Origin of the sequence: Pseudomonas sp. NFACC02 (genome assembly GCF_900110765.1) — a bacterium.
In the GTDB taxonomy this organism is placed as follows: Bacteria; Pseudomonadota; Gammaproteobacteria; order Pseudomonadales; family Pseudomonadaceae; genus Aquipseudomonas.
The window spans coordinates 1-55150 of sequence record NZ_FOEO01000020.1 but is presented as its reverse complement, the minus strand read 5'-3'; the positions used below and the strand labels follow the sequence as shown (position 1 = coordinate 55150).

The 55150-nt window shown below is 58.7% G+C and carries 58 protein-coding genes, 1 tRNA gene, 2 pseudogenes and 2 riboswitches (1 of these 63 cut by a window edge); of the genes and pseudogenes, 38 read left to right on the top strand and 23 right to left on the bottom strand.

Annotation, left to right across the window (positions count from 1 at the left end):
• On the bottom strand, nt 1–181 hold the 5' portion of the coding sequence (locus BMY73_RS17100) for a hypothetical protein (protein ID WP_092408525.1). It extends 74 nt beyond the left edge of the window; only the first 181 of its 255 coding nucleotides appear in the window; its start codon is at nt 179–181; its stop codon lies beyond the left edge, outside the window.
• A gap of 78 nt (nt 182–259) precedes the next feature.
• Complete coding sequence (locus BMY73_RS17095; RefSeq protein ID WP_062387221.1) at nt 260–484, bottom strand: DUF6555 family protein; 225 nt, start codon at nt 482–484, stop codon at nt 260–262.
• A 515-nt stretch (nt 485–999) separates the two neighbouring features.
• Here BMY73_RS17095 and BMY73_RS17090 point away from each other — a divergent pair.
• Nucleotides 1000–1296, top strand: coding sequence for a hypothetical protein (locus tag BMY73_RS17090; RefSeq protein WP_238591821.1), 297 nt, complete (start codon nt 1000–1002; stop codon nt 1294–1296).
• A 76-nt stretch (nt 1297–1372) separates the two neighbouring features.
• Here BMY73_RS17090 and BMY73_RS17085 read toward each other — a convergent pair whose 3' ends face one another.
• Nucleotides 1373–2437 carry an endonuclease/exonuclease/phosphatase family protein gene (locus tag BMY73_RS17085; protein ID WP_092408523.1) on the bottom strand — a complete coding sequence of 355 codons (1065 nt, stop codon included), beginning with the start codon at nt 2435–2437 and terminating at the stop codon, nt 1373–1375.
• A 101-nt stretch (nt 2438–2538) separates the two neighbouring features.
• Nucleotides 2539–2790 (bottom strand): DUF1654 domain-containing protein, encoded by a 252-nt coding sequence (locus tag BMY73_RS17080; protein WP_092408521.1) that lies wholly within the window; start codon nt 2788–2790, stop codon nt 2539–2541.
• A 208-nt stretch (nt 2791–2998) separates the two neighbouring features.
• Between BMY73_RS17080 and BMY73_RS17075 the strand changes: the two genes are divergently transcribed.
• The 8 genes from BMY73_RS17075 to BMY73_RS17040 all read left to right on the top strand — a co-directional run bounded on the left by BMY73_RS17075 (nt 2999) and on the right by BMY73_RS17040 (nt 10570).
• A complete protein-coding gene (locus tag BMY73_RS17075; protein ID WP_092408519.1) occupies nt 2999–3223 on the top strand; it encodes a YgdI/YgdR family lipoprotein in 225 nt (74 codons plus the stop codon).
• 324 nt (nt 3224–3547) lie between these two features.
• Nucleotides 3548–4507, top strand: coding sequence for a sugar ABC transporter substrate-binding protein (locus tag BMY73_RS17070; RefSeq protein ID WP_062387210.1), 960 nt, complete (start codon nt 3548–3550; stop codon nt 4505–4507).
• Between the two features lie 64 nt (nt 4508–4571).
• Nucleotides 4572–6122 (top strand): sugar ABC transporter ATP-binding protein, encoded by a 1551-nt coding sequence (locus BMY73_RS17065; protein WP_062387207.1) that lies wholly within the window; start codon nt 4572–4574, stop codon nt 6120–6122.
• Nucleotides 6122–7117: an ABC transporter permease gene (locus BMY73_RS17060; RefSeq protein WP_062387204.1), complete on the top strand. Its 996-nt coding sequence runs from the start codon at nt 6122–6124 to the stop codon at nt 7115–7117. The genes BMY73_RS17065 and BMY73_RS17060 overlap by 1 nt, the downstream gene beginning before the upstream one ends.
• Nucleotide 7118: 1 nt before the next feature.
• On the top strand, nt 7119–8141 hold the full coding sequence (locus tag BMY73_RS17055) for a LacI family DNA-binding transcriptional regulator (protein ID WP_062387202.1): 1023 nt from the start codon (nt 7119–7121) through the stop codon (nt 8139–8141).
• Between the two features lie 37 nt (nt 8142–8178).
• Nucleotides 8179–9096 carry a ribokinase gene (rbsK, locus tag BMY73_RS17050; protein ID WP_062387199.1) on the top strand — a complete coding sequence of 306 codons (918 nt, stop codon included), beginning with the start codon at nt 8179–8181 and terminating at the stop codon, nt 9094–9096.
• On the top strand, nt 9093–9497 hold the full coding sequence (gene rbsD, locus BMY73_RS17045; RefSeq protein WP_062387196.1) for a D-ribose pyranase: 405 nt from the start codon (nt 9093–9095) through the stop codon (nt 9495–9497). Before rbsK ends, rbsD begins: the two co-directional genes overlap by 4 nt.
• Nucleotides 9498–9541: 44 nt before the next feature.
• Nucleotides 9542–10570 (top strand): nucleoside hydrolase, encoded by a 1029-nt coding sequence (locus BMY73_RS17040; RefSeq protein ID WP_062387193.1) that lies wholly within the window; start codon nt 9542–9544, stop codon nt 10568–10570.
• A 6-nt stretch (nt 10571–10576) separates the two neighbouring features.
• Here the strand turns inward: BMY73_RS17040 and BMY73_RS17035 are convergent, their stop codons facing one another.
• Nucleotides 10577–10774: a hypothetical protein gene (locus tag BMY73_RS17035; protein WP_062387190.1), complete on the bottom strand. Its 198-nt coding sequence runs from the start codon at nt 10772–10774 to the stop codon at nt 10577–10579.
• A gap of 166 nt (nt 10775–10940) precedes the next feature.
• On the opposite strand from BMY73_RS17035, the gene BMY73_RS17030 reads away from it, so the two are divergent.
• Both BMY73_RS17030 and BMY73_RS17025 read left to right on the top strand, forming a co-directional pair.
• On the top strand, nt 10941–11246 hold the full coding sequence (locus BMY73_RS17030) for a hypothetical protein (RefSeq protein WP_062387531.1): 306 nt from the start codon (nt 10941–10943) through the stop codon (nt 11244–11246).
• Between the two features lie 186 nt (nt 11247–11432).
• Nucleotides 11433–11756, top strand: a complete 324-nt coding sequence (locus tag BMY73_RS17025) for an I78 family peptidase inhibitor (RefSeq protein ID WP_092408517.1) — start codon at nt 11433–11435, stop codon at nt 11754–11756.
• Nucleotides 11757–11815: 59 nt separating this feature from the next.
• Here BMY73_RS17025 and BMY73_RS17020 read toward each other — a convergent pair whose 3' ends face one another.
• Together BMY73_RS17020 and BMY73_RS17015 are read right to left on the bottom strand one after the other, a co-directional pair.
• Nucleotides 11816–12028, bottom strand: coding sequence for a cold-shock protein (locus tag BMY73_RS17020; RefSeq protein ID WP_003179963.1), 213 nt, complete (start codon nt 12026–12028; stop codon nt 11816–11818).
• 297 nt (nt 12029–12325) lie between these two features.
• A complete protein-coding gene (locus BMY73_RS17015; protein WP_062387185.1) occupies nt 12326–12640 on the bottom strand; it encodes a hypothetical protein in 315 nt (104 codons plus the stop codon).
• A gap of 391 nt (nt 12641–13031) precedes the next feature.
• Between BMY73_RS17015 and thrS the strand changes: the two genes are divergently transcribed.
• From thrS to BMY73_RS16970, 9 genes are all read left to right on the top strand, one after another.
• Entirely contained in the window at nt 13032–14954 is a 1923-nt protein-coding gene (gene thrS / locus BMY73_RS17010; protein ID WP_092408515.1) for a threonine--tRNA ligase, read from the top strand.
• Nucleotides 14954–15505 (top strand): translation initiation factor IF-3, encoded by a 552-nt coding sequence (infC, locus tag BMY73_RS17005; protein ID WP_175500202.1) that lies wholly within the window; start codon nt 14954–14956, stop codon nt 15503–15505. Before thrS ends, infC begins: the two co-directional genes overlap by 1 nt.
• A gap of 60 nt (nt 15506–15565) precedes the next feature.
• Nucleotides 15566–15760 carry a 50S ribosomal protein L35 gene (gene rpmI / locus BMY73_RS17000; protein ID WP_002553160.1) on the top strand — a complete coding sequence of 65 codons (195 nt, stop codon included), beginning with the start codon at nt 15566–15568 and terminating at the stop codon, nt 15758–15760.
• A gap of 28 nt (nt 15761–15788) precedes the next feature.
• Nucleotides 15789–16145, top strand: coding sequence for a 50S ribosomal protein L20 (gene rplT / locus BMY73_RS16995; protein WP_007905879.1), 357 nt, complete (start codon nt 15789–15791; stop codon nt 16143–16145).
• Nucleotides 16146–16250: 105 nt separating this feature from the next.
• The gene (pheS, locus tag BMY73_RS16990) at nt 16251–17267 is read left to right on the top strand and encodes a phenylalanine--tRNA ligase subunit alpha (RefSeq protein ID WP_092408513.1); all 1017 of its coding nucleotides are present in this window, start codon (nt 16251–16253) and stop codon (nt 17265–17267) included.
• 84 nt (nt 17268–17351) lie between these two features.
• Entirely contained in the window at nt 17352–19733 is a 2382-nt protein-coding gene (pheT, locus tag BMY73_RS16985; RefSeq protein ID WP_092408511.1) for a phenylalanine--tRNA ligase subunit beta, read from the top strand.
• 3 nt (nt 19734–19736) lie between these two features.
• Nucleotides 19737–20039 carry an integration host factor subunit alpha gene (ihfA, locus tag BMY73_RS16980; protein WP_002553164.1) on the top strand — a complete coding sequence of 101 codons (303 nt, stop codon included), beginning with the start codon at nt 19737–19739 and terminating at the stop codon, nt 20037–20039.
• Complete coding sequence (locus BMY73_RS16975) at nt 20020–20376, top strand: MerR family transcriptional regulator (protein WP_062387170.1); 357 nt, start codon at nt 20020–20022, stop codon at nt 20374–20376. Before ihfA ends, BMY73_RS16975 begins: the two co-directional genes overlap by 20 nt.
• Nucleotides 20377–20467: 91 nt before the next feature.
• Nucleotides 20468–20544: transfer RNA gene (locus BMY73_RS16970), tRNA-Pro, on the top strand.
• Nucleotides 20545–20626: 82 nt separating this feature from the next.
• Here BMY73_RS16970 and BMY73_RS28900 read toward each other — a convergent pair.
• Nucleotides 20627–21449 (bottom strand): annotated as a pseudogene (locus tag BMY73_RS28900) (hypothetical protein).
• A 67-nt stretch (nt 21450–21516) separates the two neighbouring features.
• On the opposite strand from BMY73_RS28900, the pseudogene BMY73_RS16960 reads away from it, so the two are divergent.
• The 3 genes and pseudogenes from BMY73_RS16960 to BMY73_RS16950 form a co-directional block, all read left to right on the top strand.
• Nucleotides 21517–21897: pseudogene (locus BMY73_RS16960) on the top strand (phage minor tail protein L); the annotation flags it as partial.
• Between the two features lie 214 nt (nt 21898–22111).
• Complete coding sequence (locus BMY73_RS16955) at nt 22112–22648, top strand: hypothetical protein (RefSeq protein ID WP_139214248.1); 537 nt, start codon at nt 22112–22114, stop codon at nt 22646–22648.
• A gap of 3 nt (nt 22649–22651) precedes the next feature.
• Nucleotides 22652–23092, top strand: coding sequence for a type II toxin-antitoxin system YafO family toxin (locus BMY73_RS16950; RefSeq protein WP_092408509.1), 441 nt, complete (start codon nt 22652–22654; stop codon nt 23090–23092).
• Between the two features lie 1121 nt (nt 23093–24213).
• Here BMY73_RS16950 and BMY73_RS28025 read toward each other — a convergent pair.
• The 4 genes from BMY73_RS28025 to BMY73_RS16930 form a co-directional block, all read right to left on the bottom strand.
• Nucleotides 24214–24501, bottom strand: coding sequence for a hypothetical protein (locus tag BMY73_RS28025; RefSeq protein ID WP_139214247.1), 288 nt, complete (start codon nt 24499–24501; stop codon nt 24214–24216).
• Between the two features lie 63 nt (nt 24502–24564).
• Nucleotides 24565–24915, bottom strand: a complete 351-nt coding sequence (locus tag BMY73_RS16940; protein WP_092408507.1) for a YceK/YidQ family lipoprotein — start codon at nt 24913–24915, stop codon at nt 24565–24567.
• 50 nt (nt 24916–24965) lie between these two features.
• Entirely contained in the window at nt 24966–25175 is a 210-nt protein-coding gene (locus tag BMY73_RS16935) for a hypothetical protein (RefSeq protein WP_062381963.1), read from the bottom strand.
• A 208-nt stretch (nt 25176–25383) separates the two neighbouring features.
• Entirely contained in the window at nt 25384–25566 is a 183-nt protein-coding gene (locus BMY73_RS16930; protein ID WP_062381962.1) for a hypothetical protein, read from the bottom strand.
• Nucleotides 25567–26032: 466 nt separating this feature from the next.
• Here BMY73_RS16930 and BMY73_RS16925 point away from each other — a divergent pair, with 466 nt between their 5' ends.
• Entirely contained in the window at nt 26033–26560 is a 528-nt protein-coding gene (locus BMY73_RS16925) for a GAF domain-containing protein (protein ID WP_175500201.1), read from the top strand.
• Between the two features lie 172 nt (nt 26561–26732).
• On the opposite strand, the gene BMY73_RS16920 is transcribed toward BMY73_RS16925, so the two are convergent.
• The gene (locus BMY73_RS16920) at nt 26733–26939 is read right to left on the bottom strand and encodes a DUF6434 domain-containing protein (RefSeq protein WP_092408503.1); all 207 of its coding nucleotides are present in this window, start codon (nt 26937–26939) and stop codon (nt 26733–26735) included.
• Between the two features lie 203 nt (nt 26940–27142).
• On the opposite strand from BMY73_RS16920, the gene BMY73_RS16915 reads away from it, so the two are divergent.
• Nucleotides 27143–27361: a hypothetical protein gene (locus BMY73_RS16915; RefSeq protein WP_062381959.1), complete on the top strand. Its 219-nt coding sequence runs from the start codon at nt 27143–27145 to the stop codon at nt 27359–27361.
• Between the two features lie 431 nt (nt 27362–27792).
• Nucleotides 27793–28011 (top strand): hypothetical protein, encoded by a 219-nt coding sequence (locus tag BMY73_RS16910; protein WP_092408501.1) that lies wholly within the window; start codon nt 27793–27795, stop codon nt 28009–28011.
• Nucleotides 28012–28106: 95 nt separating this feature from the next.
• Here BMY73_RS16910 and metH read toward each other — a convergent pair whose 3' ends face one another.
• Nucleotides 28107–31817, bottom strand: coding sequence for a methionine synthase (gene metH / locus BMY73_RS16905; RefSeq protein WP_092408499.1), 3711 nt, complete (start codon nt 31815–31817; stop codon nt 28107–28109).
• Between the two features lie 172 nt (nt 31818–31989).
• Here metH and BMY73_RS16900 point away from each other — a divergent pair, with 172 nt between their 5' ends.
• The 3 genes from BMY73_RS16900 to nfuA all read left to right on the top strand — a co-directional run bounded on the left by BMY73_RS16900 (nt 31990) and on the right by nfuA (nt 36317).
• Complete coding sequence (locus BMY73_RS16900; protein WP_092408497.1) at nt 31990–34305, top strand: fatty acid cis/trans isomerase; 2316 nt, start codon at nt 31990–31992, stop codon at nt 34303–34305.
• A 288-nt stretch (nt 34306–34593) separates the two neighbouring features.
• Complete coding sequence (locus tag BMY73_RS16895; protein WP_092408495.1) at nt 34594–35613, top strand: acyltransferase family protein; 1020 nt, start codon at nt 34594–34596, stop codon at nt 35611–35613.
• Nucleotides 35614–35723: 110 nt separating this feature from the next.
• Nucleotides 35724–36317: a Fe-S biogenesis protein NfuA gene (nfuA, locus tag BMY73_RS16890; protein ID WP_062381954.1), complete on the top strand. Its 594-nt coding sequence runs from the start codon at nt 35724–35726 to the stop codon at nt 36315–36317.
• A gap of 231 nt (nt 36318–36548) precedes the next feature.
• Here the strand turns inward: nfuA and cobM are convergent, their stop codons facing one another.
• Genes cobM through BMY73_RS16870 form a run of 4 tightly spaced genes read right to left on the bottom strand, consistent with a single transcriptional unit; the run spans nt 36549 to nt 38652 of the window.
• Nucleotides 36549–37295 (bottom strand): precorrin-4 C(11)-methyltransferase, encoded by a 747-nt coding sequence (gene cobM, locus BMY73_RS16885; RefSeq protein ID WP_092408493.1) that lies wholly within the window; start codon nt 37293–37295, stop codon nt 36549–36551.
• A 24-nt stretch (nt 37296–37319) separates the two neighbouring features.
• Entirely contained in the window at nt 37320–37739 is a 420-nt protein-coding gene (locus BMY73_RS16880; protein ID WP_092408491.1) for a cobalamin biosynthesis protein, read from the bottom strand.
• Nucleotides 37736–38455 carry a CbtA family protein gene (locus BMY73_RS16875; RefSeq protein ID WP_092408489.1) on the bottom strand — a complete coding sequence of 240 codons (720 nt, stop codon included), beginning with the start codon at nt 38453–38455 and terminating at the stop codon, nt 37736–37738. The genes BMY73_RS16880 and BMY73_RS16875 overlap by 4 nt, the downstream gene beginning before the upstream one ends.
• An 11-nt stretch (nt 38456–38466) precedes the next feature.
• A complete protein-coding gene (locus BMY73_RS16870; RefSeq protein ID WP_062381950.1) occupies nt 38467–38652 on the bottom strand; it encodes a CbtB domain-containing protein in 186 nt (61 codons plus the stop codon).
• A 97-nt stretch (nt 38653–38749) separates the two neighbouring features.
• Nucleotides 38750–38973: riboswitch (cobalamin riboswitch) on the bottom strand.
• 87 nt (nt 38974–39060) lie between these two features.
• Nucleotides 39061–39283: riboswitch (cobalamin riboswitch) on the top strand.
• 134 nt (nt 39284–39417) lie between these two features.
• Between BMY73_RS16870 and cobW the strand changes: the two genes are divergently transcribed.
• From cobW to BMY73_RS16850, 4 genes are all read left to right on the top strand, one after another.
• Nucleotides 39418–40497: a cobalamin biosynthesis protein CobW gene (cobW, locus tag BMY73_RS16865; RefSeq protein ID WP_062381949.1), complete on the top strand. Its 1080-nt coding sequence runs from the start codon at nt 39418–39420 to the stop codon at nt 40495–40497.
• A gap of 3 nt (nt 40498–40500) precedes the next feature.
• The gene (cobN, locus tag BMY73_RS16860; RefSeq protein ID WP_092408488.1) at nt 40501–44277 is read left to right on the top strand and encodes a cobaltochelatase subunit CobN; all 3777 of its coding nucleotides are present in this window, start codon (nt 40501–40503) and stop codon (nt 44275–44277) included.
• Between the two features lie 197 nt (nt 44278–44474).
• Nucleotides 44475–45485 (top strand): magnesium chelatase ATPase subunit I, encoded by a 1011-nt coding sequence (locus BMY73_RS16855; protein ID WP_092408486.1) that lies wholly within the window; start codon nt 44475–44477, stop codon nt 45483–45485.
• A gap of 17 nt (nt 45486–45502) precedes the next feature.
• Nucleotides 45503–46186 carry a vWA domain-containing protein gene (locus BMY73_RS16850; RefSeq protein WP_092408484.1) on the top strand — a complete coding sequence of 228 codons (684 nt, stop codon included), beginning with the start codon at nt 45503–45505 and terminating at the stop codon, nt 46184–46186.
• Nucleotides 46187–46202: 16 nt separating this feature from the next.
• Here BMY73_RS16850 and BMY73_RS16845 read toward each other — a convergent pair whose 3' ends face one another.
• The gene (locus tag BMY73_RS16845) at nt 46203–46469 is read right to left on the bottom strand and encodes a hypothetical protein (protein WP_065991433.1); all 267 of its coding nucleotides are present in this window, start codon (nt 46467–46469) and stop codon (nt 46203–46205) included.
• Between the two features lie 391 nt (nt 46470–46860).
• On the opposite strand from BMY73_RS16845, the gene BMY73_RS16840 reads away from it, so the two are divergent.
• Nucleotides 46861–48180 (top strand): sigma-54-dependent transcriptional regulator, encoded by a 1320-nt coding sequence (locus BMY73_RS16840; RefSeq protein ID WP_092408482.1) that lies wholly within the window; start codon nt 46861–46863, stop codon nt 48178–48180.
• A 111-nt stretch (nt 48181–48291) separates the two neighbouring features.
• Here BMY73_RS16840 and BMY73_RS16835 read toward each other — a convergent pair whose 3' ends face one another.
• On the bottom strand, nt 48292–48822 hold the full coding sequence (locus BMY73_RS16835; protein ID WP_092408480.1) for an AAA family ATPase: 531 nt from the start codon (nt 48820–48822) through the stop codon (nt 48292–48294).
• Between the two features lie 8 nt (nt 48823–48830).
• The gene (gene pnuC / locus BMY73_RS16830; protein WP_092408478.1) at nt 48831–49394 is read right to left on the bottom strand and encodes a nicotinamide riboside transporter PnuC; all 564 of its coding nucleotides are present in this window, start codon (nt 49392–49394) and stop codon (nt 48831–48833) included.
• Nucleotides 49395–49723: 329 nt separating this feature from the next.
• Between pnuC and BMY73_RS16825 the strand changes: the two genes are divergently transcribed.
• Both BMY73_RS16825 and BMY73_RS16820 read left to right on the top strand, forming a co-directional pair.
• Nucleotides 49724–50554, top strand: a complete 831-nt coding sequence (locus tag BMY73_RS16825; RefSeq protein ID WP_092408569.1) for an undecaprenyl-diphosphate phosphatase — start codon at nt 49724–49726, stop codon at nt 50552–50554.
• 4 nt (nt 50555–50558) lie between these two features.
• The gene (locus tag BMY73_RS16820; RefSeq protein WP_371914981.1) at nt 50559–50993 is read left to right on the top strand and encodes a DUF1294 domain-containing protein; all 435 of its coding nucleotides are present in this window, start codon (nt 50559–50561) and stop codon (nt 50991–50993) included.
• A 61-nt stretch (nt 50994–51054) separates the two neighbouring features.
• Here the strand turns inward: BMY73_RS16820 and BMY73_RS16815 are convergent, their stop codons facing one another.
• Both BMY73_RS16815 and BMY73_RS16810 read right to left on the bottom strand, forming a co-directional pair.
• A complete protein-coding gene (locus BMY73_RS16815) occupies nt 51055–51399 on the bottom strand; it encodes an MmcQ/YjbR family DNA-binding protein (protein WP_092408474.1) in 345 nt (114 codons plus the stop codon).
• 110 nt (nt 51400–51509) lie between these two features.
• The gene (locus BMY73_RS16810) at nt 51510–52436 is read right to left on the bottom strand and encodes a LysR substrate-binding domain-containing protein (protein ID WP_092408472.1); all 927 of its coding nucleotides are present in this window, start codon (nt 52434–52436) and stop codon (nt 51510–51512) included.
• A 128-nt stretch (nt 52437–52564) separates the two neighbouring features.
• Between BMY73_RS16810 and BMY73_RS16805 the strand changes: the two genes are divergently transcribed.
• Nucleotides 52565–53170 carry an FMN-dependent NADH-azoreductase gene (locus BMY73_RS16805; RefSeq protein ID WP_092408470.1) on the top strand — a complete coding sequence of 202 codons (606 nt, stop codon included), beginning with the start codon at nt 52565–52567 and terminating at the stop codon, nt 53168–53170.
• Between the two features lie 418 nt (nt 53171–53588).
• Nucleotides 53589–54629: an alpha/beta hydrolase family protein gene (locus BMY73_RS16800; RefSeq protein ID WP_092408468.1), complete on the top strand. Its 1041-nt coding sequence runs from the start codon at nt 53589–53591 to the stop codon at nt 54627–54629.
• Nucleotides 54630–55150: the final 521 nt, after the last annotated feature.

Here is a 55150-nt window from a genome sequence, read left to right as displayed (position 1 = left end):
CCTTCTCGGGAATGTCGACGCATCCGTCATGGATAAGCCCTGCTTTTTGCAGTTCCTCCAGCGTATCCGCGACGGCGTGTTCCCCCCTGTAGTTATCCAGAACCTCTTTGCCCAGTCCTGCTGGATGCGCGTGCAACAACCGGGTCAGGACTTCTTTCTTGAGCGCGTTATCAATGGTCATATTTCCCTCGCTTTGCTGGTTTTATGAGCGCTGCTTGTAAATACCGACCGCTGGATAAGAGGATGGTTTGGATCTTTTTTACATGCGTTTCCATTGGACCTGGGTCACACCGAGCCCTTCGGCGTTGAGCATGGCCAAACGGAAGGGGCCTGCTGCGACACTGCCATTGAGAGTACCGACGCCCGCGTGCAGCGTGGCGAAGTGAAGCGCTTCGCTCTCGCACAGGTGCGTGGCTTGGTGGGAAAAATGCCGGGGTTCGCCCTTAAACTGGTAATGAATTTCAAAATCCTTGGAATCATTCATCGTCTTTGGCCCCTTGGACGTTGTGCACGTCCCGCTGAATGTGAGTACTTCCCCGTGTACCTGAAAGCATGATCGCCGAATGCATCGACGGTGCTTTCACTTCATTTCGAGACCGATACAGGCGTGCCATTACTGCAGGAGGCCCTGATCGTGGTGCGTTTTCTCTGCCTGAGACGAGTAGCCTGCGCATGCTGGTCAGTGCTACCGACTGGCGGAGAATTGCATTCTTTGATGGCCTTTTGAACCGTTCGCCGATCAGCGGCAACGGGCCATATCTGTTTGGATAGGGGCGTCAGGTCGCCAAGGCGTGACACCTTCGAATTTGCACGTTTTTGGATACAGAACCGACGAATGCTTCGGGTGGTTGGCGCGTGCCAGCCTCTGCGCAACAATTCGTGGCGAAAGGGCAATTTGATGGCCCGCGTGTTTCCATTTTTCTGAAAAAATCCGTTTCTTTTCAGGCAATTCCGGGGCGAGGGTGTATGCATAGAGTGGGTTTAAGCATGGCGGCATTCATGTTGATGGTGACGGCACTGCCCACCGAGGCACGGAGCATCGACAAGCATGATCTGGAAGTCTGCAAATGGGGCGCCGGCATGGCGAGTACCGCACAGCAATCCAAGCTTTCCGGCACGACGTTGTACAGCGCGCGAAAGAAGCTGCAGGCCCGCAAGTTTTCCAAACCGTGGATGCAGAAGATGGCCGTGGGAATTACCGAGCAAACCTATAAGAGTCCTTCGCGTCTGAAACCTGCTGCGGTGAAGCAGACGTATTACGACGGCTGTATCCAGCACGAACTGGCGCGCAAGTAGGCGGGGTATGTCCGCTCAGGTCGCCGGGTACAGGCGCCTCCTGAGCGGAGGGTTCCAGCGGGTCAGGCTGGTGTGATCAGTGGCAGTTGCCAGCCAGGTGATAATGCTGCGCTTCAGCGGCGGCAGCGTTGTCGAATTCCACCCGATTCTTCTCTGACACCGCGTTGTAGGACGGGCAGTCCGGGCGGTGGTAAATCATGGTTTTCTTGTTGCCACGAATCGCCAGCGTCAGATGCTTTGCGCTGTCGACTCTGGCGGTCGTGGATTCCATTGGATTGGGCCGCGGTGTTTCAGCTTTCGTGGAGGCCGTGGACCGGCTGCCGCCACTGAAATCGGCGCTGAGGAAAATCGGCGCATGATCGGACACGCTGTTGCGTCCCTGCGCGTGGGTCATCGACAGGTATTTGGGGTAATTGAACACCTGAACACTGTTGACCCTGATCGTCGAATCCTTGCTGACAAAGATGTTGTCGTAAAGATTGGAGAATTTTCCATCGGTGGTCGACAGTGTGCTCGCGCCATTCAGCACCAAGGGCCTGGCGCTGGCATCCAGATTGTCCCACGCAGGCGAATTCGGGGGCGTATTGAAGTCGCCCATCAGCATGATCGGGTTGTTGCCGGGGTAGGTGTCTTTCAGCCAGGTCCAGTAGCTGGAGAGCGCGGTGATTTCCGAGGCGCGGTCAGACTGGCTCTTTCCGTACAGAATATGCACCGTGGCTACGACGAACGTGGTGCCGTCCTTAAGCGATTTGAAGCGTGCGGAATACGGTTCGCGTTCAAAGGTGTCGTTGCGGTCAAGGTAGGTGACGGCGCCGTCTTCATAGGCAATCACGTCATCACGCCATACAAAACCATACATCTCTTTGTAAGACGATCGGCCAACTGCGTGTGAGGCCATCGAACTCCAGTGCTTGCCGGTCTGCCGGCTCAACTCTCTGGCCAAGGCTTGCAGTGCGTCTTCGTTCATCAATTCCTGAACGGCGAGAAAATCGACTTTTTGCGCGACCCTGGCAATGCCTTGAAAATCCTTGTTTGGCCGCACACTCAGGTGCTCCAGATTCCAGGTGCCGATGGTGACGTCGGCTGAAGCGTTTTGCAGGAAAGAAAGGGTCAACAGCAACGAAACAAAAAATCTGAGCATTGTTTTCCAACTACGGGCTGATTGAAGCAGTGGCGAGCCAGGCGCATTTGACTCGCGGGAAGGGCTGCGGGGTGTCGATTCGGGTTCAAACGCGATGTGGGTCAGTCCTCCTTGGGCACGGTCCAGAAGATCTGTACGCCGCCGTCATCCCGGTAGGCGAGGGTGACGTTGTCGTTTTCGGCGATCTCTTCCAGCAACTGACTCCAGTCATCCTCCTGCTCGTCAGGCAGACGAAAGATCAACGCGGCGCGGGACTTCTGCGCAGTAGGCGAATTGATGATCTTTTGAATACGAATGCCCAGGCGTTCGTAGGCGCCCGGCAATTCAGCGGCTGAAGCGGAATGTTTAGACACGAAAGGTATCCTTTGTTTTTTGCTGTATGTGCATACAGTATTTCACTGTGGGACGTTTCGCAAGATCGGAGTAGGGGTAATCGGCGTTCGCACCTAACCTCCTTGATTCTTCCTACGCCTATTTCATTCGCGAACCAAAGTCGATCGAGTCGATCAGATCCTGTGTCAGCGATTCAGTTCGCAATGGCCAAAGAAACCAGGAGTTTTTATGAACATCAAAGCGTTGGGATTACCTGTTGCATGGGTCTGCTGCGCGCTGCTGGCCGGGTGCTCGACGTCGACGGTGGTGACGCTGCAAAACGGCACTCAATACGTCACCAAAGATGCGCCGAAGACCAAAAGCAAGGACGGGTTTTACGAGTTCGAGGACATCTCTGGAAAGACCATCAGGGTGCGTGCGGACGAGGTGGCAACGGTTAAAGAAGAAGACTGAAATCAAAGAGGAGCCTGATCGAATCGATCAGGCTCCTCTTCCTCGCGCCGGGTTGATTTCAGTACTCCCGGAACCCCCTTTAATGAACGCGACTGTCACTCAGTCATGGCTGAGACGTCTTTGCGTTTCTCGAAAACCTGCCCTTTGCTGCGAGATAAAAGCGAGCCATTTCGCACGGGCCAACGCGCAGCGATTACGTTGTTGACAAATGGTGCGGCGATTCTCATAGTTTCACCCACGCAAACGTTTGCGATTGGCCGAAGCCTGTGCCGCTCGACCCGCATCCGGTGCCGATAAAATAATCATAAATGTCGGAGTGATTCCATGAAGCTGCCATTCGCTGCACGTCTTCTTGCTGTTGCCATGCTCACCGCAAGTGCTGTAACCCTCCCTCTCTCTTCTGCTTACGCCGACGACGCGAAGAAACCTACGGTCGCGCTGGTGATGAAGTCCCTCGCCAACGAATTTTTCCTGACCATGGAAGACGGCGCCAAGGCCTATCAAAAAGACCACGCTGCTGATTTTGATCTGATCTCCAACGGCATCAAGAATGAATCGGACACCGCCGCGCAAATTGATATCGTCAACCAGATGATCGTCAAGAAAGTCGACGCGTTGGTGATTGCACCTGCAGACTCCAAAGCGTTGGCCTCCGTGCTCAAGAAGGCGCAGGACGCGGGAATCAAAGTCGTCAACATCGACAACCAGCTCGACGCCGACGTCTTGAAAAGCAAGGGCATGGAAGTGCCTTTCGTAGGCCCGAACAACCGTAAGGGCGCCAAGCTGGTGGGCGACTACCTGGCCAAGCAACTGACTGCGGGCGATCAGGTCGGGATCATCGAAGGCGTGCCGACCACGACAAACGCTCAGCAGCGTACCGCGGGTTTCAAAGACGCGATGGATGCTGCGCAGATGAAGATCGTCTCCACGCAGTCGGGTAACTGGGAAATCGACAAGGGCAACGCCGTTGCGTCGGCCATGCTCAACGAATACCCGAACCTGAAAGCCTTGCTGGCCGGTAACGACAGCATGGCGCTGGGGGCTGTGTCGGCTGTCCGTGCAGCGGGCAAGACTGGCAAGGTGCAAATCGTCGGTTACGACAACATCAACGCGATCAAGCCCATGCTCAAGGACGGTCGAATCCTCGCGACCGCTGACCAGTTTGCCGCTCGGCAGGCTGTGTTCGGTATCGATACCGCTCTGAAAATGGTCAAGGGCGAGAAGCTCGACATCAAGGACGGTGTGATCGAGACCCCGGTCGAGCTGGTCACCAAGCCGCAATAAGTCCCTTTGGCTACAAAAACCGTATAGACCGCCTGCCCGCAAGGGCAGGCGCGTGGAGAGCGTTATGTCAGCGTCTGCTCAGGCCGCTGTTCTATCTGTCAGTGGCATCGGCAAAACCTACGCCCAACCTGTTCTCGCAGACATCGACCTGACGCTGATGCGTGGCGAAGTGTTGGCGCTGACCGGGGAGAACGGTGCGGGAAAAAGCACCTTGTCCAAAATCATCGGCGGATTGGTGACACCCACCACCGGCCAGATGCAGTTTCAGGGGCAGGCCTATCAACCGACGAGTCGCACCCAGGCTGAAAAGCTGGGCGTGCGGATGGTCATGCAGGAGTTGAACCTGCTGCCGACGTTGTCGGTGGCGGAGAACCTGTTTCTCGACAACCTGCCCAGCCGCGCTGGTTTCATCAATCGTAAAAAATTGCGCGACGACGCCGTCAAGGCCATGGCTCAGGTCGGACTTGAGGCCATCGACCCGGACACATTGGTCGGTGAGTTAGGCATTGGTCATCAACAGATGGTCGAGATCGCTCGCAACCTGATCGGCGATTGCCACGTTCTGATTCTCGACGAGCCGACCGCGATGTTGACGGCCCGTGAAGTGGAAATGTTGTTCGAGCAGATCACTCGCCTGCAGGACCGCGGCGTCTCCATCGTTTACATCTCCCATCGCCTGGAGGAACTGGCCCGCGTCGCCCAACGCATCGCCGTGCTGCGGGACGGCAAGCTGGTGTGTGTGGACGCCATGGCCAACTACGACAGCGAGCAGTTGGTGACCCTGATGGTCGGCCGCGAACTGGGCGAGCAGATCGACCTGGGGCCGCGCCAGATCGGTAACGTGGCGTTGTCGGTCAAAGGCTTGAGCCGTGCCGATAAGGTGCGCGATGTGTCTTTTGATGTCCGCGCAGGCGAGATCTTCGGTATTTCGGGATTGATCGGTGCGGGCCGTACCGAGCTCCTGCGCCTTATCTACGGCGCGGATGCGGCAGACACCGGCTCCATTGAGGTCGGCAGCCCGTTGAAACGAGTGCGTGTGAACTCGCCTGTCGATGCCGTCAGCCACGGTATTGCCCTGATTACCGAGGATCGCAAGGGTGAGGGGCTGCTCTTGTCGCAGTCCATCAGCGCCAACATCGCGCTGGGTAACATGGACGCGATCTCCAATGCCGGCGTCGTCAACGGCACCGCCGAAATGTCCTTGGCCCGACGTCAGGTTGACGCCATGCGGATTCGCAGTTCAAGCCCGACACAACGGGTGTCGGAGCTGTCCGGCGGCAACCAGCAGAAGGTCGTGATTGGCCGATGGCTGGAGCGCGATTGTCAGGTGATGCTGTTCGACGAGCCGACGCGCGGCATCGATGTCGGGGCCAAATTCGATATCTACGCGCTGCTGGGCGAACTGACCCGTCAGGGCAGGGCGCTGGTGGTGGTTTCCAGTGATCTGCGCGAATTGATGCTGATCTGCGACCGCATCGGTGTGTTGTCTGCCGGTCGCCTGATCGACACCTTCGAGCGCGATACCTGGACACAGGACGAACTGCTCGCTGCCGCCTTCGCCGGCTACCAAAAACGTGACGCGCTGCTGTCTGAAGCAGCGCCCAGGAACGACTGATGAAAACCTCGACTCCTTCGGCCGCGCTGCCTTCTCCCGGCAAGCGCAGCGGTAACTATTTCGGCCTCGGCACCTACCTGGGGCTGGCGGGCGCGTTGCTCGCCATGATCGTGCTGTTCTCGCTGCTCAGCGATCACTTCCTGTCGTATGAAACCTTCAGCACGCTGGCCAACCAGATCCCTGATCTCATGGTACTGGCGGTCGGTATGACGTTCATCCTGATCATCGGCGGGATTGACCTGTCGGTGGGGTCGGTGCTGGCCCTGGCGGCGTCCGCCGTTAGCGTGGCAATGCTCGGTTGGGGCTGGGGCGTGTTCCCGTCGGCGCTGCTGGGCATGGTCTGCGCGACGGCGGCGGGTACGTTGACCGGCTCGATCACGGTAGCGTGGCGTATACCGTCGTTCATCGTCTCGCTGGGCGTGCTGGAGATGGCCCGTGGTGTGGCGTATCAGCTGACCGATTCCCGCACGGCCTACATCGGTGATTCATTTGCCTGGCTGTCCAATCCGTTTGCCTTCGGCATCTCGCCATCGTTCATCATCGCGCTGCTGGTGATCTTCGCCGCTCAGGCGGTGCTCACACGTACGGTATTCGGTCGCTACCTGATCGGCATCGGCACCAATGAAGAAGCGGTGCGTCTGGCCGGGATCAATCCAAAACCCTACAAGATTCTGGTGTTTTCCCTTATGGGACTGCTGGCAGGTGTTGCCGCACTGTTCCAGATATCAAGGCTGGAAGCAGCCGACCCGAATGCGGGGTCCGGGCTGGAACTGCAAGTCATCGCTGCTGTGGTCATCGGCGGTACCAGCCTGATGGGCGGACGTGGATCGGTCATCAGCACGTTCTTCGGGGTGCTGATCATCTCGGTGCTCGCAGCAGGCCTTGCGCAGATCGGCGCAACGGAGCCGACCAAACGGATCATCACCGGAGCGGTGATTGTGATCGCGGTCATTCTCGACACCTATCGCAGCCATCGCGCACGGCGGCGCGGCTGATATGGCCACCATCAAAGATGTGGCGGCCATTGCTGGCATTTCGTACACCACGGTGTCGCACGTTCTGAACAGAACACGGCCGGTGAGCGACGAAGTGCGTAAGAAAGTGGAAGCCGCCATCGCGCAACTGGATTACGTGCCCAGTGCCGTGGCGCGCTCCCTGAAAGCCAAATCCACCGCGACGATCGGGTTGCTGATTCCCAACGGCATTAACCCTTACTTTGCCGAGCTCGCTCGAGGCATCGAAGATTACTGCGAGCGTAACGGGTTCTGCGTGATCCTCTGCAACTCCGACGACAATCTGGACAAACAGCGCAACTATTTGCGCGTGTTGCTGGAGAAACGGGTGGACGGTTTGATCGTGTCGTCGGTGGGCGGCGGCGATAGTCTGGTCGACAGCCTGTCCTCCGTCAGGACGCCGATGGTGATCGTCGACCGCGACCTGGAAAACATCACTGCCGATCGTGTCCGTATCGACCATGAGCTGGGCGCCTACCTGGCCACCTCGCATTTGCTGGGGCTGGGGCATCGCCACATCGCTTGTATCAGCGGACCGGCTGAAACCAGCGTTGCGCGCATGCGTCTGGCCGGGTATCACCGGGCGATGCAGGAAGCCGGCATCGAGGTACCGGACAGTTGGGTTGTGGAGAGCGATTTCACAGGGCCCAGCGGCTACAGAGCGGCAGGTCTGTTGCTGGAGAATGATCGGCCGACGGCAATCTTTGCCGCCAACGATATGGTGGGGATCGGAGTCCTGCGTGCAGCGGCGGAACGCAATGTCCGTGTGCCCGCCGATCTCTCGGTCATCGGCTTCGACGACATCCAGATGAGTCAGTACGTTTATCCGGCGCTGACGACTGTGGGCCAGTCAATACTGCAACTGGGCGAGCGCGCCGCCGAGGTGTTGCTCAAGCGGATTTCCACCCGTGGCGACAGCGCAGTGCAGCAACTGATTGTTGCACCAAGCATTGTGCTGCGTGAATCCACTGCGCCGCCAACCAATGCATTTAACGAGTTTCGCTGAGCCGGGCACCGTGTCCGGATGGAAGAGTAAAGACGTCATGCAAGCAAAAGTAGTGATAGTGGGCAGCCTCAACATGGACCTGGTGACACGTGCGCCGCGTTTGCCGCGCGCCGGTGAAACCCTCGCCGGACAGTCGTTCGTCACGGTGCCGGGCGGGAAGGGCGCAAACCAGGCGGCGGCGGCGGCGCGTCTCGGCGCCCGTGTGGCCATGATCGGCTGTGTCGGGGATGACGCCTACGGTGAGCAATTGCGCGCCGCGTTGCGGGCTGAGGGCATTGATTGCCAAGCCGTGACCGCCATTGCCAATGAGTCGACCGGGGTTGCGCTGATTGTGGTGGATGACAGCAGCCAGAACGCGATCGTCATTGTGGCCGGTGGCAATGGGCACGTCAGTACCAGCGTCGTCGACCGTTTCGACGCATTGCTGAGCCAGGCCGAGGTGATCATCTGCCAACTGGAGGTGCCGATGGTCACTGTAGGGCATGTCCTCAGGCGTGGGCGCGAGCTGGGCAAGACGGTCATCCTCAATCCGGCTCCCGCCAGCGGTCCATTGCCCGCTGAGTGGTACGCCTGGATCGATTATCTGATCCCGAACGAAAGCGAGGCCGCAGCGTTGACGGGCCTGTCCGTCGACAGCGTGGCGACGGCGGATGCCGCCGCCACTGCCTTGCTCGCATCCGGCGTGGGCAAGGTCATCGTTACCCTGGGTGAGCAGGGGGCGTTATTCGCCAGTCAGGCTGGTTCTTCGCATTTCCCGGCGCCGAAGGTCAAACCGGTGGATACCACTGCGGCAGGTGACACGTTCGTCGGCGGATTCGCGGCGGCGCTGGCTGACGGCAAATCCGAGCCGGACGCGATCCGTTTCGGACAGATCGCTGCGGCGCTGTCCGTCACCCGTTCCGGCGCTCAGCCTTCCATTCCCACCTTCACCGAAGTCCAGGGTTATCAGCCATGAAAAAAACACCACTGCTCAATATCGCGCTGTCACGGGTGGTCGCGTCGCTGGGGCATGGCGATATCCTGATGATCGTCGACGCCGGAATGCCGGTGCCTGCGGGTGTCGAACTCATTGATCTGGCCGTTACCCAGGGGGTGCCTGACTTTGTCAGTGTGTTGAACACCGTGCTCGCCGAAATGCAGGTGGAAAGCCACGTGCTCGCCGACGAAATGCGTGAAAGGCAGCCGCCAGCGCTGGCCGTCCTCGACACGCTGAACGCGGCAGGTCATCTGGGCGAGCAACGTCTGGTCAGTCATGAAGCCTTGAAACAGTTGAGCCGCAGCGCTCGTGCCATCGTTCGCACGGGTGAATGCCAGCCATACACGAACATTGCACTGGTGTCCGGCGTCGTCTTCTGACACCGTCGCTGTTCGTGCCATCCTCAAGAAACAGGGAGTTTCCCATGCACACATGTCGTCACTTTCTCCTTCAACTGATCAGGAGTGTTGCTCTGTTGGCCATCTTTTCCGCCACGGCGAGTCACGCTGCCGAAAAACGCGACCTGATCATCGACACTGATCCAGGGGCTGACGACGTCGTTGCCCTGCTGCTGGCGTTGGCTTCTCCCGAAGAGCTGAACGTCATGGCGATCACGACCGTCGCTGGCAACGTGCGCATTGACAAGACGTCGCGCAACGCACGCCTGGCCCGAGAGTGGGCAGGGCGCGAGGAGGTTCCGGTGTACGCTGGCGCGGGCCGACCGTTAGTGCGCACGCCGATCTATGCCGAGAACATTCACGGCAAGGAAGGCTTGCCGGGTGTCGAGGTGCACGAACCGAAAAAAGGTCTGGCTGAGGGGAATGCGGTCCAGTACCTGGTGGAAACGCTGCGCAAAGCTCCGCCTCACAGCATCACCATCGCTATGCTGGGGCCGCAGACCAACCTTGCGCTCGCGTTGGTTCAGGCACCTGACATCACCCAGGGCATCAAAGAAGTGGTGGTCATGGGAGGCGCCCATTTCAATGGCGGCAACATTACGCCAGTGGCGGAATTCAACCTCTATGCCGACCCGGATGCCGCCAAGGTGGTCCTCGCCAGCGGCGTCAAACTCACCTATGTGCCGCTGGATGTGACACACAAGATCCTCACCAGCGATCAACGTCTCAAACAGATCGAGGCCTTGAATAATCAGGCAGGCAAGCTGGTCGGTGGCATTCTCAATGAATACGTCAAGGCGGACATGGTGCATTACGGGCTGCCGGGTGGTCCGGTGCATGACGCCAGCGTGATTGCATGGCTGCTGAAGCCGGAGCTGTTCAGCGGCAGGCAGGTCAATCTGGTGATCGACAGTCGTGAGGGGCCCGGCTTTGGTCAGACGATCGCCGACTGGTATGACACGCTGGGGCAGACTAAAAACGTGTTTTGGGTCGAAAATGGCGATGCCCAAGGTTTCTTCGATCTGCTCACTCAGCGCCTTGCACGTTTGAAGTAACGGCTATCAAGCGTTGTCCAGAACCTCGGTGGCATAGCGCAGAAATACCTGATTCATGAAGTTCTGGGCGCCCGAGGTGCCCAGTTCCTTGACCAGCAGGTCGACCGCGATAATGGCCAGTTCCTCCGCGCTTCCCGGGCTATGGGCGCAATGTCCTTGCGTCCATTTAGCCTTGATATCCGCATCGATCGATACGATTGCCATGGTGTTTCGTCCCTCCCGAAAACGATCAATCCCTGCATCGATACCCGCGGTTGAGCGTACGAGCAGGGCTTGCAGTAAACCATCTTGTCCGGTTATCCGCACTGCTACTTAGGCATGAATGGCAATGCGTGCGAGAATCCGTGCCTTTCATTTCAGGGCTTCGCCGGTGTCTATTGATCTTACCGATTCACGAAGTTTCACCCTCGATGCTGTGCGGCAGATGATCGCAGGCGCAAACGACAATACCCATAATCAGTTACGGGTCAACCGTGATGGCAAAGCATGGTTGTCCAGTGACGCAGTGGGTGGCGTTGATATCGACGGTCTGTTGTTTCGCCTTGAGACATGGGCGGCCGGTTCCGGTTGTGTCGGTCCTGTTGCCGCGAGCGACGCGGTCTGGGTAACGCAGATCTACAATGCGCTGCGGGACAACTGGGCGGATCCACGCGTTGACTACGTGGATATCTACTAGCGCCCAGGGGCGAACAACTTTCCCAAACGTTTTGTGACGATTTGTTTGTCCTGATCACGGCCGGTTGCGGCAGACTCCGGCCTCTGTCGGCAAGCGCCCGGCCTCGGTTTTCAGGGTGTCAGCGAAACCCTGCGGATCGATCGCTGTCGCACAGGTTCTGGTTCACGTTAAACGTAAGGAGTTCGTATGCCCTGGAAACTTGCTTCATCGGGTCTGGTTCTGTCGGCAGCATTGTTAGCGGGGTGCAGCAGTACCTCCGAGTCGTCGAAAGCTGCCGAAGGCGCCACTGCCACTGAATCCGGCTATTCACGTTGCGATGCTGCCGCCGCGCAATTCGCACTGGGCAAACCCGCATCGGCGGCCCTTTTGGAGCAGGCGCGCGTGAAATCGGGTGCGCAGACCGCCAGGGTGCTTGGGCCCCATGACATGGTGACGCTGGAGTACCGCTCTGATCGCCTGAATCTCAATACCGATCAGGCCGCTACGGTCAATCGCGTCAACTGTGGTTAAGCACCGTTTTCGAGGCGAAAAAAAACCCGTCAGTGACGGGTTTTTTTAGCGCGCTCGGATTACTCCGGGCGAACCTGAGCGGCTTGCATGCCCTTTTGGCCTTTCTCAGCCACGAAGGAGACAGTCTGGCCTTCTTTCAGGCTTTTGAAACCGTCGGATTCGATAGCCTTGAAGTGTACGAACAGGTCGTCACCGCCACCCTGTGGAGTGATAAAGCCGAAGCCTTTTTCATCGTTGAACCATTTTACGGTGCCGGTTTGGCGATTAGACATGGTGTATCTCCAGAAACATAATTTTCAGTAGTGCTGTGCTGCTCAGGCCAACTGGGCACACGGGGGCTATCATAGTCGAATTGTGTGAATGCTGGACTTTTTCGGTAAGAACTTTGCGCCAGTACCGCAAATATAAGCATCGAAATGCGCCATAGCCCGGCAGTTTTGCCCCCTTTTTCAACCGTCGGCCGACGCAATCAGTGTCGCTCAAGCCCCCGTATTTCGGGGGCTTGAGCCGCTATTAAGATCGGTTGATGCGTGAAGGCCGCGGCATTCTCAGTGCGGAATGTAAATTTTTTATTTTTTGCCTTTGAGGCAGTTCTCGCCCACGGCTTTTTGCAGCCGTGAGGTCATTTCGGTACTGGGAGGCGTCGTTTTGTCATTCAACGAGGCGATCTCTTTGTCCGAGAAATTCTTGTTGATCTGTTGAGCGCCGCATTCGCAGTGCGCCTGGACGGCCTTGGCGTCCATTCCCGGATTGTTCTGGGTGGCGGCGGCGGTGCACTCATTCATGTAAGTGGTTTTGGTTTTCGCGTCCATGGCGGCATGAGCGCTGATCGGGAGAGTCAACGCCAACGGAGCGAGGAGGGCGGCAACACGTAGAAGCTTCATGGTTGTTTCCTTTTAGTCTGTGGGACCTGCACAAGCACAGGCCTTTAACGGGCCTCGGTTTATCTGACGGCGGGGATTCGCACCAGTTCAGTATTCGAAGACGCTCCGGTATTTGAAGAAAACTTTATGGCCGCGACAGGCCAGGTTGTATGACCCGCGACAGACGGGCTGTGCTAGGATGCGCGTCCTGTAGATTCGCTCGCGTCTCGCGGGGCAGGTTTTGCGTGAAGCGATGCCTGTCGATTTCGTCAAATCCAGTCACTCTGGTTCGGTCACCGGTTGGCCCTTGGGCTCCTGCCACTGTGAGGCAGGTACACCACCGAATCGCGTACTGGCTCTATCCCAACCCACGTGACCTTTGGTAGGGGTCACCACTAGGAGAGGAGGCGCCATGCCAACTATTACTCTTCCCGACGGCAGTCAACGTTCTTTCGATCACCCGGTATCCGTCGCCGAGGTCGCGGCCTCCATTGGCGCAGGCCTGGCTAAAGCCACCGTTGCCGGCAAGGTCAACGGTCAACTGGTCGATGCCAGTGACATCATTGCTGCCGACGCGAGTCTGCAAATCATCACCCCGAAAGACCAGGAAGGCCTGGAGATCATTCGTCACTCCTGCGCCCACCTTGTCGGCCATGCGGTCAAGCAACTGTACCCGACCGCCAAAATGGTCATCGGTCCGGTCATCGATGACGGCTTCTATTACGATATCGCCTACGAGCGCCCGTTCACGCCAGACGACATGGCGGCGATCGAGCAGCGCATGCAGCAACTGATCGAAAAGGATTACGACGTCATCAAGAAGGTCACTCCACGCGCGGAAGTGATCGAAGTGTTCAAGGCCCGTGGCGAAGACTACAAGCTGCGTCTGGTCGAGGACATGCCGAACGAAACGGCGATGGGCCTCTACTATCACGAAGAATACGTCGACATGTGCCGTGGTCCGCACGTGCCCAATACCCGTTTTCTCAAGTCGTTCAAGCTGACCAAGCTGTCTGGTGCGTACTGGCGCGGCGACGCCAAGAACGAGCAGCTGCAGCGCGTGTACGGCACCGCCTGGGCTGACAAGAAGCAGCTGGCTGCTTACATCCAGCGCATCGAAGAAGCTGAAAAGCGCGACCATCGCAAGATCGGCAAGCGTCTGGGCCTGTTCCATACTCAGGAAGAAGCGCCGGGCATGGTTTTCTGGCACCCGAACGGCTGGACGCTGTATCAGGTGCTTGAGCAATACATGCGCAAGACCCAGCGTGAAAATGGCTATCTGGAAATCAAGACGCCACAAGTCGTTGATCGCTCGCTGTGGGAGAAGTCCGGGCACTGGGCCAACTACGCCGAAAACATGTTCACCACCGAGTCGGAAAGCCGCGACTATGCCATCAAGCCGATGAACTGCCCTTGCCATGTGCAGGTGTTCAATCAGGGTCTGAAGAGCTACCGCGAGCTGCCGATGCGTCTGGCCGAGTTCGGTGCCTGCCACCGTAACGAGCCCTCGGGTGCGTTGCACGGCATCATGCGCGTGCGTGCGTTCACTCAGGATGACGCCCACATCTTCTGCACTGAAGAGCAGATGCAGGCCGAATCCGCTGCCTTCATCAAGCTGACCATGGATGTCTATGCCGACTTCGGCTTTAAAGACATCGAGATGAAGCTGTCGACCCGTCCTGAAAAACGTGTGGGTTCGGATGACTTGTGGGATCGCGCGGAGGCTGCGCTGGCCGCGGCGCTGGACAGCGCGGGCTTGCCCTACGACCTGCAGCCGGGCGAGGGCGCGTTCTACGGTCCGAAAATTGAATTTTCCCTGAAGGATTGCTTGGGTCGCGTGTGGCAATGCGGTACATTGCAGCTCGATTTCAACCTGCCAATCCGTTTGGGTGCCGAATTCGTTTCGGAAGACAACGGGCGTAAGCATCCGGTCATGTTGCACCGTGCAATTCTCGGTTCATTCGAGCGTTTCATCGGAATTCTGATCGAGCACTACGAAGGTGCGTTCCCCGCATGGCTGGCTCCCACTCAGGCAGTGATCATGAATATCACTGATAAACAGGCAGATTTTGCCCTTGAAGTGGAAAAAACTCTGGCTGAAAGCGGGTTTCGTGCCAAGTCCGACTTGAGAAATGAAAAGATCGGCTTTAAAATCCGCGAGCATACTTTGCTCAAGGTTCCCTATCTCCTCGTTATCGGGGATCGGGAGGTTGAAACGCAAACTGTCGCTGTGCGTACCCGTGAAGGCGCAGACCTCGGCTCAATGCCGGTCGCTCAATTCTCGGCGTTCCTTGCACAAGCGGTTTCCCGGCGTGGTCGCCAAGATTCGGAGTAATTATTATTAAGCGTGAAATGAGACAAGATAAACGAGCTGCACCGAAGGCCCCGATCAACGAGAATATCTCGGCACGCGAGGTTCGGTTAATTGGCGCTGACGGCGAGCAGATTGGCATCGTCTCGATTGATGAAGCGCTTCGTATAGCTGAAGAAGCCAAGCTCGATCTGGTAGAAATTTCTGCCGACGCAGTACCGCCTGTCTGTCGTGTGATGGACTACGGCAAATCGATCTTCGAGAAGAAGAAGCAGATTGCTGCGGCGAAGAAGAACCAGAAGCAGATTCAGGTTAAAGAAATCAAGTTTCGTCCAGGGACGGAGGAAGGGGATTACCAGGTAAAACTACGCAACCTGGTACGTTTCCTGAGTGACGGGGACAGGGCCAAGGTATCGCTAAGATTCCGCGGTCGTGAGATGGCCCACCAGGAGCTGGGTATGGAGCTGTTGAAGCGGGTTGAACAAGACCTGCTCGAATACGGCGCCGTCGAACAGCATCCTAAGATGGAAGGACGCCAGCTGATCATGGTCATCGCCCCGAAAAAGAAGAAATAACCACCAGGGCACGGCAGGCCTTGCGGTTATGTTTATCAACTGAATGCGGAGTATCCGAACATGCCAAAGATGAAGACTAAAAGTGGTGCAGCTAAGCGGTTTCTGAAAACCGCGAATGGCATCAAGCACAAGCACGCTTTCAAGAGCCACATCCTGACCAAAATGTCGACCAAGCGTAAGCGTCAACTGCGCGGAAGCAGCCTGCTGCATCCGTCTGACGTGGCAAAAGTCGAGCGCATGCTGCGCCTTCGTTAATTTTGATCAAGAATAGAGGAAGTAACTCATGGCTCGTGTAAAGCGTGGCGTCATTGCCCGTAAGCGACACAAAAAAATTCTGAAACTTGCTAAAGGCTACTACGGCGCGCGTTCACGCGTATTCCGTGTTGCCAAGCAAGCGGTAATCAAGGCAGGCCAATACGCCTACCGTGACCGTCGTCAGAAAAAACGTCAGTTCCGCGCTCTGTGGATCGCTCGTATCAACGCTGGTGCGCGTATCAACGGTCTGTCCTACAGCCGTTTCATCGCTGGCCTGAAAAAAGCGTCGATCGAAATCGACCGTAAGGTTCTGGCTGATCTGGCAGTGAACGAAAAAGCGGCGTTTGCTGCGATTGTCGAGAAAGCTAAAGCCACTCTGGCCTAAGTCCCCGGCAATCACCGGGCCTCGTTTCGAGGTTCGGTGTTAAACGTCATAGATAGGGGAAGAGCCTTGTAAGCTCTTCCCCTATTTCGTATCTGGAGTCTGTACATGGAAAACCTGGACGCGCTGGTCTCTCAAGCACTTGAGGCTGTGCAAGGCGCCGAAGATATCAATGCCCTGGAGCAAATCCGGGTTCACTACCTCGGCAAGAAGGGTGAATTGACTCAGGTGATGAAGACCCTGGGAAATTTGCCGGCGGAAGAGCGTCCGCAGGTCGGCGCGCTGATCAACGTTGCCAAGGAACGCGTCACAGAGGTTCTCAATGCGCGTAAGGCGTCGTTCGAGGAAGCGGATCTTGCCGCCAGACTCGCCGCCGAATCGATTGACGTAACCCTGCCTGGCCGTGGACAGACCACTGGCGGTCTGCACCCTGTCACCCGGACTCTGGAACGTATCGAACAATTCTTCACCCACATTGGCTACGGCATCGCCGAAGGCCCTGAGGTGGAAGACGATTACCACAACTTCGAAGCGCTCAACATCCCAGGCCATCACCCGGCCCGGTCGATGCATGACACCTTCTATTTCAACGCCAACATGTTGCTGCGCACCCACACCTCGCCGGTACAGGTCCGCACCATGGAATCGAACACGCCGCCGATCCGCATCGTCTGTCCAGGCCGTGTGTACCGCAGCGACTCCGATATCACTCACTCTCCGATGTTCCATCAGGTCGAAGGCCTGCTGGTCGACCGCGACATTAACTTCGCCGACCTGAAAGGAACCATCGAGGAGTTTCTGCGCGTGTTCTTTGAAAAAGAACTGGCAGTGCGTTTCCGCCCCTCGTATTTCCCGTTTACCGAGCCGTCCGCCGAAGTCGATATGGAGTGCGTGATGTGCAGCGGTAAAGGCTGCCGCGTCTGCAAGCAGACCGGATGGCTGGAAGTCATGGGCTGCGGCATGGTTCATCCGAACGTGCTGCGTATGTCCGGTATCGATCCGGAAGAGTTCCAGGGCTTTGCTTTCGGCATGGGCGCGGAGCGTCTCGCCATGCTGCGTTACGGCGTCAATGACTTGCGCCTGTTCTTCGACAACGACTTGCGGTTCCTCGCGCAATTTCGCTAGGAACCCCGCGCGACGCTACCTCAGGGGTGGCGTTCGTGCGGCGGTCAGGTCGCAGATCCGTAACGAACCTATCAGGAGAGCAGGATGAAATTCAGTGAACAGTGGTTGCGTGGCTGGGTAAGCCCGCAGGTCTCCCGTGACGAGCTGGTAGCGCGTCTGTCGATGGCTGGGCTGGAGGTCGATAGCGTGACCCCGGCGGCCGGCGTTTTCAGTGGTGTTGTGGTCGGTGAGGTCATGAGCACCGAGCAGCATCCAGACGCTGACAAGCTGCGCGTTTGTCAGGTCAATAATGGTTCGGAAACGTTTCAGGTTGTCTGCGGTGCGCCCAATGTGCGCCCGGGCCTGAAGATCCCGTTTGCCATGATCGGCGCCGAACTACCCGGCGACTTCAAGATCAAGAAAGCGAAGCTGCGTGGCGTCGAGTCCAATGGCATGCTCTGTTCGCAGGCCGAGCTGCAAGTGGGCGAGGGCAACGACGGTTTGATGGAGTTGCCGGCCGACGCGCCGGTGGGCAGGGATTTCCGTGCTTACCTGGAACTGGACGACGCCAGCATCGAGGTCGACCTGACGCCGAACCGCGGCGACTGCCTGTCCGTCGCAGGTCTGGCCCGTGAAGTGGGCGCGCTGTATGACGCGGCCGTCACGCGTCCACAGGTTGCCGTCGTCCCAGCGGTCCACGATGAAGTGCGCCCGGTCGACGTGTTGGCCCCGGCTGCGTGCCCGCGTTACCTGGGGCGTGTCATTCGTAACGTTGACTTGTCCCGTCCGACGCCGCTCTGGATGGTTGAGCGCTTGCGCCGTTCCGACGTGCGCAGCATCGATGCCGCCGTCGACGTCACCAACTACGTCATGCTCGAGCTGGGCCAGCCACTGCACGCGTTCGACCTCGCTGAAATCAACGGCGGCATCCGTGTGCGAATGGCGGAAGAGGGCGAGAAGCTTGTTCTGCTGGACGGCCAGGAAGTCAGCCTGCGCGCCGATACCCTGGTCATCGCCGACCACCAGCGTGCGCTGGCTATCGCTGGAGTGATGGGCGGTGAACACAGTGGCGTGAACACCACGACCACGCGTGACATCTTTCTGGAGAGCGCATTCTTCGATCAGATCGCAGTCGCCGGCAAAGCGCGCTCGTATGGCCTGCACACCGACGCCTCACACCGCTATGAGCGCGGCGTTGACTGGCAGCTCGCGCGTGAAGCGATGGAGCGGGCCACGGGCTTGCTTCTGGAGATTACGGGCGGTGAAGCCGGTCCGGTCATCGAAACCGTCAGCGAGCAACACCTGCCCTCGATCGCGCCGGTGATCCTGCGCGCCGACCGCATCGAACAGATGCTGGGCATGAAGATGGAGGCGACCGAGGTCGAGCGCTTGCTCACTGGATTGGGGCTCAAGGTTGCGGCTGATACCGCCGGTCAATGGCGCGTCGACGTGCCAAGTCACCGTTTCGACATTACGCTTGAAGTCGACCTGATCGAGGAGCTGGCGCGCTTGTACGGTTACAACCGCCTGCCGGTTCGTTATCCGCAGGCACGCCTGGCGCCGCAGGCCCGGGCCGAGGCGCGAGGGGATCTACCCGCGCTGCGTCGTCTGCTGGTCGCGCGGGGATATCAGGAAGCAATTACCTACAGCTTCATCGATCAGAAATGGTTCGAACTGTTCAATCCAGGTGTCGAGCCGCTCCTGTTGGCCAACCCGATTTCCGCCGATATGGCGGCCATGCGTTCGTCGCTGTGGCCCGGCCTGGTCAAAGCGCTTCAGCACAACCTTAATCGTCAACAGGATCGCGTACGCCTGTTTGAGAGTGGCCTGCGTTTCGTGGGTCAACTGGAAGGTTTGAAACAAGAGCCTATGCTGGCAGGTGTGATCTGCGGCAGCCGTTTGCCGGAAGGGTGGGCACAAGGGCGCGATGCAGTGGACTTCTTCGACGTCAAGGCTGACGTGGAGGCCGTGCTTGGTTTTGCGGGCGCACTGGACGATTTCCGTTTTGTACCGGGCAAACACCCGGCGCTTCATCCGGGTCAAACGGCGCGCATTGAGCGAAAAGGCCGTGAAGTGGGCTACCTCGGTGCCTTGCACCCTGAGCTGATCAAGACGCTGGGCCTTGACCGTCCAGTGTTCGTATTCGAGCTGGTGCTGGCTGAGGTTGCCCAGGGGCGTCTGCCGAAATTCCACGAGCTGTCGCGCTTCCCGGAGGTCCGTCGAGACCTGGCGTTGCTGGCGGATCGTGAGGTTGCGGCCACGGCTGTGATGGACGTTATCCGTGAAAATGCAGGGGAATGGCTGACGGACCTCAGGCTATTTGATGTTTATCAGGGTAAAGGTATTGATCCGCATAGAAAAAGCCTTGCAGTTGGCTTGACCTGGCAACATCCATCGCGCACTCTTACTGACGATGAGGTAAACGCTTCGACGCAGCAAATTCTCACCTCGCTTGAGGAAAGGTTAAACGCCACGTTAAGGAAGTAGCGTATGGGGGCTCTGACGAAAGCTGAGATGGCCGAACGTCTGTACGAAGAGCTAGGCCTGAATAAACGAGAAGCCAAGGAACTGGTTGAGCTGTTCTTTGAGGAAATCAGGCACGCTCTGGAGGATAACGAGCAGGTCAAATTGTCCGGATTCGGCAATTTTGACTTGCGAGATAAACGCCAGCGACCGGGTCGAAATCCCAAGACAGGGGAAGAAATTCCGATTACGGCTCGCCGTGTGGTCACCTTTCGCCCAGGGCAGAAATTGAAGGCCCGAGTTGAGGCTTATGCTGGAACCAAGTCATAACGACGAGCTACCGCCTATTCCCGGCAAACGCTACTTCACCATCGGTGAAGTCAGTGAGCTCTGCGCGGTCAAACCGCACGTTCTGCGTTATTGGGAGCAGGAGTTTCCTCAACTCAACCCGGTCAAGCGCCGCGGGAATCGTCGGTATTATCAGCGACAGGACGTGCTGATGATCCGACAAATCCGCGCGCTGCTTTACGACCAGGGCTTCACCATCGGTGGCGCCCGATTGCGGATGTCCAGCGATGAGGTTAAGGACGATTCTCTGCAGTACAAGCAACTGATCAAACAAATGATCGCTGAATTGGAAGACGTTCTGGTCGTGCTACGTAACTGAGACGAGTGAATCAAATTACTTCCATTATTCAAACGCTTAGGGTATATTCCTCGACGTTTTCGCAAGAAGCGACAACAGATTCACGCCTAGTCGGGGCGTAGCGCAGTCCGGTAGCGCACTAGCATGGGGTGCTAGGGGTCGAGTGTTCGAATCACTCCGTCCCGACCATATATTTCAATGACTTAGCCGCCTTATGGTGGCTTTGTTGTTTCTGGGGCAGTGACTTTCCGAGTGACCCTTCCGTTTTTAATCATGCGTTCCTCCTTTTCAAAATCGTCAGCGCTGGTGCGCGCGAGTCGGTTACTGATACCTTGTTGGCCGCTGCAATTGACTGATCCAGTTCGGCTGCTGAGTAGTGGCTGGTGATGCTTCCGTTCTTGTGGCCCAGTAGGGCTTTGCGATCTTCCTCTGTCACGCCCGCTGCACGTAGCCTTCTGCCAAAGGTGTGCTTCAAGACCAGTGTCCACCTTGAACATGGCCATCGTCTGCCAAGTGGGCGGGCAGTTCAGCGAACAGGATCGACTGCTCATCCCAGGACAGCGGATAGGGCTTTCTCGCCTTCGTCTTCTCGTCCAGCAGTGAAATCATCGGGACCACGTCCAGCCACGGGCGCCGCTCCTCGTCCCGCCATTTCCTTGCACACACATTCAAAACCCTGATGACGCGTTGCAGCGCGATATTCACGGTCCTATTCGACACAGGCTTCCCTTCGGCCGGATGCAGCTTCGAGTGGATGTAGGGGGGGGCAGTGAGTCGTCATCTATATGGGTGATGGGCAGATGCCCTATGAAGGGGTCGAGCTGTTACATGTAAGTGGCTGAAACATGAATCGAAGCCTGGTCCTTAACTTCAAGGAGGAAGCGTATCGACGCCTCCCGCCATGTTCGTACCTGCCGCACGCCATAAACCTTGCACTGCCGCAGTTTCTCCAGCAGGTGGATCAGGTATTGCTCGGCCTCCGCCCGGTCACCAGTTCCAGTACTTTCCTGAATTCGTTCTCCCCGGTATTTTTTATCGATCTTCCAGATGCCGTTCGGCATTTTCTGGAGCCCTGTAATTGCTTTTTGTGCCATTCGGTTGCTCCTTTGGCCCCCGCTTGGCGCTCGCTTCGGGGTTGATTGTTGTCCTGATTGACCCTGGGGCGAGGAGTACGGCGCCTGGCGGGTGCAGATTGAAGGCATTGAAGCCAATGGCGACGGTACCGCCGTCCGTCCGACGCTGTCAGTGGGCAACGTCAATGGGCGAATCACCGCACTTTGCCTGGCCTTAGAAGATCTGCTCGAATTCAAGCTGACCATGCGGCACACGCTGGGCACCTACCTCGACGCCGAAAACTTCCCCGATGGGAACCCTGACGCCGCCCCCACGCAGGAATCGATCAAGGTCTGGTATCTCGACCAGAAGACCAACGAGGACGGCTAGACCGTATCGTGGGAGCTGGCCAGCCCAGGAGATGTGGGCGGTGAATCCATCGGCCGCCAGATGACCACCCTGTGCCACTGTTGCATGACTGGCGGGTACACGCCTGATCCTCAGGCACGAAGACGCGAACGGGCCTTAGACTCCGGATGGTCTTGGTAGCAGGACGGCTGTGAATAGACATGCGCCCAGAATAAGCCTGCTATAGGCTAACCATCTAGAAACTACTATGAGCTTGCTCAAATACGAGCAGTGGATATACTGGTTGACACAAGCGTCAACTGATGCTGAGTGGATACGGTGAGAGAAGAGTATGATGGACGTACAGGAAAGAAAAAGCCCAATCGCGAACAAGCTAGCGCTTGTCTGTGCGTTGGCTATGGCTGCCGGTACGTTCGCAAGCGATGTGTCATTGGGTGATGCGAGTGGCAAGCCGTCTGCAATGTACAAAACTCTGGATTCCATCCAAGAAGCCGATGCTTTAGCCAAGATTCCAGTCCTGTTGGAGATGGCTGAGTGGATGACGATGTTCTTCGATGGTGCGTATCGTAGTATTTTGGCCAACTCCATCCCCGAAGAGCTTATGCAAAACCATCCATTTGCAATGGTTGCGGAGATTCTTGGGCGAGCGCTTTCTGAGATCAAGTCGCTTCGAGGCACGGGTGATCTCGGTCCCGACGGTGACAAATTGATCTTTACCATCGCCGAAGCTCGCTATAAGGCCGACAGGAACGCTAATTTGATTCGTCAGATGACTATCGAGCCTTGCGTGTTCGAAAGTTCTATTGATCGCAACGGTCTTATCTCCATGGCGAAATTGGCAAGACGGGCCGACATCGCATCTAACGCTTAAGAAATGGAGCCGGTAGAGGTTTCATTTCACCCCGATACGTACGACACGTATTTCAAGCCGCTCGAAGCCACCAATCCTGGATTCTTGAGTGGCCTGCTGGCTGACTTCTGCCGTTATCAGCAGTCCATGAGGGATGATTTACCGGATTACTTCGGATTTGATGCCGAATACGGATCTCCGAAGGAAATATCGGGCTGCTTAGAACATATTCATCTCTGCATACCTCCTAGAAAATTTCCTGAGAAACTGAAGCAAGGTCAGCGCAAATGTAAAGTTGGCGACCCAACCAAAGATGTAGCTTTGGTTTATGCCCGTGGGCGCATTGAATTTCATAAGTTCTGCATCATCGGCATCCTTATGCCCGATGCTCATGCCCAAGCGAATAACAATGACCTTATGCTTTATCTCGGTAGATTGGGTCGAGAGTTTCAGTACGCCAACTGATCAGATCGATGGGCAGCTTCGGGCTGGGCTTTTTGATTCAAGCGGGCATCTCGTGCGCCGATAGCCTGGAACTGCATTCCGCAGTGCAAGGAGGGCGTCATGAAGAAAATAGCAATCGCAGGCCTGGTAGCTTTGTTGTCGATCGTTTCGTTGTCAGCGTCAGCCTGCCCCAAAGGCACGCATCCAACAGGCGGAACAGGGTCGCATCACAAAGGCGGCACCTGTGTCTGATGAGTAGCCCAGCCCCGCGCTGGGTTTTTTGCATCCGGCTGCCGGTCAGTGCCTGTAGCGCCAGATTTTTACTTTCTGCCGATGCCTTATGATCTTCGCTGCCGCCGAAGAATGATAGATCCACAAAACCTCAAAAACGTACATAGGGCATGCGCCTAGTAGCATTGCGATCGGCGATGCAGACAGCGGAGCACCGGACACTGTGACAACGTTTTTCAGTCCCGCCGCCATGATCCAGAATCCGAACCAGAGCAGGAAGATGATCTGCGAGGTGTGTCCTCGGCTTACCTCTCGGTTTATCCAAGCTTCATCAAATGGGTAGGTGCGCAGAAATTTGAGTTCGCGAAGCCGGATTCCTCTGACAACGGAATGTTTTGCACCCCGGCGTCATAGGACCTCCTCCCTAACTCAATTGGAAGAGTTCAGCGACAGGCTCTTCAATTTCTTCCAGATCAATGACGCTGCGGCGACGACAACGGCGCAGATAATTCCATCCGAACCGACAGTCCAGATGTGATCAAGTAAGGTCAACGCTGATGAGAAGTCGATCTGCATGCGTGAAGAGGTTCGAGTGGAAGAGGGGAGTTATTGTTCGGAACTGGCATATCGCGGATCTAACATCGCAAGGACCATCTGGTCGTGTTCCTCTCGCGTTGCCCTGTAGAAAATGCATCGATCTAGTAGCAGGGTTTTCATGCAGCGAGCGGAAGCGAGATGCTTTGGCTCAGCGGAGATCGTTACGGTCCTGTCGCTGCTCGTGTCCGTGACTTCCAAGTGATAACGCCCAATCAGGCCGTCGTCCCGCTTGGTGTGACTGAGGAGTTTGAAGGTGAGGGCGGACATTCCACATTCCTTGTTCGTTGGCTAGCTGAGATAGCCGGGTTCGGGAGCTACTCGTAGCAAGACTCAAGGGTTTGGACTTCTCCAAGAGCCCAAACGCGATGCTGTCGCGAGTAGTGTCCATTTGTTTGATCGAAGTCAAGTGCAGCACCAACATGCCAACGAACGGTTTCCGCCTTTTCTTTGGCATACCCGTTGAGATCTTCATGGGCGGACAGATCGTTCACGAGGTGTTGAACTGCTGAGAAAAGAGCTGATCGCTCAAATATAGTGTTTGCACCATCGGGAGCATCAACTAGCTCAGATAGCGCTTTTACCTTTGCCTTGATGTGGCTCATTTTTCACTCCAATAGCCCTCATATGTCGCAGCAGCCTTCTGAGCCGTGATTGACAACATTGGACTACTGTTTACGGCGCACCTGTATCACCCCGAGCTCGCTCTGCTGGTACAGCGTATAAGGAAGCAAAACCGTGTCGCTTACCCCAGACAGCACAATGTCTATCGCCACTGTTTGCATTGATGGCCGTATCCCGTACGTTTCCGGTCCGTCCAGTGTGCAGTAGTTGTAAGCAACACCGCTGTATGCGCGCGGGATCGTGCGGCAGTTAGAGTGCGCAGAGGCGAGGTCGTCGGCTGCACCTCTCGCGTCATGGAGCGTCTTGATGGTGCCGCAGCCAGCAAGTGCCGCGAAGCAACAGGCAGTGGCCCATACCTTCACTGGGAAATTCTCCTTCTCGACGTGTCGCCCCATTTTTGGCAAACCCTGAATTGAAAGGCCTGGGGACCCCGAAAATCTTCAGATCAATTGCCTAGGCTGAACTTCAGATTGCCCAAGCTCCAGGATGATCCCGTCTTCTGATAGCAGCCGGGCTGATTGCGTGGCTCTGCGTTGCAACTCACGGCGTAACCGGTGCTGGTGACCTTCTGGTTACCACCTTCCGGCCCTCGGTCGCTGTAATTCGCGCAGCTGGTGATCAGCAAAGCTATTGAAAGAGTAATCAGGTGCTTCATAACTGCCTCCATGCGTGGAAGGCGCATTTTATCCAATGACCCCTCATTCGCGGGCTTTTTTGTCTGGGAAAAAGCGAATGGAAAGAGTTAGCGGGCTGATAGAAGAGCGGGAGAGCTGGAAAGTGCAGTGACGCAGCCAGCACAGTAGGGCTTGGTTGTGAAAAGGGCGTATCAGGCCCCGGACGGCCCGGGGCGATAAGCTCTTCCACTAATCGCTGTCTCCGCGCTGCGGTACTTCGACTGCTGGCCCAAGGAGGTCGTAGTATCGGAAATGAAATTCAGCCTCCTGCTTCTTTCCGTTAACTTTGGCGCGCAAGGCTTGGTCGAGATGCCACTCACGCATACGTCGCAAGCTGGCCAGTTGTCTTTGGGATCGGTTGTTGAACGGCATAAGCTCTCCTTTTCTTAAATAGCCCCATGGAAACATTGCTCCTTGGCAGTGAAAAGTGTAGCTGAAGGTTTTTAAGAATACGAATTCAATCAGGTGGTTGGCGCCATTCGGGAGGATGAGTTATTCCGAATCCTTTAATTCGCACAGGCTGCTTCGAAAGAGAGCTCGGCCGCCCCGAGCGACTACTGCTCGATAGCAGACCACGGTCGAGGCGTGAAAGTCGTCTTTCCTGTGCCTTCGCTTCAGCGAAGCAACACCTCGCCCAGCCTGAGCCCGGTTCCGATCTGCATCGGCCGTCGGCGCTGGGGCAGTCCCTTTATCTCCGGTTCAATTCACGCTGAAGATAAGACGTACACCTGCCATCGCGTTCGTCTGGTAGCTCATTGCTAGCCTTTTGCCCTTCTGGTATACCGGCCCGTCAGCTGTTATGAATTCGAGACAGCATTATGGGATCGAGGTCCTCATTGTGAGCAAAACGTCAAACTCCCAGCTTTCGGTGGAAGAGCTGAACGCCATCGCCGAAATTGAGGCAACCACTAATATTTTAAAGTTGATCGTGCGGCTGACGGGCTTGCGCTTTGCTGCGATCGTTAAGTTTTGCGACCGAGAGTGGGTTGCGTGCAGCGTGAATGACGAGATTTGCCTGGGTATCAAGGATGGGGAGAGGTTTCCCCTTGAGTACTCGATGTGCAGTAACTTGTTGGTTGACCCTTCCAGTCTGGTGGTGGGCTGCGTCAGCCAGAACCCGGTGCATAAAGGCAATATCGCTTCTCAGCGCTATGGCTTTGAAAGCTCCATCTCTATTCCCATCTTTCTGCGAGACGACAGCTTGTTCGGGTCTCTGTGCGTGCTCGATCCGGACGCAAATCGATTGGAGGCGCAGGAAGCAATCGACGTACTGGTGATTTTTGCAAAACTGGTCGGCAGCATTTTCCAGTGGCACTACGATCACTCTCCCGAAAAGGTTTCCGGTCCAGCTGAAATGGCCGTCTGACCTACTGCTCACACGAGCCGCCTTCGGGCGGTTTTTTTGTGCCTGAAGCAAACCGGGTTTGCGCAGAATGTCGGCAGTTCCAATGACATCGAGTCGCACGGCTGCGCACGTGCTGCCAGGCCATCCGATGTGCTTCTGGCACTGCTCCAGCAATCGCGTCAGGGCGCACGCTTCAGGGGTGTAGGCGACGCCACTCATCAGCCACGTCGCCCATTGTCTGGGGCGCGCTTTGTTTGATCCATGCCATGAACGGTCGGTCGAACTTGAATGCCTCGCCACATTGCGAGATGAGAAACCGCCGGACGTTTTGAGTGTTGCGGTAATGCTTATCCAGTGGGGTGGTGCGCGTGATCGGGTCTGAGTGCCAGTTGAATGCCATGTTGATTCCTTTGCCGAAGCCGACCCCTCGTCGGCACGCGTAAGAGCGTAGCAATTTTGCTCGCGCGCGGGATGCATCCCTAAGCGGCCTCTGTCTCTGTTCCGCCATCGCTATGGTTTGTCGCCGAAAACAGCCGCTCGTCGGAACATGAGCACTATCAAAAGGTTGGCTACTCAATGGGATAGCCCTAGGAAACGGAATTTATGCGACCTAATGTATTTGATGTACCTAATGCGCTCGATTTAATCAAAGAGCTTGATGAGGCCACTGAGCAGATGATGGCGATCGGTGTCGACCAGGTGGGCTGTCCGCAGTGGCAGGAAGCCTTTGAACGTCAGCAACGCGCTTTTCGGAACTGGCGCGACTATCTGTACCTGAAGGCGGATGAAAAGCCACCGGTGAGTCTTCTCAACATCGCGTGATGCGAAATCCGGCAGCCGGTCAGGCAGATGATCGGATCGCGGAGCGGGGGACGAGTGTCTGGGGGTAACGGCTCAATGCTATGCTGGCTGCTCCATCGTACTGGAGCAGCGAAATTGAGAGCTTTCGCATTTCTACGCGATCCAACGTTTGTCGTCGGGGTTCCGTTACTGGGAGTGGGGTTGATCTACAACGTACCGGTTCTGACCGGCTTGGGTTTATCACTCCTGGCGTGTGCGCTGATCGTCAATTGAGGCGCATTCCTGGCCCGCCGGAGGCGTCGAGTACCTTTGCTGCCCGCGCACTGAGCAGGTTGGCCGCCAGCACCTATCCAGAGAGACCGTTGATCCGGTTTAGTTGAATTAGCTGATCAGCCATTGCTCATAAATAGATGGAATCGATAACCGATTGCTTCAGCTGAAAGGTTTTCCGCATGCAAACTGCAGACGATTTCCGTTTTACGGCCCATACGCTTTTACTCGCGCTGGATGAATCGACGCTCAATATGATGAAGATGGTGTCCAGCTCGGCAATGGGGGGCGTCGCCTGGAAGTCGGCAGTGGTGCTTCAGCAGGCTTCTTTTGCCAATCTGCATTCGCATCTCGATTTGCCCGAAGCCCTTCAATTGATGCAGCAGGGCCGTTATCGCTAACGCGTGGCCGAAGCAGCATCCGCAGCAGGTTTATAAGCCATGACGTCATGGCTGTAGACGTCACTGCTGCGGTGCCAAGGGTATCGGCTGGACGATTACTCGTCATACCCGAGATTAGGCGCCAGCCACCGCTCGGTGACGCGCATCTCCTGCCCCTTACGGGCGTTGTAGCTCTCCACCTGGTCCTTGTCGATTTTGCCTACGGCAAAGTATTGCGCCTGTGGGTGGGCGAAGTACCAGCCGCTGACGGCCGCTGCCGGGAACATCGCATAGTGCTCGGTCAGGAACACGCCGCTGATGCCAGGCTTGCCGTCGCCCTGGGTCGGGTCCAGCAGGTCGAACAGGACGCCTTTCTCGGTGTGGTCAGGACAGGCCGGGTAGCCGGGCGCGGGGCGGATGCCGACGTATTTCTCTTTGATCAGGTCTTCGTTGTCCAGTTGTTCGTCAGTCGCGTAGCCCCAGTAGTTTTTACGCACTTGCTGGTGCAGCCATTCGGCGCAGGCCTCGGCCAGACGATCGGCCAGGGCTTTGACCATGATCGCGTTGTAGTCGTCGCCCTTGTCCTGATAGGCCTTGGACACCTCCTCGGCACCGATGCCGGCAGTGGTGATGAAGCCGCCGACATAGTCGGTGACGCCGCTGCCTTTCGGGGCTACGAAATCGGCGAGCGAGAAGTTTGGCTTGCCGTCGGTCTTGATGATCTGCTGACGCAAGTGATGCAGTTTTGCCAGAGGCTTGCCGTCATCGCCGTACAGCTCCAGATCGTCATGGTCCACCTGGTTGGCGGGCCAGAACCCGAACACCGCGCGGCTGCGAATCAGTTTTTCGTCGATCAGTTTACGCAGCATTTCCTGGGCATCGTTGAACAGGGAGGTCGCTGCTTCACCGACGACTTCGTCCGTGAGGATGCGCGGGTACTTACCCGCCAGGTCCCACGAGATAAAGAACGGGGTCCAGTCGATGTAATCGACCAGCACGTTGAGGTCGATGTCTTCCAGCACCTTGACGCCGGTAAACGTCGGCTTGACCGGCTGATAGCTGGCCCAGTCGAACTGTGGTTTCTTGGCGATCGCCGCGCTGTAGCTCAGACGCTCAGTCCGGGCGCTACGGGCTGAGGTCCGCTCGCGCACTTCAACGTACTCGGCGCGGGTTTTCTCGATGAAGCCGGCTTTCAGTTCCTTGGACAGCAGCTGGGTGGCCACGCCCACGGCGCGCGAGGCGTCGGTGACGTAGATCACGGCGTCGTTGCTGTACTTCGGCTCGATTTTCACGGCCGTGTGCGCTTTGGACGTGGTCGCGCCGCCGATCATCAGCGGCAGGCTGAAGTTCTGACGCTGCATCTCGCGGGCGACGTGAACCATCTCGTCCAGCGACGGCGTGATCAGGCCGGACAGGCCGATGATGTCGCACTTCTCGTCCTTGGCCACCTGCAGGATCTTTTCCGCCGGTACCATGACGCCGAGGTCGACGATGTCGTAACCGTTACAACCCAATACAACGCCAACGATGTTCTTGCCAATGTCATGGACGTCGCCTTTGACCGTGGCCATCAGGATTTTGCCCTTGGCCTCCGGCTTGTCGCCTTTTTCCGCTTCGATAAATGGAATCAGATGGGCCACTGCCTGCTTCATGACGCGGGCGGATTTGACCACCTGCGGCAGGAACATCTTGCCCGAACCGAACAGATCGCCCACCACGTTCATGCCCGCCATCAGCGGGCCTTCGATGACCTCGATGGGGCGCGCGAAGGACTGACGCGAGAGCTCGGTGTCCTCGACGATGTGCGTCGTAATACCCTTGACCAGTGCGTGCTTGAGGCGCTCATTGACCTCCCAGCTGCGCCATTCTTCGGTTTCGGCTTCCTTGACCGAGCCATCGCCCTTGAACTTGTCGGCAATGGCCAGCAGTGCGTCGGTGCCATTGGGCGTTCGGTTCAACACCACGTCTTCTACCGCGTCGCGCAGCTCGGCAGGAATCTCGTCGTAGATTTCCAGCTGGCCAGCGTTGACGATGCCCATGGTCAGGCCGCTGCGGATGGCGTACAGCAGGAACACCGAGTGAATCGCCTCGCGCACCGGGTTGTTGCCCCGGAACGAGAACGACACGTTGGAGACACCGCCGGACGTGAGCGCATACGGCAGCTCGTCACGGATGTACGCGCACGCATTGATGAAATCGACCGCGTAGTTGTTGTGCTCCTCGATGCCGGTGGCGACCGCGAAGATGTTCGGGTCGAAGATGATGTCTTCCGGCGGGAAACCGACTTCGTTGACCAGAATGTCGTAGGAGCGTTTGCAGATTTCCTTCTTGCGCGCCTCGGTGTCGGCCTGACCGGCCTCGTCGAACGCCATCACCACCACGGCAGCGCCATAGCGCTTGCACAGCCTGGCGTGGTGGATGAACTGCTCGACGCCTTCCTTCATGCTGATCGAGTTGACGATGCCCTTGCCCTGAATGCACTTGAGGCCGGCTTCGATTACGTCCCATTTCGACGAGTCGATCATGATCGGCACGCGGGAGATGTCCGGTTCGCCGGCTATCAGGTTGAGGAAGGTCACCATGGCCTTCTTCGAGTCCAGCATGCCTTCGTCCATGTTGATGTCGATCACCTGGGCGCCGGCTTCGACCTGTTGCAGGGCCACTTCCAGCGCTTCGGTGTAATTGTCTTCACGGATCAGGCGGGCGAAGCGGGCAGAACCGGTGATGTTGGTGCGCTCACCGACGTTGACGAACAGCGAGCTGCGGTCGATGGTGAACGGTTCCAGACCCGACAGGCGACAGGCCTTCGGAATGTCCGGAATCGCGCGCGGCGCGTAGCTGGCGACGATGTTGGCGATGGCTTTGATGTGTGCCGGGGTGGTGCCGCAGCAACCGCCGACGATGTTGAGGAAGCCGCTCTGGGCGAACTCTTCGACGACCTTGGCCATCTCGGCGGGCGCCTCATCGTACTCACCGAATTCGTTTGGCAGACCGGCGTTCGGGTGCGCCGACACGTGGGTGTCGGCCTTGTTGGACAGTTCTTCGAGGTACGGACGCAGTTCACTGGCGCCCAATGCACAGTTCAGACCCACCGAGATCGGATTGGCGTGGCGCACCGAGTTCCAGAACGCTTCGGTGGTCTGGCCCGACAGCGTACGGCCAGACGCATCGGTGATGGTGCCCGAGATCATGATCGGCAATTCGAAGCCGATTTCATCGAAGACGCCCTGGACGGCGAAGATCGCCGCCTTGGCGTTCAAGGTGTCGAAGATGGTTTCGATGAGGATCATGTCCGCACCGCCTTCGATCAGGCCCTTGGTGGCTTCGGTGTAGTTCTCCACCAGTTCATCGAAGGTGACGTTGCGGTAGCCGGGGTTATTGACGTCCGGGGACAGGGAACAGGTGCGGCTGGTCGGGCCGAGCACGCCGGCGACAAAGCGTGGCTTGTCCGGTGTTTCCAGGGTCTTGGCGTCGGCGACCTGCCGGGCAAGGCGGGCGCCTTCCACGTTCAGCTCATACACTAGCGCTTCCATGCCGTAGTCGGCCTGGGACACCTGGGTCGCGTTGAAGGTGTTGGTTTCGAGGATGTCGGCGCCAGCGTCCAAGTATTCCTTTTCGATCGCGCCGATGACGTCCGGGCGGGTCAGGATCAGCAGGTCGTTGTTGCCCTTGACGTCACTTGGCCAGTCGGCAAAGCGCTTGCCACGGTAGTCTTCTTCCTCCAGGCGATAGCTCTGGATCATGGTGCCCATGCCGCCATCGAGAATCAGGATTCGCTCTTTGAGAGCCTGCTGAAGTGCTTGAAGACGCGCGCTGCGATCTGACATGAAGAGTACCCGGATGAAGAAATACGAAATAAGGTGCTGCCGAAAAGTGCGAAATAATAGCAAACCTGTACGGTTTTAAACCGTCACGGAATTTACATGAATTCTGTTCATGTTGATGGCCGCTCGCCACAGGTAGAATCATCGGGCATTTTTACGTTCAGGACCTCGTTCCATGTTGCATCGCTTGTACGCCACGGTTGTGGCCTTGATGGTTGGCGGTGCAGCGTTCGCGCAGTCGCCTCTTCCCCAATCAATTCCTGCGGCCACGGCCATTTCCTATAGCCGGGACATTCAGCCGATCTTCACCGAGAAATGCGTCGCTTGCCACGCGTGCAACGATGCAGCCTGCCAGTTGAACCTGGGCAGCGGGGAGGGCGCATTGCGCGGGGCGTCCAAGGTGCCGGTGTACCAGGGTGACCGCAGTCAGGCCGTTGCGCCGACGCGGATTTTCTATGACGCCGAGGGCCCTGATGCCTGGCGCAAGAAAGGCTTTTACTCGGTGCTCGATGGCCAGAGCAATCAGGCCGCATTGATGGCGAGAATGCTCGAGTTCGGTCACAGCGCGCCGCTGGAGCCCAACGCCAAGATCCCGGACGACATCGTGCTGGGGCTTAATCGCGAGAACATGTGCCCGCTGCCTCAGGAATTCGAGGGGTATGCCAGGTCGCATCCCGGCCAGGGCATGCCGCTGGCAGTTACCGGTCTGACAGACGCGCAATACAACACCCTCCAGCGCTGGCTGGCCGCCGGAGCGCCTGTCGAGCAAGCGCCCGTGCAGGCCAGTCCCGCTGAAGCCGCGCAGATCTCCGACTGGGAAAACCTCTTCAATCGTCCCGGCTCGACCGAGGCGTTGGTTGCGCGCTGGTTATACGAGCACCTGTTTCTGGCGCACATTTATTTCTCCGGTGGCGAGCCTGGGCATTTCTTTCAATGGGTGCGTTCGCGTACGCCCAGCGGACAGCCGGTGGACCTGATCGCAACCCGCCGTCCGGATGACGATCCGGGGACAACCTTCTATTACCGTTTGATGCCGGTTCAGGGCGTCATCGTCCACAAGACTCACATCACTTATCCGATGAGCCCACAGAAGCTGGATCGGGTCAAACAGCTGTTCTACAGCGGTAACTGGCACGCCACCGAACTGCCGGGCTACGGCCCGCAGCGCCGCGCGAACCCGTTCGACACCTTCAAGGAAATTCCGGCGGTGGCGCGCTACCAGTTCATGCTGGATAACGCGGAATACTTCGTCAGAACGTTCATTCGCGGTCCGGTGTGTCGCGGCGAGATTGCAACTGACGTGATTCGCGATCATTTCTGGGCGTTGTTCCAGGAACCCGCCCATGACCGCTACATCACCGATGCTGTCTATCGCGGCAAGGCAACGCCGCTGCTGGCGATGCCGGGTCAGGATGACGATGTGGGCAGTGTCCTGACCCTGTGGCACGACTACCGTGACAAGCGAAACGAGTACGAAGAGCTTCGCAGTGACGCCTATGCGCATATGCCGCCGCCCGGTTGGGCGACATTGTGGGCCGGCAACGACAACGCACTGCTGACGATCTTCCGCCATTTCGACAGCGCCTCGGTCACCAAGGGGCTGATCGGTGATCTGCCCAACACCGTCTGGCTGTTTGACTACCCACTGCTGGAGCGCACGTACTACCAACTGGCCGTGAACTTCGATGTGTTTGGCAACGTGTCGCACCAGGTACAGACGCGTCTGTATTTCGATCTGATCCGCAACGGCGCCGAAGTCAATTTCCTGCGCCTGATGCCGGCCGATAAGCGCGATGACATCCTCGGCAGTTGGTACCAGAACAGCGGCAAGGTGAAAATGTGGCTGGACTATCAGGCCATCGATGACGACACGCCGACCGGCATGAAGCTGGACGAGAAAGATCCGGAGCGCGACTTCGAACGCAAGTTGGTCGAGCGCGCCGGTACACTCAATGCGTCTCCTGATCCGATCAACCGCTGCAGCGGCGCGTATTGTTCACGGCAGGGTGTCGGGCCGGTGTTCAGTGAGGTCGAGCAGTCGCTGAGCCGCCTGGTTTCGCGTCCGGCAGCGGGGTTGAAGGTCATCAACCAGTTGCCGGAGGCGACGATGCTCCGTATTCAGGATGGGAGCGGCAAGCGCATCGTCTACAGCATGCTGCGCAACCGCGCACACAGTAACGTAGCGTTTCTGTTGGGCGAGGCCTATCGCTATCAGCCCGGGCTAGACAGCTTGACGATCTACCCGGGTGTCCTCAGCAGCTACCCGAATTTCATCTTCAATATCCCGGCCAGCGAGGTGAGCGATTTCGTGGATGCGATGGAGCAGGCCCACGATCACAAGGAAGCGTTCGAAAAAATCGTCGAACGCTGGGGCGTGCGTCGCAGTCATCCACTGTTCTGGACGTATTTCCACGATCTGAATCGGTACATTCAGGAAACCGACCCGCAGGAGGCGGGGGTGCTGGACATGAACCGATATGAAAATCTGTAAGTGACCGTTGGTCGCTGAACGTATAGGCGCGCTTGCCCGCGATGGTGGTTTTCATGGCGACACCTGTGTCGCTGATACGCCGCAATCGCGGGCAAACGCGCGCCTGCGACAGACTTGAGCATCCTCAAAAAGCCTTATAAAACATGGCCTGCAGCCATTACGCAGTCTGTCAGTCCCGTCGAACCTTTTTGCAAACATCGAAGTCGGACCCTGTGAGTCGTCCTGCCAACACGGCCTTTTTAGAGGTCCTGAATCGTGGGTCAAAACCGACCAAGCAAGAGGTTAGCGATGTTGATTTCGGTTCAAGCCCTGCGTGCGCTCGCCGCATGGGTGGTTGTGTGTCATCACTTCATGCAGATTTTTTTCGACTTTCATCCCAGCGGCCCGATCGGCCGGTTTTTTACTGAAAAGGGTGCCGTTGGCGTTGACATCTTCTTCGTCATCAGCGGTCTGGTGATCTACCTGTCAACGGTGGACAAGGACATTCCCGCCAGTCGTTTCATGCTCAATCGCATTATCCGTATCGTCCCCGCTTATTGGCTCTACACCGTGGTGATGGGGCTGCTGGTGGTCGTCGCTCACCCGTTGCTACCGCATCAGGTCGTCGACTGGCAGAGCTTTATCCTGTCGCTGATGTTCATTCCGTCTGAAAACCCCGGTGGCTATGGGCTGTACCCGACGCTGAACGTGGGCTGGACGCTGAACTACGAAATGCTGTTCTACGTCCTGTTCTCGATGGTATTCCTGTTTCAACAGCGTATGCGCCCGCTGATCGTCGCGGCCGCGTTGTTCGCCGTGACCGATGTCCTGGGACGTTCGGGCCTGATCAGTCGTTTCTATGCCAACGACATCGTGTATGAATTCCTGCTCGGTATCGGCATCGGGGTCATTTACCGCCGCGGCTGGATCACCGAGCGATTGTGGCTGCCCCTGTTCGCCATCGCCGGTGCGTTGTTGACGATCAAGCACCTTCCGCCCGACCTGCGCATCGTCAATTGGGGGCTGCCCAGCGCGGTGATTGTAGTGGCCTGTATCTCGCTCGAACCGTACATGCGCGGCAGTCGCCTGCTGAAAACCATGGGCGACTGTTCCTATTCGGTGTACCTGCTGCATGTGTTGGTGCTGTACGGCGGCTGGCTGGCCACTCAGCGGTATGGTGTCAATCCATACGTGGCATTCGCCGTGTGCATCCCGGTGATCGCGTTTGGCGCGTGGCTGAGCTACGAGTGGATCGAGAAAGGCTTGTACCGCCGGATGAAAGGCTGGCTGGACAGCAGAAGGGCGGTCAAGGAAGTGGCTGTACCCTGACTGCCAGCATCCCGCGAAGGGGTTGAAGTGATTACCTGAGCGAAATACTGGGACTTTGTCAGTTGCCGTGGAATGGCGTAAACTCCGCCTCACGTCTGCGAGGAATTTTCATGACCGCTATTACTATTACCGATGCCGCCCACGATTACCTGGCCGATCTGCTGCAAAAGCAGAACACCCCCGGCATCGGCATCCGCGTGTTTATTACCCAGCCTGGCACCCAATACGCTGAAACCTGCATTGCCTACTGCAAGCCGGGCGAAGAAAAACCGGAAGACAAAGCCATCGGCCTCAAGAGCTTCACCGCCTGGATCGATTCGTTCAGCGAAGCGTTTCTGGATGATGCCGTGGTCGACTATGCCACTGACCGCATGGGCGGCCAATTGACGATCAAGGCGCCTAACGCCAAGGTGCCGATGGTCAACGCCGACAGTCCGATCAACGAGCGCATCAATTACTATCTGCAAACCGAGATCAACCCAGGTCTGGCGAGCCATGGCGGTCAGGTCACGTTGATCGATGTGGTCGAAGAAGGTGAGGCCAACATCGCCGTGCTGCAGTTCGGTGGCGGTTGCCAGGGTTGCGGTCAGGCTGACGTGACGCTCAAGGAAGGCATTGAGCGCACGTTGCTGGAGCGCATTCCTGAGCTGTCCGGTGTACGTGACGTGACAGACCACACTCAGAAAGAAAACGCTTACTACTGAGTGAATTCTGCTGCACAAAAGCCCCGACTGGTTCGGGGCTTTTTGTTTAGTGCACATTCGTTGTAGGCGCGTGGTTTGTCCCGCGATCTGCCTGGTACCGGTAGCCAACCCCGCGGTGTGTCGGCCAAGACCGAGGTGGCCGATTCTACGGCTGCTGCGCGACAGATCGCTGGCAAGCCAAGCGCCTACGACCTCCGGCCAGCATCAAAACAGGGTCAAGCACGTTTCAAGTCACGGCCTGAACACATGCGCATGCCCGGCCCGATACAACGATGACTCGCTGAACACATCATTGCCCAGCACGCGCCCCACCAGAATCAGGGCCGTACGCCTGAAACCCTTCTCTTGCACCTTTTGTTCGATGTCCGCCAGCGTTCCGACCACCCAATCCTGGTCCGGCCAGCTTGCCCTGTGAACGATTGCGATCGGGCAGTCCGCCCCGTAGTGGGGTGTCAGTTCAGCGACGATCTTTGCGAGATTGTTGACCCCCAGATGAATCGCCATGGTCGCCTTGTGCCGAGCGAGGTCGCTCAACGCTTCGCCTTCCGGCATCGCCGTTTTGTCGCCGTAACGGGTCAGGATTACGCTCTGCGAAATGTCAGGTAGTGTCAGTTCGGCGCCCAGCAGGGCAGCACACGCCGCCGTGGCGGTTACGCCCGGGACGATCTCGAACGGAATTCCCAGCTCACGCAGACAGCGAATTTGCTCACCGATGGCGCCGTACAGGCTCGGATCGCCAGAGTGTACGCGTGCTACATCCTGGCCGTTTGCATGAGCAGATTTCATCAGGCTGACGATCTGTTCCAGGTGCAACTCTGCGCTGTTTGTCACCTGAACCGCCTGGTGACCTTCCAGAACCGCCGCTGGAACCAGCGATCCGGCATAAATGATGACCGGGCAGGTCCGGATCAGGCGTTGACCTTTGACGGTGATCAGGTCCGGATCGCCGGGGCCTGCGCCGATGAAAAAAACGGTCATGGGTTCTCCAGAGGGCAAGCGCTCTTACAACGGGTTGCGTCCAGCCAATGCGAAGGTCGCTCGCGAGCAGTTGCGTCGTTCTATCAACAGACTGGCAGGCGCGCCCGACAGCCGCGACGCCATCGCCAGCGCCGCACTTTCCGCGACGCCGTAACAACCGGTGTGATCGAAAGCTACCTGCGAGCGATGGCTCAGTTGCGGCGCGAAGACCGCCAGTTCATCCGCGCTGAAAAACGCGATTGGTAATTGAAGCTGTTCCGCCAGCGCCAGCAGTCCAGGCTCGGTTGATTTGCTGTCTATAGAGGCCAGGGCGGTGATGTCGCTCAATGCAATCCGGCGCTCCAGCAGACAGACCTCAATCAACCCCAGCAGCACCGACGCAGGACAGCCACGCTGGCAGCCCAGGCCGACCACCCGTATCGCTCGGTGGCCGGGTCTACTCATGCGGCGTGGTTCAGGTCCGCGTGGGCCGATTGTACGGCGCTGCGGCGGAACAGCCAGGCGCTGATCAGGCCCATCGCAATCCAGAACAGCGCGTTGGTCAGCAACGAGGCGATCTTGAATTGTGCTTCCAGTGCTGGCGGCGCCAGCGCCGAATGGACTTGCGGTTGAGGCGCGCCAACGAGGTGTGGAATGACCAGAATCACGGCACCCAGCACTTTCAACAGCCCGTGGCGGGCGAAAACGATCAGCGCCAGCCCGACGGCTGTCGAGGCCGCGGTGCTTGCCCACCAGATTTGCCGCTGGGTAAGGTCGGCTGCCGCCGTGCCTGGCAGTTCAGGCGGCAAGCCCAAGGTTGGCGCGAGGACAAACACGGCAAAGCCCGCCAGTCCCCAAAGTGCGCCCTGGGGAGTGGCGGTGGGCGCGCGCAAGGTGTAGAGCGCGGCCAGCATCAACGCGAAACCCACCGCAACCACCAGGTTGCCGCCGGTGGTGGACAGCACACGCTGCCAGCCATCTTCCGGCTCCCACGCTTCATCGTTGTGGGCATGAGCGGCCATGGCGTCTTCGGCATGCTCATGCTGTTGGGCGGCCGGGGCTTTTTCGTAGGTTTCCGCCTGGAGGATCAAGGGGGCGACCCAGAAGCTTTGCAGCAGGGTCAGCAGCAGGGCGGCGAGCAGTCCCGTGAAACCGGCCGTTTGAACGATTCGCTTGAACATGGCGACAGGTCTCAGTGGCAAGGGAAGGCGGCGCTGTGACGCGTGTCGTGCGCAGCGTTGTGCACGGCGTCGAGATGCGAGAAACCGGCGAAGTAGACCAGGCATGCGCCAAGCATCATCGCGCTGATGGCGGCGGTCAGACGTTGGGTCTGAGTTGTGACCTGGCTGGAGGTCTGGCGGGTGGTGCTGATCGACATGGCGCTTCCCTCTGGAATGTCGGCGGACGGGAAGGCGCAAGGCACACGGCGGACGAGCGTCAGCCGTGAACTCAACAGCGCCCGCCCACCGCGGGTTTGTTATGTGTCGTTGTCGGGCCGGTCTCCGGGCTTGCGAGGGACACGTGCAACCGCCACATGCCTTCAAGAATCGCCTTCCCATATCGCTACCGACACAGTGGATCTGACTCTTCGCTCGCTTACCGTTGCGGGGGCAGCGCCGGACTTGCACACACCTTGAGGTCTGCGCGCACCGGTTTCCCGTTTCACCCTGTGAAGGGCACCCGTAACAAGGCGTGTAGGAGAGCACGGTGCCGGGCGTCAGTCAATCCGCAGGGCTGGTCACCTCAGGGGCTGCCGTTTGCTCGTTGACCTTCGCCTGACCACTGCGTAGCCTTGCGCACTTGAGGTTCGCCGGCTCGGGATTCCCGACATCGGCGCTAAGAAGGGAATGCGGTACATGCCGCAGCTGCCCCCGCAACTGTAAACGGTCATGTTCATTGCACAGCCACTGCGCGAGCGGGAAGGCGTGATGAACGCGAGAGGCCTGACGACCGCGTCAACCACTTCGCCGCCGTGAGCCAGGAGACCTGCCTCAAAGAAGGGCCTGCTTTCAAAGCACCGCCCTGCGAATTCTCATACAACCGGGCGGGGTGATCCGGTGGCGAATCGAATGGCGAGCCTGTCGATACCGGAGGCTGCGCGGTTCTCGTCCTGCTTGCCCGCCGCAACGCCATAGGGCATCCGATGAAAACACTGGCCAAACTCCCTGTCACCATCGTCACCGGCTTTCTCGGTTCGGGCAAAACCACCCTGTTGCGCCACATGCTCGATCACGCCGAAGGGCGCCGTATCGCGGTGATCGTCAACGAGTTCGGCGAGCTGGGCATCGACGGCGAAATCCTCAAGCAATGCACCATCGGCTGCACCGAAGAAGAAGCCAGCGGCCGGGTCTATGAACTCGCCAACGGCTGCCTGTGCTGCACCGTGCAGGAAGAGTTCTTTCCGGTGATGCAGGAACTGGTCGCCCGCCGTGGTGATCTGGACCATATCCTCATCGAAACCTCTGGACTTGCTCTGCCCAAACCGCTGGTTCAAGCGTTCCAGTGGCCTGAGATCCGCAATGCCTGCACCGTTGACGCGGTCATCACCGTGGTCGACAGCCCGGCCGTGGTCGCTGGCACCTTTGCGGCATTCCCGGATCAGGTCGATGCACAGCGCAAGCTCGATCCGAACCTGGACCACGAGTCCCCGTTGCACGAGCTGTTCGCCGACCAACTGGCCAGCGCTGATCTGGTCATCCTCAACAAGGCCGACATGCTCGACCCTCAGGCATTGGCCGCGGTGCGTGCCGAAGTCGCCGAAGAGCTGCCGCCTGCGGTGAAAGTCATCGAGGCGAGCAAAGGTCAGTTGCCGATCAGCGTCCTGCTGGGGCTGGGCGCCGAGTCAGAGCTTCACATCGACGGCCGCAAGACGCACCACGATCACCACGAGGGCGACGACCACGACGATCACGACCACGACGCCTTCGACTCGATTTCCATTTCGCTGCCGCAAGCCGACGAAGCCTTGTTGCTCGACGCCCTGACCCAGGCGGTCGTCCAGCACGGCATCCTGCGCGTCAAGGGCTTCGCCGCCATTCCCGGCAAACCGATGCGCTTGTTGGTGCAGGGCGTCGGCACCCGTTTCGACAAACACTTCGACCGTGCCTGGAAAGCGGACGAAGAGCGCGTGACCCATCTGGTGCTGATCGGCCAGGAGCTCGACGCCGGCGTGCTTGAGGCTCAATTGCGCGCCGCCGTCACGGCGGCCGAGATCAAAGGCTAAGCCATGCACCTGCTGCGCACCCAGCCCGGTGGCTTCGTCCCCGACGACAGCATCGCTGACCTTGGGCAAACCCCCGCCGAGCTGGTGATTCTGTGCAGCGGCGATTCCCATCTGGCCTTACTCGCGGAAACCGCGCAGCAATTGCCGGACGATTACCCCAGCTTGCGTCTGGCCAACCCCATGCAGGTGCAGAACCATGCGTCGGTGGACCTTTATGTCGACGAAGTGCTGCGCCATGCCAAGGTCATTGTCGTTTCCCTGCACGGCGGCATTGGTTACTGGCGTTATGGCGTCGAACGACTGGTGGAACTGGCGGCGGCCTCTAAAAAAAGCGGCGTGAAACTGATTCTGGTCCCCGGCGACGATCGCCCCGATCCAGAGCTCAGCGACCTGAGCACTGAACCCGCCGAAGACCGTGACCGGCTTTGGCACTATCTGCGCCAGGGTGGCAAGCAGAATGCGCTGGAGCTGTTCCGGTGCATCGCCAATCGTTGGCTGGCCCGCGATTATCCATGGGTCGAGCCACAGACGTTGCCGCGCACGGCGATTTATCACCCCGCCAAGTCTCAGGCCAGTGTCGCCGACTGGCAGGCAGACTGGCGCGTGGATCACCCGGTGGCGGCGGTTTTGTTCTATCGCTCGCACCTGCAAGCGGCCAACACCGGTTTCATTGATGTTTTCTGCCAGCGGTTACTGGCGCAAGGCTTGAACCCGTTGCCCATCGCCGTCGCCAGCCTTAAAGAGCCGGCGTGCCTGGCCACCGTGCAGGACTGGCTGGACGAGACGAATTGCGAGGTCATCCTCAACACCACCGGTTTCGCCCAGTCGAACCCGGAAGCGCCTCATTTGCGCCCGTTCCGGCGCGCTGTTCCGGTCATCCAGGCCATCTGCGCGCAGGACAACGAACCGGCCTGGCAGGCCAGCGAGCAAGGGCTTGGCGCACGCGATCTGGCGATGCACATCGCCTTGCCGGAGCTGGACGGACGCATCATCAGCCGCCCGATCAGCTTCAAAGACCTGGCCTGGTACAGCGAGCGCAGTCAGTCCGACGTGGTCTGTTATCGCGCGCAACCGGAGCGCATGGACTTCGTCGCCGAACTGGCACGGCGCTGGGTGCTGCTGGCGCGTACCGAGCATGCCGACAAACGCGTGGCGCTGATTCTGGCGAATTACCCGACCCGGGATGGCCGTATCGGTAACGGTGTGGGGCTGGACACGCCTGCGGCGGCGCTGAACATCCTCACCGCCATGCAGGGCGAAGGCTATCCCGTGGAAGGGTTGCCAGACAGCGGCACGGCGCTGATTCACGCCTTGCTCGGCGGCGTGACCAATGACCCCGACAGTCTCGACCAACGGCCTTGTCATCAGAGCATGGCCATGGACGAGTACCTGGCTGCATTTCACGCATTGCCCGAAGCCAATCGCACGGCCGTGATCGAGCGGTGGGGCCATCCCTCGCACGATCCGATGTGCCGCAACGGCCGAATGATGGTCGCCGGGCTGCGCTTTGGCATGACCTTCGTGGGCATTCAACCGGCACGGGGCTACAACGTCGATCACAGTGCGGTGTACCACGATCCCGATCTGGTGCCGCCCCATGGTTATCTGGCGTTTTATTTCTGGTTGCGCAAAAGCTACGGCGCGCATGCCGTGATTCACGTGGGCAAGCACGGCAATCTGGAGTGGTTGCCCGGCAAAGGCGTCGGACTGTCGGAACACTGCTGGCCGGACGCGATCCTGGGTGCCATGCCGAACATCTATCCGTTCATCGTCAACGATCCGGGCGAGGGCGCACAAGCCAAGCGGCGTACCCAGGCCGTGATCATCGATCACCTGATGCCGCCGCTGACCCGCGCCGAAACCTACGGGCCGCTGCGCAACCTGGAACTGCTGGCGGACGAATATTACGAAGCCCAGTTGCTCGACCCTCGGCGCGCACGCGAGCTGCAGAAAGACATCCTCAGTCTGGTCCGCGAAACCCATATTGATCGCGAACTGGCGCTGGAAGAACATCTCGACAGCGATGCCGATGCGGCGATCTGGTTGCCGCGGCTGGACACTTATCTGTGCGACTTGAAAGAGTCGCAGATACGCGACGGTTTGCATGTGTTCGGCGAGTCGCCCACCGGGCGACTGCGTATCGATACCTTGCTGGCGATGCTGCGGGTGCCCCGTGGCGACGGTCGCGGCGCGCAGGCGAGCCTTTTGCGCGCCTTGAGCAAGGCGTTGGCGCTGGATTTCGACCCGCTGGACTGCGTGCTCGGCGAACCGTGGAACGGTCCACAACCTCATGTTCTGCGTGAAGTGAGCGCGGAACCGTGGCGGACGGTCGGCGATACGCGCGAACGGCTGGAGCTCTATGCGGCGCGACTGATCGAGCAAGTCGTCGCGGGTAATAGCTGCATAGATGTTTTTGAAAACAACGAGTTATACGAGGTTATTGAAGCAGTAAGGGAGGTCGTTGTGCCTCGTCTTGATGCTTGTGGACCGGCTGAAATGCGGGGACTGCTGGACGCGTTGAGCGGACGATTCGTGCCAGCCGGACCCAGCGGCGCACCCAGTCGCGGGCGGCTGGACGTGCTGCCGACCGGGCGTAACTTCTTCTCCGTGGACGTGCGCAACCTGCCGACCATGACTGCGTGGCGCATCGGCTTCCAGTCGGCCAATCTCTTGCTGGAGAGGCACTTACAGGACAATGGTGATTACTTACGTCAATTGGGTCTGTCGGTCTGGGGCACCGCCACCATGCGTACTGGCGGTGACGACATCGCTCAGGCGATGGCGCTGATGGGCGTGCGCCCGGTGTGGGCGACCGGCAGCCAGCGGGTCGACGACTTCGAGATTCTGCCGCTGAGCTTGCTGGACCGCCCTCGAGTGGACGTGACGTTGCGGGTCTCCGGCTTTTTCCGCGATGCCTTCGCCAACCTGATTCGCTTGTTCGATGCCGCCGTGCAAGCCGTGGCGGCGCTGGATGAACCGGATGACATGAACCCGCTGGCGGCCCGCGTCCGTCAGGAGCGGGCGCAGCTCAAGCGGGAGGGCTTGAGCGACGAGCAAGCGGCTAAGCAGGCGGGGTGGCGGATCTTTGGTGCCAAACCCGGCGCTTACGGTGCGGGTGTGCAAAGCGCCATCGACGGCCGCTTATGGCAAACAAGGGAAGACCTGGCCGAGGTCTACCTGAACTGGGGCGGATACGCCTACGGGGCGACCGATGAAGGCACGCCGGCTCGGGCCGACTTTGCCAAACGCCTGAGTCAGGTGCAGGCCGTGGTGCAGAACCAGGACAACCGCGAGCACGACCTGCTCGATTCCAATGACTATTACCAGTTCCAGGGCGGCATGCTGGCCGCTGTGGAAACCCTGAGTGGCGAAGCGGTCGCCAGCTACCATGGCGATCACAGTCAACCCGATCTGCCGAAGATTCGCAGCCTCAAGGAAGAACTGAACCGGGTGGTGCGCTCCCGTGCGGCCAATCCGAAGTGGATTGAAGGGGTCAAACGTCATGGTTACAAGGGCGCGTTTGAGATGGCGGCGACGGTGGATTTCCTGTTCGCTTTCGACGCCACCACCGAGTTGATCGACGATCACCAATACGCGTTGCTGGCGGATGCTTATCTGCTGGATCCGTCGACCCGTGAGTTCATCCAGCAACACAACCCGGACGCCTTGCGTGACATGACCGAACGCATGCTGGAAGCGCAGCAGCGCGGGCTGTGGCGGGCGCCCGGCGCTTACCGCGAGGCGCTGGAAAACCTGTTGCTGGATATAGAAGAGTCTTGATGCTATGCCCGTGCCTCGCGTTGTAAGCCCTTGATTCTGGCCAGAGGCCGGAGCGCGCTTGCCCGCGATGGCATTTTTTCTGTGACGAATGCGCAGCTGACACACTGCAATCGCGGGCAAGCGCGCTCCTACGCCTTTGGCAGAAGCAGATTGTCTCACTCAGAAGTTTTGATGTATCCGAACCCAGAGCATAAAAAATGACAGACACCCCACATTTCCCGCTCGCCGCTGTGGTCGGCGCCGATGAGTTGAAACTGGCGCTGTGCCTGACGGCCATTGACCCGAAAATAGGCGGCGTGCTGATCGAAGGGCCGCGCGGCATGGCCAAATCGACATTGGCGCGCGGGTTGGCGGATCTGTTGGCGAGTGGACAATTTGTCACGCTCCCGCTGGGCGCCACCGAAGAACGGCTGGTCGGCACACTGGACCTTGATGCAGCGCTGGGCGAAGGCCGCGCAAGCTTCTCGCCGGGTGTGCTGGCCAAGGCGGACGGCGGGGTGTTGTACGTCGACGAGGTCAACCTGCTGCCGGACCATCTGGTCGATCTTCTGCTCGACGTCGCGGCCAGTGGGGTCAACCTGGTTGAGCGAGACGGCATTTCCCATCGCCACCCGGCGCGATTCGTTCTGATCGGCACGATGAACCCGGAAGAGGGGGAATTGCGGCCTCAGTTGCTGGACCGGTTCGGCCTGAATGTCGCATTGAGCGGCCAGACCCCGCCACAGCAGCGCGGGCAGATCATTCGTCGCCGGCTGGATTTCGACGCGGCGCCCGAAGCCTTCATCGAACAATGGGCGCACGAACAGCGGGCTCTTCAGGCTCGCTGCGAAACCGCTCGGGGCCTGCTGGCGGGTATCGAACTGGACGACGCGAGCCTGGCAACCATCACCGAGCGTTGCTTTGCGGCAGGCGTCGATGGCCTGCGGGCGGACCTGGTGTGGCTGCGTGCCGCGCGGGCCCATGCCGCGTGGCGCGGCGCATCGTCCATCACCAGCGACGATATCGATACGGTCGCCGAGTTGGCCTTGCGTCACCGCCGGCGTGAGTCTCAAGCGCCTCAGCCCCAGACCTCCGCTGCGCAGGACAACCCGGCGCAATCGCCGCAAAAACCACCTGAACAGGGTGAAGGCAACTGGGGTGAAATGCCTGCGCACCCGGTGGCCACCGGCGCACGTCGAGAAGTGCCGAGCTGGCCAAAAAAGCCCTAGGCATCCGCCCTCGTCACCTGACGGGGGCGGATGCCAGTCCTCGACCCGGCAGGCTTGACGGCGGCAAAAATGGCGCGCCACGTTCCGGTGTCGACGGCGCCATTGCATGGTTCCCCAGTTTGCTGAGAGGACGTCCGCAACGTCATCACGACTTGGTGCGACAACCCCGGACGCGCCGCCCGCAAACCTTGTGGCTGGTGATTGTCGACGCCTCGGCGTCTACCCGACGCCATCAGGCGCTGAGTCAGACGAAGGGCTTCCTCGCTCAGCTGTTCGATGACGCCTACCGTCAACGCGCCCGCCTGGCATTGCTCACCGCCAGCGGCACGCAGGCGCGCTGGCAACATCAGGGGCTGAAGGCGGGGCTGTCATTGCGACCCTGGCTTGATGCGTTGGGTGCGGGAGGGGGAACGCCGCTGTTCGACGCGGTCGAACAGGCGGCTCAATGGCTGAGCAAACGTCATGCGCGTTACCCGGCCGAGGCACAGCGGGTCATCATCCTCACGGATGGCCGCATAAAGGAGATGCCTGCGCTGAATGCCTTTCATTGCCCGAGTCTGCTGGTCGACATCGAGCAAGGGCCAATCCGTTTGGGCAGAGCGCCTGAAATAGCCCGCCAATTGAAAGCGGACTACCGGCATATCAATGAGCTGACCGTCCTGCGCGCTGGCGCGAGTGCTTCCTCGTCTTACAGGTCGTAGCCCTGCGAAGGGGCGATCAGGCTGGCATGGTCCAAGGCTCGAGGCTGTAGCCTTCGCCGCTGATTTCAGCACGGGCCTGCTCCAGAAACTGCGCCAGTTGCTTTGGATCTGAGTAAGCGCTGCTGGGAATCTGTTTGCGACCGATACGGGTGCTGGTGCGATCGATGACCGTCAGGCTCAGCTCGCCGTTGCCGTCTTGTGGCGCCCAGGCCACGCACTGGAAGGGTTCGAAGGCGTGACCGGCGATCAGTAAGGCATCGTTAAAGCGCAAGGGGGCGTTCATGGAAAATCCTCAGGTGCCCGTATCAGTTCAGTCCTCCGGACGGCGGGCGTCCCGTTCGGTTGGATACTTGTACTGATGACCGGCGGCGGGGGGTAAGTCACAATGTATTTCGTTTTTTTTCTTTTTATTTCGGTTCTTCCTACATTTTTCTCACTCCCCCTCGTATTTCTTGAGGCGCTGTTGAGCGTTCCACCTCTAAACCATCTGCTTGATTACTTCTTTCACGCACATCAGCGACCTTTAAGCACTTTTTGATCTTAGGCATATATTTAATCGGTCCAAGCGCGTGTCAAAAATTTGCTAATGTAAAGGCCAGAGTCGCCAAGACACTGTTTCTGAAAATGTTTTTTCTACGGAATATTATCCGAATCCTGGCGCCAAGGAATTTCATATGCACGAACTGGCATCGATCCGCCGCCTGTTAATTGTCGAACCATGTGAAGAATGTCTGCGTCTGATTCCGGGGCTTCGCGTCGCAGGCTGGGAGGTGGACAGCTGCACGCTTGAGATGGCAGCTTCCCGCGCGTGTGACGTCGGGCTGATCCGTTTGATGCCGCAGCATTTTGAACAGCCTCAACTGATCAAGGAGCTGATCACCCGTAGTCACGCTGAATGGATTGCCGTGGTGACCGCCGATGACTTGCGTCGTGAGCTGATCGGCGATTTTGTCTGCGAGTGGTTCTTCGATTTCCATACCCTGCCGTTCGATGTGGCCCGGGTTCAAGTCACCCTTGGCCGTGCCTACGGTATGGCTCGACTGCGCGCGCAAGGCGCCAGTTACGGAGATGGGCAGGCGCATGAACTGCTCGGGGAGAGTCGTCCGATCCGTGAGCTACGCCGTTTGTTAACCAAACTGGCGCCCACTGAGTCGCCCGTGTTGATACGGGGAGAAACCGGTACTGGCAAGGAGCTGGTGGCGCGCACGCTTCACCTGCAGTCTCAGCGCCGGAACCAGCCCTTCGTTTCCATCAATTGCAGCACGGTCGGTGAAGATGATTTGCAGGCCCAGTTGTTTGGCCATGGAGAGGTCGGCCTCGGCGGCGCCCAGCAACGAAGGATCGGATGCATCGAAGCGGCCAACGGCGGAACCTTGTTCCTCGATGAAATTGGCGACCTGCCGCTCGATGTTCAGGCCAACCTATTGCGTTTCCTGCAGGATCGACACATTGAAGTCAACGGTGGGCGCGTCGCGGTGGACGTGCGAATTCTAGCGGCGACCCATGTCGACCTTGAAGCCGCCATTCGCAAGAAACGCTTCCGCGAGGACCTGTATTACCGGTTGAACGTGCTGCAGGTCGGCACCGCGCCATTGCGCGAGCGGCATGGTGATCTGGCGTTACTGGCCAATCATTTCGCGCATTTCTACAGCCAGGAAACCGGTCGCCGTCCCCGAAACTTCAGTCAGGATGCGCTGGTCGCCATGGGCAAGCATGACTGGCCAGGGAATGTCCGTGAATTGGAGAATCGTGTTCGTCGTGGTCTGGTATTGGCCGAGGGCAGGCAGATCGAAGCGTTTGATCTGGGCTTGCTGGGCGAGGAAGAAATCAGCTCGAGCATGGGCACGCTGGAGGAATACAAATCCCGCGCAGAACGTCAGGCGCTGTGTGACGTGCTCACGCGTCACAGCGATAACCTCAGCGTGGCGGCCAAAGTGCTCGGGATCTCCCGGCCGACGTTTTACCGGTTGCTGCACAAACATCAAATTCGTTAACACCCGGATCGCAGAGCAGGGGGGCCTCTGCGCGCCAGATTCAACCGCCCATGTCGGTACATCGCACCGAGGCAGATCGTCTGTTTCGAAACAATGTGCTTGTACGGGTGGCTAACTCGCCGTGCCAAGCAATGCTTCAACCGCCTCGAACGCACGTGCCATGCGGTAGCTCCAAGTGCCCTCGATGACTTCGTACCTTTGCCCATGCCGGTCGAGCCACTCGCGACTGGCTTCGAAGAATGCCTGCCGCTCACTGAGCAAGGGCTGGCAGCGCTGACCGTCGCTTACCCATTCGACGCCGTCTGGTGAAAGCAACAGGTGCAAATCGTACCGTCGTCTCAGGAGTTCCTGTTCAAGCCACGGCGGGCAATCTGCGAACAGGGCCTGACTCCACAGGATGTTGCTCAGCAGATGGGTGTCAAGGATCAGCAGTTCCGGGGCGCGGGAGCGTGCTTCGTCTTCCCTGGCCAGTTGCCCGCGCGCGATGACGGGAATGTCCGCATAACAGGTTTCACGCTGCTCCTGTTCAATGAAGGTCCGTACGTACTCACTCACCAGCTCACCGCCAAAGCGCTGCTGGATATGCTCGGCCAGCCAGCTTTTGCCGCTGGACTCAGGGCCTGCCAATACCAGAACTTTCATGCCGTGTTTCAGCGGGCGAGCGCGGGGTCGGCGCGCCAGTCACGCCAGCCCTGTACGGCCAGCAAGGTGAACAGCGCGTACAGGGCCGCCGTCAGGTACAGCGCTTTATAAAGGAACAGCCCGACGAAAATGACGTCGAGAACAATCCACAACGGCCAGCATTGCACGCGTTTCTGCGCCATCCACACCTGCGCGACGAGGCTGAATCCGGTCAGCGCGGCGTCCAGCCAGGGTTGCGCGGCGTCGGTGAAGTGCGCCATTGCCGCGCCCAATATCAGACTCACCACCGCGCCTGCGGCCAGACTCAACGTCAGGGCACCGCCGCGCAGGTACGTCACGCGGCGGCCGTCGACGACGTCGCCGCGCCGCGTCCATTGCCACCAGCCATACAATTGCAACACGGCGTAGACACCCTGCAGCAGCATGTCTGAATACAGCTTCACATCGAAAAAGATCCAGATGTAGAGCAGCACCATGATCAGTCCGATCGGCCAGCACCACGGGTTCTGTTTGACTGTCAGCCAGACGGCAATGACACCGAGTGCAGCGGCGAACAGTTCAAGCCCGGACATGAAAACTCCTATGGAGAGGGAAAGGGTAAAGGGCCGCGATTGTAAGCCGTTTATGAACCATTGTGGCGTGTTGAATCAAAGGGAAGTACCTGAGCATTGCTCATAGGAAAAACATTAGCGAACCGTCCGTTACGTCAAGGTCTGCGCGTCAATATCCATGCTAGAGCGTTCGCCGTGCCGGTCTGTTAGGATCGCGGCGCTCGCGTGCTTGAGCCCGCAGTCTTGACTGTTCATGCGGTTTTTACATCGGACCGTTTAACGTGCACTGAACAGTGCTCAAAACATATCAAGAGAGCTTCGCCACGAGCAGGCTCCATTCTGGGGGAATGATGGATCTTTGGACCGCCGCACAGGCGTTAATACTTGGGGTCGTGGAAGGGCTGACGGAGTTCTTGCCGATCTCCAGCACCGGTCACCAGATCATTGTGGCCGACGTGATCGGCTTTGGCGGCGAACGGGCGATGGCATTCAACATCATCATTCAGCTGGGGGCGATCCTGGCGGTGATGTGGGAGTTCCGGCACAAGATTGTCGATGTCGTGACTGGGCTTTCGACCCAGCCGCAGGCGCGCCGCTTTACCCTGAATCTGATCATCGGTGTGTTACCGGCCGTTGTGCTCGGCGTGATGTTTTCGGACCTGATCCACCATTACCTGTTCAACCCGATCACGGTGGCGGCCGCGTTGGTTGTCGGTGGTTTCATCATGTTGTGGGCGGAGCGGCGCCAGCATGAGGTCCATGCCGAGTCCGTGGACGAGATGACCTGGGCCGATGCGCTCAAGGTGGGTTTTGCCCAGTGTCTGGCGATGATCCCTGGCACGTCGCGCTCGGGCTCGACCATAATCGGCGGATTGTTGTTTGGTCTGTCTCGCAAGACCGCCACCGAGTTCTCGTTCTTCCTGGCGATGCCGACCATGATCGCCGCGTCGTTCTACTCGGGGTACAAGTATCGCAATCTGTTCCAGCCCGATGATTTCGCGGTGTTTGCGGTGGGCTTCATTACCTCATTCATCTTCGCCATGATCGCCGTGCGCGGCTTGCTCAAATTCATTGCGACGCACAGTTATGCGGTGTTCGCCTGGTATCGAATTGCGTTTGGATTGCTGATTCTGGCGACCTGGGTCTTCGGCTGGGTCGACTGGTCCAATGTGCAGCCGTGACATGATGAATGCGCGTGTTCAACCCAAGGCCCACAAGCGTACCGAGAAGACGCCCGTGCGCTGGCTCCCGTTCAAGCTGTCGGTGCTGGTGTTGCTCTGCGCCTTGCCGGCGTACGGGGTGCTGTCAATCGGTTTACACGGCGGCTCCTGGCTGCCGGCGGCGATCTACCCCGTGATGAGCGTCATCGCTTTCGCGCTGTATGGTCATGACAAAAGACAGGCGCGAACCCAGGGCCAACGCACACCCGAGAAGCGCCTGCATGCCGCCGAGCTCCTGGGTGGCTGGCCCGGCGCACTGGTCGCCCAGCAGGTTTTTCGGCACAAGACGCGCAAGCTGTCGTACCAGGCCGTCCTCTGGCTGGTAGTGCTGTTGCATGAACTGTTCTGGATCGATCAACTACTGGTGGGCGGCAATTTTCTTGCCCGGCATTTTTTCTGAATTCGCGCCGTGTTCAAAGCGCTAGCGCCGCATTCAAAGCACTAGCGCAGCGTTCAACGCGCTAGCGCTTCAAGGCGACTTGTCGGTGTTTGGGCAGTTTGCTGACCACCAATTGGTGGGAGCGGATCAGCAGCTCACACAGCTCGTCCTTGCCCATCGCGTACGGATGAGCAAGGCTGATCCAGTAAGCGCGGGCCAGGTACGGTGCCGGGCGGATGCCGGGCCGGTCGACATAACTGAGAAACAGATCTGGGCCGACCTTGAACGCAAGGTCGTTGCCGCTCAGTCCGATGACCGCGAACATCTTGGTTTCCGCGATGGAGAACACCCGCACGCCACCCCATTTGTAGTCTTCCCGAGCGCCGGGGAGGCTAAGGCAAAAAGCTGCGACGTCTTCAGTGTCCATGCGATCTCCTGGTGAACAAAAAGGTTGCCGGGTGCACGTTTTATCAGAATCGTGTGGGAGCGTCTGCCGATGACAGCGGTCAGGCAGGGCGGTTTGCGTATCGCCCGCTGTCACGTCAGGGGTTTCGTCTGAACGCCGCCAACCGAGTGTGCGGTGAATTCCGCCGCGACGTGATCGATCCATGCCCGCACCGCTGGCAGCGCTCCACGACGCCGTGTATAGGCGGCTTGAAGGTTTCCACTGGGCATCGACCAGTCGGGCAGCAAGCGCACCAGTGTCCCGTCCGAGAGTGCGTCCTGGCAGTCAATCATCGGCAGCATCGTTATGCCCAGTCCGGCCAGCGCGGCAGCCTTGCGGATCGGGAAGTCGTCGACGGCCAGGCGCGGCTCCAGTACCACTTCCTGTCGCCGGCCATTCTGATGCACCAATTGGTAGTGCACCTTGCGATCTGCTTCTATTGCGCCGAGCACCGGCAACGGGTACAGATCTTCCGGCGTCTGTATGTGCTTGCCGGCCACGAATGCGGGAGAAGCAACCAGTACCGCTTCCGCTGGCGCCAGTTGACGAACGATCAGGGTGGGGTCCTCGTCACCGATGTCTCGCACACGCAGCGCGACATCGATGCCTTCGTTGACGAGGTCGACCCGGCGATTCACCAGCAACAACTCAAGCTGAACCTGCGGATAATGGGCAAGGAACGTCGCGACGGTGCCGCTCAGGTTCCAATGGGTCATGCCGAGCGGGCAGGAGACGCGCAGGCGACCTCGGGGTTCGGCCGAGAGCGTGGCCACGGCCTCATCCGCCATCTCAGCTTCCAGCAACATCGCCTGACAGTGTTGCAGGTAGCGCTCGCCGACGGCGGTGAGGGCCAGTTTGCGCGTGGTCCGCTGCAGCAGGCTGGCGTTGAGCCGGGCTTCCAGTTCGGCAATCCGCCGCGACAGCCGTGACTTGGGGATACCCAGGGTGCGTCCGGCAGCCGCGAAACCGCCGCACTCGACCACTTTGGCAAAATAATAAAGATCGTTGAGGTCTTGCATGCTGTGCTCGATTGTCCTGCTGGTGGGACAAACTATCGCATTTTTGCCGACTAATCAGTCATTGTCTTCCACGGTAGGATGATCGCCACTTGATCGCCAAGCGGCGATTCTCACTTGGGAAGCACGTTATGAAACTTTTACACATCGACTCCAGCATCCTCGGCGACCACTCCGCTTCGCGCCAACTGAGCCGTAGCGTCGTTCAGTCGTTCACCGCCGCCCAACCGAACACGCAAGTGGTCTATCGCGACCTGGCCAACGATGCGCTGAGCCATTTCTCCGGCGCTACGCTGGCAGCCGCCGGTACGCCCGTTGAAGGCCGTGATGCGGCGCAGAAGCTGGAAGTGGAAACCAACGAAGCCACGCTGGAAGAGTTCCTGTCGTCGGACGTCGTGGTCATCGGTGCACCGATGTACAACTTCACGATTCCAAGCCAACTGAAGGCGTGGATTGACCGCATCACCGTTGCCGGTCGCACCTTTCGTTACACCGAAGCCGGTCCGGAAGGCCTGTGCAAGGGCAAGAAAGTGGTGATCGTTTCCACCGCCGGCGGTCTGCATCAGGGCCAGCCGACCAGCGTGGGGCATGAAGACCTGCTCAAGGTGCTTTTCGGATTCATTGGTGTCACCGACCTGCAGTTCGTGTTCGCCCACGGCCTGGCCTACGGTGACGAACCCCGCGCCAACGCCATGAACGCCGCACAGAAACACATCGAAGAAACGCTGTTCGCCTGATTGTCGAGGCAGGCGCTGCCGGTTGGCGACGCTTTCCGCAAACCTGCCGTACACGCTGTTCGAGCCACCCAAGCCCCATCGCCCGAGGCTCGCAGCCAACGGGCGCCGGGGCTTTTGTCGTTTTTCTGGCCTTTAAAATGCAGCGTTCAGCTTCGCGACAGCCTTTGCGATTTCTTTGCGCGTAACCTCGCTGGGGTTGCAGTAAAATCGCTGCGGAGTCGGCTTGTGTTTTGTGTTATTCGGCCAGTGCCCGTTATTTTTCCGAGCTTGGCCCGCCTTGTGCACTATTGATCTAACAACATCTCTGAATGTTATCGATGGCGATGTGTCAGATGGCTACAGACACCGTTTCACAAGGACCTCAGGCCGCAGGCGTCTGAATCGGAAAGCACGGATTGATAAGGTGAGGGGCATTGCAATGATGCGTCTTTGTGCAGTGATGGTCATAAGCCTGTTCAGCAGCCTGATTTCGGTGCAGGCCAGTGAGCCGGAGACCTGGAGCGTAGGCTTTCACGAGCTGACGTTCCCTGATCCGCTGGACGCTCGGCCCATGCACGCCTACGCCTTTTATCCCTCGACGGACGACGAGAAGGTCACTCGTGTTCAGGGTTATCCCATCGAAGCGACTGAAGACGCGAAAATCGCCATGGGGCGCTTTCCGCTGCTGATGCTTTCTCACGGCAATACCGGCACACCGCTTGCTCAGCACGACCTGGCGACATCGCTGGCTCGTAAGGGGTTTGTGGTGGTGGCCGTTTTTCATCCAGGCGATAACTACCTGGATCACAGTCGTCTGGGTAGCTTGAGTAATCTGTACGGAAGACCACTGCAAATCTCCGAGGCCATCAGCGCCGCGTTGCTCGATCCCATGCTCTCTCCGTACATCAGTGCCCGCCGGGTCGGCGTCATCGGCTATTCGGCGGGCGGTGAAACGGCGCTGATTCTGGCAGGTGCGCAACCTGATCTGCAGCGTTTGCGTCATTACTGCACGCAACGCCCTCAAGACCGTGATGCGTGCAAGACTCAGGGTGAACTGCTGGCTGACCGTGACGATTTGCACGCTCACGCCGACCCGCGCGTCGGCGCCCTGATGTTGATGGCGCCGCTGGGACTGATGTTCGGTCGCCATACCCTGGCGGATGTTCATGTGCCCGTGCTGCTGTACAGCGGCGACGGCGACGAGTTGCTGGCCATCGACAAAAACGCTGAAGCGTTGGCGCGCAAGCTGCCCGAGGTGTCGGACTTCAAACTGCTGGCCGGTGCCGGGCACTTTGTGTTCATGGCCCCGTGTGACGACGAACAACGGGCTACCCAGCCGGTGTTGTGTACCGATGCTATCGGTGTCGACCGCGAAGACATTCACCGCAACCTGAGCAGTGAAGCGGTGCGGTTCTTCGGTACGGCGTTGGGCGCACCGACCAGTACGGCGGGTATGCAGACAGCAGTGCATCGTCAGTGAGGTCCGATTGCTCCCACGGCCTTCGGCCAGAATCAACGGCAGGCGGCACACCGTCCGATCGAGAACCTGGGTTTATCGAGACACTGCTTCTGCCCGCAGGGTGTGGCAACTGTCTTTCTCGCAACACATGTTCAGCTTCATCGAAGGCTGCTGCCTGCAAGGCGTAGGAGCGCGCTTGCTCTGGGCCGCACTCGGACGATCTGCCGCGCAGCGGTAACAAAATCAGGCGACTCGGTTGTACCTGATACACCGCATGCACCGGTCTTGCTGCCGGTTCCCGGCAGATCGCGGGACAAGCCACGCTCCTACAAGAGAGAGTGGTGTACGGGAAATGGATGCACGAACCAAGAATGCGAGGAGCGTTAGCTCCAGCCCGCGCTGTTCATATGCGCGACAGTCCAGACACCGCAAATCGCGACTTGGGTGCAGGCCAAACGCAGACGACGCGCAGTGGGTCGAGCGGCATGGATGCCGCGAGAGCGCCGTCAGGGCATGGATGCCCGTTCGGCGCGGGCCCACGG

Excerpts from the sequence above, each read along its gene's own strand:
- BMY73_RS17085 (WP_092408523.1), bottom strand. The coding sequence starts at position 2,437 with ATGCTCAGATTTTTTGTTTCGTTGCTGTTGACCCTTTCTTTCCTGCAA.
- BMY73_RS17015 (WP_062387185.1), bottom strand. The coding sequence starts at position 12,640 with ATGAAGCTTCTACGTGTTGCCGCCCTCCTCGCTCCGTTGGCGTTGACT.
- BMY73_RS16975 (WP_062387170.1), top strand. The coding sequence starts at position 20,020 with ATGCTGGAACCAAGTCATAACGACGAGCTACCGCCTATTCCCGGCAAA.
- BMY73_RS16800 (WP_092408468.1), top strand. The coding sequence starts at position 53,589 with ATGATGCGTCTTTGTGCAGTGATGGTCATAAGCCTGTTCAGCAGCCTG.
- BMY73_RS16810 (WP_092408472.1), bottom strand. The coding sequence starts at position 52,436 with ATGCAAGACCTCAACGATCTTTATTATTTTGCCAAAGTGGTCGAGTGC.
- cobM (WP_092408493.1), bottom strand. The coding sequence starts at position 37,295 with ATGACCGTTTTTTTCATCGGCGCAGGCCCCGGCGATCCGGACCTGATC.
- pheS (WP_092408513.1), top strand. The coding sequence starts at position 16,251 with ATGGAAAACCTGGACGCGCTGGTCTCTCAAGCACTTGAGGCTGTGCAA.
- BMY73_RS17095 (WP_062387221.1), bottom strand. The coding sequence starts at position 484 with ATGAATGATTCCAAGGATTTTGAAATTCATTACCAGTTTAAGGGCGAA.
- BMY73_RS16940 (WP_092408507.1), bottom strand. The coding sequence starts at position 24,915 with ATGGGGCGACACGTCGAGAAGGAGAATTTCCCAGTGAAGGTATGGGCC.
- BMY73_RS16845 (WP_065991433.1), bottom strand. The coding sequence starts at position 46,469 with ATGAACGCCCCCTTGCGCTTTAACGATGCCTTACTGATCGCCGGTCAC.
- rpmI (WP_002553160.1), top strand. The coding sequence starts at position 15,566 with ATGCCAAAGATGAAGACTAAAAGTGGTGCAGCTAAGCGGTTTCTGAAA.
- thrS (WP_092408515.1), top strand. The coding sequence starts at position 13,032 with ATGCCAACTATTACTCTTCCCGACGGCAGTCAACGTTCTTTCGATCAC.
- BMY73_RS16950 (WP_092408509.1), top strand. The coding sequence starts at position 22,652 with ATGGAGCCGGTAGAGGTTTCATTTCACCCCGATACGTACGACACGTAT.
- BMY73_RS17035 (WP_062387190.1), bottom strand. The coding sequence starts at position 10,774 with ATGGCAATCGTATCGATCGATGCGGATATCAAGGCTAAATGGACGCAA.
- rplT (WP_007905879.1), top strand. The coding sequence starts at position 15,789 with ATGGCTCGTGTAAAGCGTGGCGTCATTGCCCGTAAGCGACACAAAAAA.
- BMY73_RS16820 (WP_371914981.1), top strand. The coding sequence starts at position 50,559 with ATGAATGCGCGTGTTCAACCCAAGGCCCACAAGCGTACCGAGAAGACG.
- BMY73_RS17060 (WP_062387204.1), top strand. The coding sequence starts at position 6,122 with ATGAAAACCTCGACTCCTTCGGCCGCGCTGCCTTCTCCCGGCAAGCGC.
- BMY73_RS16815 (WP_092408474.1), bottom strand. The coding sequence starts at position 51,399 with ATGGACACTGAAGACGTCGCAGCTTTTTGCCTTAGCCTCCCCGGCGCT.
- metH (WP_092408499.1), bottom strand. The coding sequence starts at position 31,817 with ATGTCAGATCGCAGCGCGCGTCTTCAAGCACTTCAGCAGGCTCTCAAA.
- BMY73_RS17020 (WP_003179963.1), bottom strand. The coding sequence starts at position 12,028 with ATGTCTAATCGCCAAACCGGCACCGTAAAATGGTTCAACGATGAAAAA.
- BMY73_RS16930 (WP_062381962.1), bottom strand. The coding sequence starts at position 25,566 with ATGCCGTTCAACAACCGATCCCAAAGACAACTGGCCAGCTTGCGACGT.
- BMY73_RS16880 (WP_092408491.1), bottom strand. The coding sequence starts at position 37,739 with ATGAGTAGACCCGGCCACCGAGCGATACGGGTGGTCGGCCTGGGCTGC.
- BMY73_RS16895 (WP_092408495.1), top strand. The coding sequence starts at position 34,594 with ATGTTGATTTCGGTTCAAGCCCTGCGTGCGCTCGCCGCATGGGTGGTT.
- BMY73_RS17090 (WP_238591821.1), top strand. The coding sequence starts at position 1,000 with ATGTTGATGGTGACGGCACTGCCCACCGAGGCACGGAGCATCGACAAG.
- BMY73_RS17065 (WP_062387207.1), top strand. The coding sequence starts at position 4,572 with ATGTCAGCGTCTGCTCAGGCCGCTGTTCTATCTGTCAGTGGCATCGGC.
- BMY73_RS16805 (WP_092408470.1), top strand. The coding sequence starts at position 52,565 with ATGAAACTTTTACACATCGACTCCAGCATCCTCGGCGACCACTCCGCT.
- BMY73_RS16935 (WP_062381963.1), bottom strand. The coding sequence starts at position 25,175 with ATGAAGCACCTGATTACTCTTTCAATAGCTTTGCTGATCACCAGCTGC.
- cobN (WP_092408488.1), top strand. The coding sequence starts at position 40,501 with ATGCACCTGCTGCGCACCCAGCCCGGTGGCTTCGTCCCCGACGACAGC.
- BMY73_RS16835 (WP_092408480.1), bottom strand. The coding sequence starts at position 48,822 with ATGAAAGTTCTGGTATTGGCAGGCCCTGAGTCCAGCGGCAAAAGCTGG.
- cobW (WP_062381949.1), top strand. The coding sequence starts at position 39,418 with ATGAAAACACTGGCCAAACTCCCTGTCACCATCGTCACCGGCTTTCTC.
- BMY73_RS16955 (WP_139214248.1), top strand. The coding sequence starts at position 22,112 with ATGGACGTACAGGAAAGAAAAAGCCCAATCGCGAACAAGCTAGCGCTT.
- nfuA (WP_062381954.1), top strand. The coding sequence starts at position 35,724 with ATGACCGCTATTACTATTACCGATGCCGCCCACGATTACCTGGCCGAT.
- BMY73_RS16920 (WP_092408503.1), bottom strand. The coding sequence starts at position 26,939 with ATGGCATTCAACTGGCACTCAGACCCGATCACGCGCACCACCCCACTG.
- BMY73_RS17055 (WP_062387202.1), top strand. The coding sequence starts at position 7,119 with ATGGCCACCATCAAAGATGTGGCGGCCATTGCTGGCATTTCGTACACC.
- ihfA (WP_002553164.1), top strand. The coding sequence starts at position 19,737 with ATGGGGGCTCTGACGAAAGCTGAGATGGCCGAACGTCTGTACGAAGAG.
- BMY73_RS16840 (WP_092408482.1), top strand. The coding sequence starts at position 46,861 with ATGCACGAACTGGCATCGATCCGCCGCCTGTTAATTGTCGAACCATGT.
- BMY73_RS16855 (WP_092408486.1), top strand. The coding sequence starts at position 44,475 with ATGACAGACACCCCACATTTCCCGCTCGCCGCTGTGGTCGGCGCCGAT.
- BMY73_RS17040 (WP_062387193.1), top strand. The coding sequence starts at position 9,542 with ATGCACACATGTCGTCACTTTCTCCTTCAACTGATCAGGAGTGTTGCT.
- rbsD (WP_062387196.1), top strand. The coding sequence starts at position 9,093 with ATGAAAAAAACACCACTGCTCAATATCGCGCTGTCACGGGTGGTCGCG.
- BMY73_RS16825 (WP_092408569.1), top strand. The coding sequence starts at position 49,724 with ATGGATCTTTGGACCGCCGCACAGGCGTTAATACTTGGGGTCGTGGAA.
- BMY73_RS28025 (WP_139214247.1), bottom strand. The coding sequence starts at position 24,501 with ATGAGCCACATCAAGGCAAAGGTAAAAGCGCTATCTGAGCTAGTTGAT.
- BMY73_RS16915 (WP_062381959.1), top strand. The coding sequence starts at position 27,143 with ATGCGACCTAATGTATTTGATGTACCTAATGCGCTCGATTTAATCAAA.
- pnuC (WP_092408478.1), bottom strand. The coding sequence starts at position 49,394 with ATGTCCGGGCTTGAACTGTTCGCCGCTGCACTCGGTGTCATTGCCGTC.
- BMY73_RS16910 (WP_092408501.1), top strand. The coding sequence starts at position 27,793 with ATGCAAACTGCAGACGATTTCCGTTTTACGGCCCATACGCTTTTACTC.
- BMY73_RS16875 (WP_092408489.1), bottom strand. The coding sequence starts at position 38,455 with ATGTTCAAGCGAATCGTTCAAACGGCCGGTTTCACGGGACTGCTCGCC.
- BMY73_RS17025 (WP_092408517.1), top strand. The coding sequence starts at position 11,433 with ATGCCCTGGAAACTTGCTTCATCGGGTCTGGTTCTGTCGGCAGCATTG.
- BMY73_RS16870 (WP_062381950.1), bottom strand. The coding sequence starts at position 38,652 with ATGTCGATCAGCACCACCCGCCAGACCTCCAGCCAGGTCACAACTCAG.
- BMY73_RS16900 (WP_092408497.1), top strand. The coding sequence starts at position 31,990 with ATGTTGCATCGCTTGTACGCCACGGTTGTGGCCTTGATGGTTGGCGGT.
- rbsK (WP_062387199.1), top strand. The coding sequence starts at position 8,179 with ATGCAAGCAAAAGTAGTGATAGTGGGCAGCCTCAACATGGACCTGGTG.
- BMY73_RS17070 (WP_062387210.1), top strand. The coding sequence starts at position 3,548 with ATGAAGCTGCCATTCGCTGCACGTCTTCTTGCTGTTGCCATGCTCACC.
- pheT (WP_092408511.1), top strand. The coding sequence starts at position 17,352 with ATGAAATTCAGTGAACAGTGGTTGCGTGGCTGGGTAAGCCCGCAGGTC.
- BMY73_RS17075 (WP_092408519.1), top strand. The coding sequence starts at position 2,999 with ATGAACATCAAAGCGTTGGGATTACCTGTTGCATGGGTCTGCTGCGCG.